The sequence below is a fragment of the Nocardia sp. No.11 genome, from assembly GCF_038752175.1.
In the GTDB taxonomy this organism is placed as follows: Bacteria; Actinomycetota; Actinomycetes; order Mycobacteriales; family Mycobacteriaceae; genus Nocardia; species Nocardia canadensis.
On sequence record NZ_JBCGFB010000002.1, the window covers coordinates 57,672 to 113,174 of the forward strand.

At 70.2% G+C, this 55,503-nt stretch carries 58 protein-coding genes and 2 pseudogenes (2 of these 60 running past the window's edge); 31 read left to right on the forward strand and 29 right to left on the reverse strand.

The annotated features are described in order from the left end of the window. The 3 genes from V8688_RS01335 to V8688_RS01345 form a co-directional block, all read right to left on the reverse strand. On the reverse strand, positions 1–105 hold the 5' portion of the coding sequence (locus tag V8688_RS01335) for a cytochrome P450 (protein WP_342799968.1). It extends 1,071 nt beyond the left edge of the window; only the first 105 of its 1,176 coding nucleotides appear in the window; it begins with the start codon at positions 103–105; its stop codon lies beyond the left edge, outside the window. A gap of 82 nt (positions 106–187) precedes the next feature. Beyond that, positions 188–397 carry a hypothetical protein gene (locus V8688_RS01340; RefSeq protein WP_342799969.1) on the reverse strand — a complete coding sequence of 70 codons (210 nt, stop codon included), beginning with the start codon at positions 395–397 and terminating at the stop codon, positions 188–190. Continuing rightward, a complete protein-coding gene (locus V8688_RS01345; RefSeq protein WP_218721066.1) occupies positions 382–528 on the reverse strand; it encodes a hypothetical protein in 147 nt (48 codons plus the stop codon). Before V8688_RS01345 ends, V8688_RS01340 begins: the two co-directional genes overlap by 16 nt. 164 nt (positions 529–692) lie before the next feature. Here V8688_RS01345 and V8688_RS01350 point away from each other — a divergent pair, with 164 nt between their 5' ends. The 7 genes from V8688_RS01350 (at position 693) to V8688_RS01380 (ending at position 5,056) form a co-directional block, all read left to right on the forward strand. Next, on the forward strand, positions 693–1,907 hold the full coding sequence (locus tag V8688_RS01350) for an MFS transporter (protein ID WP_218721065.1): 1,215 nt from the start codon (positions 693–695) through the stop codon (positions 1,905–1,907). Positions 1,908–1,989: 82 nt separating this feature from the next. Further along, positions 1,990–2,340, forward strand: coding sequence for an Lsr2 family protein (locus V8688_RS01355; protein ID WP_218721064.1), 351 nt, complete (start codon positions 1,990–1,992; stop codon positions 2,338–2,340). Between the two features lie 101 nt (positions 2,341–2,441). Next, a complete protein-coding gene (locus V8688_RS01360) occupies positions 2,442–2,957 on the forward strand; it encodes a methylated-DNA--[protein]-cysteine S-methyltransferase (protein WP_218721063.1) in 516 nt (171 codons plus the stop codon). Positions 2,958–2,968: 11 nt separating this feature from the next. After that, positions 2,969–3,454: a sigma-70 family RNA polymerase sigma factor gene (locus tag V8688_RS01365; protein WP_218721062.1), complete on the forward strand. Its 486-nt coding sequence runs from the start codon at positions 2,969–2,971 to the stop codon at positions 3,452–3,454. Further along, positions 3,451–4,065, forward strand: coding sequence for a methylated-DNA--[protein]-cysteine S-methyltransferase (locus V8688_RS01370; RefSeq protein WP_218721061.1), 615 nt, complete (start codon positions 3,451–3,453; stop codon positions 4,063–4,065). The genes V8688_RS01365 and V8688_RS01370 overlap by 4 nt, the downstream gene beginning before the upstream one ends. Beyond that, positions 4,062–4,793, forward strand: a complete 732-nt coding sequence (locus V8688_RS01375) for a 2OG-Fe(II) oxygenase (protein WP_342799970.1) — start codon at positions 4,062–4,064, stop codon at positions 4,791–4,793. The genes V8688_RS01370 and V8688_RS01375 overlap by 4 nt, the downstream gene beginning before the upstream one ends. Beyond that, complete coding sequence (locus V8688_RS01380) at positions 4,790–5,056, forward strand: Ada metal-binding domain-containing protein (RefSeq protein ID WP_316574230.1); 267 nt, start codon at positions 4,790–4,792, stop codon at positions 5,054–5,056. The genes V8688_RS01375 and V8688_RS01380 overlap by 4 nt, the downstream gene beginning before the upstream one ends. A gap of 4 nt (positions 5,057–5,060) precedes the next feature. Here V8688_RS01380 and V8688_RS01385 read toward each other — a convergent pair whose 3' ends face one another. Then, positions 5,061–6,857 (reverse strand): FAD-dependent oxidoreductase, encoded by a 1,797-nt coding sequence (locus tag V8688_RS01385; RefSeq protein WP_342799971.1) that lies wholly within the window; start codon positions 6,855–6,857, stop codon positions 5,061–5,063. 101 nt (positions 6,858–6,958) lie between these two features. Between V8688_RS01385 and V8688_RS01390 the strand changes: the two genes are divergently transcribed. Further along, positions 6,959–7,639 carry a TetR/AcrR family transcriptional regulator gene (locus V8688_RS01390; protein ID WP_308248637.1) on the forward strand — a complete coding sequence of 227 codons (681 nt, stop codon included), beginning with the start codon at positions 6,959–6,961 and terminating at the stop codon, positions 7,637–7,639. Positions 7,640–7,654: 15 nt separating this feature from the next. Here V8688_RS01390 and V8688_RS01395 read toward each other — a convergent pair whose 3' ends face one another. Next, positions 7,655–9,715 (reverse strand): AMP-binding protein, encoded by a 2,061-nt coding sequence (locus V8688_RS01395; RefSeq protein ID WP_342799972.1) that lies wholly within the window; start codon positions 9,713–9,715, stop codon positions 7,655–7,657. Between the two features lie 516 nt (positions 9,716–10,231). Between V8688_RS01395 and V8688_RS01400 the strand changes: the two genes are divergently transcribed. Then, on the forward strand, positions 10,232–11,854 hold the full coding sequence (locus tag V8688_RS01400) for an AMP-binding protein (protein ID WP_342800002.1): 1,623 nt from the start codon (positions 10,232–10,234) through the stop codon (positions 11,852–11,854). A 191-nt stretch (positions 11,855–12,045) separates the two neighbouring features. After that, positions 12,046–12,756: a hypothetical protein gene (locus V8688_RS01405; protein ID WP_342799973.1), complete on the forward strand. Its 711-nt coding sequence runs from the start codon at positions 12,046–12,048 to the stop codon at positions 12,754–12,756. Between the two features lie 6 nt (positions 12,757–12,762). On the opposite strand, the gene V8688_RS01410 is transcribed toward V8688_RS01405, so the two are convergent. Together V8688_RS01410 and V8688_RS01415 are read right to left on the reverse strand one after the other, a co-directional pair. Further along, the gene (locus V8688_RS01410; protein WP_218721054.1) at positions 12,763–13,524 is read right to left on the reverse strand and encodes a glucose 1-dehydrogenase; all 762 of its coding nucleotides are present in this window, start codon (positions 13,522–13,524) and stop codon (positions 12,763–12,765) included. Further along, entirely contained in the window at positions 13,524–14,411 is an 888-nt protein-coding gene (locus V8688_RS01415) for an SDR family NAD(P)-dependent oxidoreductase (protein WP_342799974.1), read from the reverse strand. The genes V8688_RS01410 and V8688_RS01415 overlap by 1 nt, the downstream gene beginning before the upstream one ends. A 184-nt stretch (positions 14,412–14,595) precedes the next feature. Between V8688_RS01415 and V8688_RS01420 the strand changes: the two genes are divergently transcribed. The 3 genes from V8688_RS01420 to V8688_RS01430 all read left to right on the forward strand — a co-directional run bounded on the left by V8688_RS01420 (position 14,596) and on the right by V8688_RS01430 (position 16,863). Then, positions 14,596–14,856, forward strand: a complete 261-nt coding sequence (locus tag V8688_RS01420; protein ID WP_218721052.1) for a hypothetical protein — start codon at positions 14,596–14,598, stop codon at positions 14,854–14,856. Between the two features lie 83 nt (positions 14,857–14,939). Continuing rightward, positions 14,940–15,635, forward strand: a complete 696-nt coding sequence (locus tag V8688_RS01425) for a DUF2993 domain-containing protein (RefSeq protein WP_342799975.1) — start codon at positions 14,940–14,942, stop codon at positions 15,633–15,635. 241 nt (positions 15,636–15,876) lie between these two features. Next, entirely contained in the window at positions 15,877–16,863 is a 987-nt protein-coding gene (locus V8688_RS01430; protein WP_218721050.1) for a hypothetical protein, read from the forward strand. Positions 16,864–16,872: 9 nt separating this feature from the next. Here V8688_RS01430 and V8688_RS01435 read toward each other — a convergent pair whose 3' ends face one another. Beyond that, on the reverse strand, positions 16,873–17,268 hold the full coding sequence (locus V8688_RS01435) for a RidA family protein (protein ID WP_218721080.1): 396 nt from the start codon (positions 17,266–17,268) through the stop codon (positions 16,873–16,875). A gap of 133 nt (positions 17,269–17,401) precedes the next feature. Here V8688_RS01435 and V8688_RS01440 point away from each other — a divergent pair, with 133 nt between their 5' ends. Further along, on the forward strand, positions 17,402–18,400 hold the full coding sequence (locus V8688_RS01440; RefSeq protein ID WP_218721049.1) for a WYL domain-containing protein: 999 nt from the start codon (positions 17,402–17,404) through the stop codon (positions 18,398–18,400). 140 nt (positions 18,401–18,540) lie between these two features. Then, positions 18,541–19,926: a DUF1214 domain-containing protein gene (locus V8688_RS01445; protein ID WP_218721048.1), complete on the forward strand. Its 1,386-nt coding sequence runs from the start codon at positions 18,541–18,543 to the stop codon at positions 19,924–19,926. A gap of 7 nt (positions 19,927–19,933) precedes the next feature. On the opposite strand, the gene V8688_RS01450 is transcribed toward V8688_RS01445, so the two are convergent. Beyond that, complete coding sequence (locus V8688_RS01450) at positions 19,934–20,191, reverse strand: hypothetical protein (protein WP_342799976.1); 258 nt, start codon at positions 20,189–20,191, stop codon at positions 19,934–19,936. A 78-nt stretch (positions 20,192–20,269) separates the two neighbouring features. Next, on the reverse strand, positions 20,270–20,737 hold the full coding sequence (locus tag V8688_RS01455) for a hypothetical protein (protein ID WP_342799977.1): 468 nt from the start codon (positions 20,735–20,737) through the stop codon (positions 20,270–20,272). A gap of 135 nt (positions 20,738–20,872) precedes the next feature. Here V8688_RS01455 and V8688_RS01460 point away from each other — a divergent pair, with 135 nt between their 5' ends. Then, complete coding sequence (locus tag V8688_RS01460; RefSeq protein WP_316574218.1) at positions 20,873–21,637, forward strand: GTP pyrophosphokinase family protein; 765 nt, start codon at positions 20,873–20,875, stop codon at positions 21,635–21,637. A 10-nt stretch (positions 21,638–21,647) separates the two neighbouring features. Here V8688_RS01460 and V8688_RS01465 read toward each other — a convergent pair whose 3' ends face one another. Both V8688_RS01465 and V8688_RS01470 read right to left on the reverse strand, forming a co-directional pair. After that, a complete protein-coding gene (locus V8688_RS01465; protein WP_218721046.1) occupies positions 21,648–22,214 on the reverse strand; it encodes a hypothetical protein in 567 nt (188 codons plus the stop codon). A gap of 46 nt (positions 22,215–22,260) precedes the next feature. Continuing rightward, a complete protein-coding gene (locus tag V8688_RS01470; RefSeq protein WP_316574216.1) occupies positions 22,261–23,175 on the reverse strand; it encodes a serine hydrolase in 915 nt (304 codons plus the stop codon). A 328-nt stretch (positions 23,176–23,503) separates the two neighbouring features. Between V8688_RS01470 and V8688_RS01475 the strand changes: the two genes are divergently transcribed. From V8688_RS01475 to V8688_RS01485, 3 genes are read left to right on the forward strand one after another with little or no spacing between them, the layout of a single operon-like run. Continuing rightward, a complete protein-coding gene (locus V8688_RS01475) occupies positions 23,504–23,683 on the forward strand; it encodes a hypothetical protein (protein ID WP_218721078.1) in 180 nt (59 codons plus the stop codon). Between the two features lie 47 nt (positions 23,684–23,730). Next, on the forward strand, positions 23,731–24,336 hold the full coding sequence (locus V8688_RS01480) for a class I SAM-dependent methyltransferase (RefSeq protein WP_342799978.1): 606 nt from the start codon (positions 23,731–23,733) through the stop codon (positions 24,334–24,336). A 57-nt stretch (positions 24,337–24,393) separates the two neighbouring features. After that, the gene (locus V8688_RS01485; protein ID WP_218721044.1) at positions 24,394–24,672 is read left to right on the forward strand and encodes a hypothetical protein; all 279 of its coding nucleotides are present in this window, start codon (positions 24,394–24,396) and stop codon (positions 24,670–24,672) included. Positions 24,673–24,676: 4 nt separating this feature from the next. Here V8688_RS01485 and V8688_RS01490 read toward each other — a convergent pair whose 3' ends face one another. Together V8688_RS01490 and V8688_RS01495 are read right to left on the reverse strand one after the other, a co-directional pair. Beyond that, a complete protein-coding gene (locus V8688_RS01490; RefSeq protein WP_342799979.1) occupies positions 24,677–26,050 on the reverse strand; it encodes an FAD-dependent oxidoreductase in 1,374 nt (457 codons plus the stop codon). 39 nt (positions 26,051–26,089) lie between these two features. Then, positions 26,090–26,713 (reverse strand): hypothetical protein, encoded by a 624-nt coding sequence (locus tag V8688_RS01495; RefSeq protein ID WP_218721042.1) that lies wholly within the window; start codon positions 26,711–26,713, stop codon positions 26,090–26,092. A 461-nt stretch (positions 26,714–27,174) separates the two neighbouring features. On the opposite strand from V8688_RS01495, the gene V8688_RS01500 reads away from it, so the two are divergent. Both V8688_RS01500 and V8688_RS01505 read left to right on the forward strand, forming a co-directional pair. Continuing rightward, positions 27,175–27,723: a dihydrofolate reductase family protein gene (locus V8688_RS01500; protein WP_342799980.1), complete on the forward strand. Its 549-nt coding sequence runs from the start codon at positions 27,175–27,177 to the stop codon at positions 27,721–27,723. 96 nt (positions 27,724–27,819) lie between these two features. After that, complete coding sequence (locus tag V8688_RS01505) at positions 27,820–28,272, forward strand: MarR family transcriptional regulator (protein WP_342799981.1); 453 nt, start codon at positions 27,820–27,822, stop codon at positions 28,270–28,272. A 13-nt stretch (positions 28,273–28,285) separates the two neighbouring features. Here the strand turns inward: V8688_RS01505 and V8688_RS01510 are convergent, their stop codons facing one another. After that, positions 28,286–28,453, reverse strand: a complete 168-nt coding sequence (locus V8688_RS01510) for a DUF4236 domain-containing protein (protein ID WP_218721039.1) — start codon at positions 28,451–28,453, stop codon at positions 28,286–28,288. Positions 28,454–28,595: 142 nt separating this feature from the next. Here V8688_RS01510 and V8688_RS01515 point away from each other — a divergent pair, with 142 nt between their 5' ends. Further along, entirely contained in the window at positions 28,596–29,063 is a 468-nt protein-coding gene (locus V8688_RS01515) for a hypothetical protein (RefSeq protein ID WP_342799982.1), read from the forward strand. On the opposite strand, the gene V8688_RS01520 is transcribed toward V8688_RS01515, so the two are convergent. Together V8688_RS01520 and V8688_RS01525 are read right to left on the reverse strand one after the other, a co-directional pair. After that, positions 29,023–30,030, reverse strand: a complete 1,008-nt coding sequence (locus tag V8688_RS01520) for an FkbM family methyltransferase (protein ID WP_342799983.1) — start codon at positions 30,028–30,030, stop codon at positions 29,023–29,025. The genes V8688_RS01515 and V8688_RS01520 overlap by 41 nt on opposite strands. Before the next feature lie 3 nt (positions 30,031–30,033). Continuing rightward, positions 30,034–30,189: pseudogene (locus tag V8688_RS01525) on the reverse strand (ATP-binding protein); the annotation flags it as partial. A gap of 160 nt (positions 30,190–30,349) precedes the next feature. Here V8688_RS01525 and V8688_RS01530 point away from each other — a divergent pair. Beyond that, a complete protein-coding gene (locus V8688_RS01530; RefSeq protein WP_342799984.1) occupies positions 30,350–30,619 on the forward strand; it encodes a hypothetical protein in 270 nt (89 codons plus the stop codon). Continuing rightward, entirely contained in the window at positions 30,616–30,765 is a 150-nt protein-coding gene (locus V8688_RS01535) for a hypothetical protein (RefSeq protein WP_316574211.1), read from the forward strand. Before V8688_RS01530 ends, V8688_RS01535 begins: the two co-directional genes overlap by 4 nt. A 6-nt stretch (positions 30,766–30,771) precedes the next feature. Here the strand turns inward: V8688_RS01535 and V8688_RS01540 are convergent, their stop codons facing one another. From V8688_RS01540 to V8688_RS01550, 3 genes are all read right to left on the reverse strand, one after another. Then, positions 30,772–31,401 (reverse strand): LysE family translocator, encoded by a 630-nt coding sequence (locus V8688_RS01540; protein WP_342799985.1) that lies wholly within the window; start codon positions 31,399–31,401, stop codon positions 30,772–30,774. Positions 31,402–31,434: 33 nt separating this feature from the next. Beyond that, a complete protein-coding gene (locus V8688_RS01545) occupies positions 31,435–32,295 on the reverse strand; it encodes a DNA/RNA non-specific endonuclease (RefSeq protein WP_342799986.1) in 861 nt (286 codons plus the stop codon). A gap of 110 nt (positions 32,296–32,405) precedes the next feature. Further along, positions 32,406–33,134, reverse strand: a complete 729-nt coding sequence (locus V8688_RS01550) for a GntR family transcriptional regulator (RefSeq protein WP_342799987.1) — start codon at positions 33,132–33,134, stop codon at positions 32,406–32,408. A gap of 174 nt (positions 33,135–33,308) precedes the next feature. Here V8688_RS01550 and V8688_RS01555 point away from each other — a divergent pair, with 174 nt between their 5' ends. Beyond that, complete coding sequence (locus V8688_RS01555) at positions 33,309–36,602, forward strand: protein kinase (RefSeq protein WP_342799988.1); 3,294 nt, start codon at positions 33,309–33,311, stop codon at positions 36,600–36,602. 14 nt (positions 36,603–36,616) lie between these two features. On the opposite strand, the gene V8688_RS01560 is transcribed toward V8688_RS01555, so the two are convergent. Both V8688_RS01560 and V8688_RS01565 read right to left on the reverse strand, forming a co-directional pair. Beyond that, positions 36,617–36,973, reverse strand: a complete 357-nt coding sequence (locus tag V8688_RS01560; protein ID WP_342800003.1) for a LysR substrate-binding domain-containing protein — start codon at positions 36,971–36,973, stop codon at positions 36,617–36,619. Beyond that, entirely contained in the window at positions 36,895–37,251 is a 357-nt protein-coding gene (locus V8688_RS01565) for a LysR substrate-binding domain-containing protein (protein WP_342799989.1), read from the reverse strand. The genes V8688_RS01560 and V8688_RS01565 overlap by 79 nt, the downstream gene beginning before the upstream one ends. Before the next feature lie 195 nt (positions 37,252–37,446). Here V8688_RS01565 and V8688_RS01570 point away from each other — a divergent pair, with 195 nt between their 5' ends. Together V8688_RS01570 and V8688_RS01575 are read left to right on the forward strand one after the other, a co-directional pair. After that, on the forward strand, positions 37,447–37,791 hold the full coding sequence (locus V8688_RS01570; RefSeq protein ID WP_342799990.1) for a DMT family transporter: 345 nt from the start codon (positions 37,447–37,449) through the stop codon (positions 37,789–37,791). Beyond that, complete coding sequence (locus V8688_RS01575) at positions 37,788–38,165, forward strand: hypothetical protein (RefSeq protein ID WP_342799991.1); 378 nt, start codon at positions 37,788–37,790, stop codon at positions 38,163–38,165. The genes V8688_RS01570 and V8688_RS01575 overlap by 4 nt, the downstream gene beginning before the upstream one ends. Before the next feature lie 3 nt (positions 38,166–38,168). On the opposite strand, the gene V8688_RS01580 is transcribed toward V8688_RS01575, so the two are convergent. Then, positions 38,169–38,801, reverse strand: a complete 633-nt coding sequence (locus V8688_RS01580; protein ID WP_342799992.1) for a maleylpyruvate isomerase family mycothiol-dependent enzyme — start codon at positions 38,799–38,801, stop codon at positions 38,169–38,171. Positions 38,802–39,016: 215 nt separating this feature from the next. On the opposite strand from V8688_RS01580, the gene V8688_RS01585 reads away from it, so the two are divergent. Next, complete coding sequence (locus tag V8688_RS01585; RefSeq protein ID WP_342799993.1) at positions 39,017–39,952, forward strand: alpha/beta hydrolase family protein; 936 nt, start codon at positions 39,017–39,019, stop codon at positions 39,950–39,952. A 22-nt stretch (positions 39,953–39,974) separates the two neighbouring features. On the opposite strand, the gene V8688_RS01590 is transcribed toward V8688_RS01585, so the two are convergent. From V8688_RS01590 to V8688_RS01605, 4 genes are all read right to left on the reverse strand, one after another. After that, the gene (locus V8688_RS01590) at positions 39,975–43,484 is read right to left on the reverse strand and encodes an indolepyruvate ferredoxin oxidoreductase family protein (protein ID WP_218721025.1); all 3,510 of its coding nucleotides are present in this window, start codon (positions 43,482–43,484) and stop codon (positions 39,975–39,977) included. Between the two features lie 12 nt (positions 43,485–43,496). Beyond that, on the reverse strand, positions 43,497–45,161 hold the full coding sequence (locus V8688_RS01595; RefSeq protein ID WP_342799994.1) for an FAD-dependent monooxygenase: 1,665 nt from the start codon (positions 45,159–45,161) through the stop codon (positions 43,497–43,499). After that, positions 45,158–45,673, reverse strand: a complete 516-nt coding sequence (locus tag V8688_RS01600) for a VOC family protein (RefSeq protein WP_316574202.1) — start codon at positions 45,671–45,673, stop codon at positions 45,158–45,160. Before V8688_RS01600 ends, V8688_RS01595 begins: the two co-directional genes overlap by 4 nt. Positions 45,674–45,763: 90 nt before the next feature. Further along, positions 45,764–46,333, reverse strand: a complete 570-nt coding sequence (locus tag V8688_RS01605) for a TetR/AcrR family transcriptional regulator (RefSeq protein WP_218721022.1) — start codon at positions 46,331–46,333, stop codon at positions 45,764–45,766. Positions 46,334–46,435: 102 nt separating this feature from the next. Between V8688_RS01605 and V8688_RS01610 the strand changes: the two genes are divergently transcribed. Next, entirely contained in the window at positions 46,436–47,302 is an 867-nt protein-coding gene (locus V8688_RS01610) for a fumarylacetoacetate hydrolase family protein (protein WP_342799995.1), read from the forward strand. After that, positions 47,299–49,182, forward strand: coding sequence for an acyl-CoA synthetase (locus tag V8688_RS01615; RefSeq protein ID WP_308248635.1), 1,884 nt, complete (start codon positions 47,299–47,301; stop codon positions 49,180–49,182). Before V8688_RS01610 ends, V8688_RS01615 begins: the two co-directional genes overlap by 4 nt. A gap of 93 nt (positions 49,183–49,275) precedes the next feature. On the opposite strand, the gene V8688_RS01620 is transcribed toward V8688_RS01615, so the two are convergent. Both V8688_RS01620 and V8688_RS01625 read right to left on the reverse strand, forming a co-directional pair. Then, positions 49,276–54,741 carry a carboxyl transferase domain-containing protein gene (locus V8688_RS01620; RefSeq protein ID WP_218721020.1) on the reverse strand — a complete coding sequence of 1,822 codons (5,466 nt, stop codon included), beginning with the start codon at positions 54,739–54,741 and terminating at the stop codon, positions 49,276–49,278. Positions 54,742–55,025: 284 nt separating this feature from the next. Continuing rightward, positions 55,026–55,268: pseudogene (locus tag V8688_RS01625) on the reverse strand (LysE family translocator); the annotation flags it as partial. A 164-nt stretch (positions 55,269–55,432) separates the two neighbouring features. Here V8688_RS01625 and V8688_RS01630 point away from each other — a divergent pair. After that, positions 55,433–55,503, forward strand: the start of a protein-coding gene (locus V8688_RS01630) for a thioredoxin domain-containing protein (RefSeq protein WP_316574199.1). The gene runs 256 nt beyond the window's last position; 71 of the gene's 327 nt are visible here — the first part of the coding sequence; it begins with the start codon at positions 55,433–55,435; the stop codon falls past the right edge of the window.

Here is a 55,503-nt window from a genome sequence, read left to right on the forward strand (position 1 = left end):
CGGACAGTGCTCGCGCGCCCACGCCAGCTCCTCGTCCAGCTGCGCGCAGTGCCCCTCGTCGAACCAGTCGAGATGATCGAAAAACCCTTGGCGACTGACGTTCACGGCCAACCCTTCCCACCCCGAAGCAGCAACCCCACCGATGGTCCGCCCGCACGGTCACCGCGTCAACCCTCGGGTGCGCCGGTCAGAGCGCCTGGGAGTGGAAGACGCGCTCGATCAGGCCCCGCGACGGTCGATCCAACGGTTTTCCGCCCGTATCGAAGCCGGGAACGGGGTTGCCGCTGAATCCACCGATGAGTTCGCTGTTCCCGTCGGCCGCGGTGGCCCAGACCTCGGTGTCGGCAGGCCGCCAGAGGACCACCCCGTCGGGATAGTGGGTCAGTTCGGCCAGCATCGCGTCGGGCCACGGAAGACCCGGACGACCTTGCCCTCCGCGGGAAACCCGTAGGCCATCCCCTCCGGCTCGACCATGACGACGAACCGATGACTGTCGGGCCGAGCCGACATCGCGAGCTGGAACTCCATCCACCGATCATGCCGCGGTCGAGGCGAGTCGAGGGCAATCACGGGGGGCCGCTCGACTCGCGGCGCGTGGATCGGTGAAAGCTTGGCCGCGATAGGAGCTTTAGGGTCGCTGACCCTGGACAGAGTGGACGCCCCGAGACTGGGAGCATGCTGGGTGGGCCGCGATGAGCACCGGAGTCGATGTCGACGCGCGAACCGGGGCCGGGCCGCGGAATCTGACCGTCGCCCACCTGCTCGTCCTCACCATCGGCACCTTCACCCTGGGGGTGGACGGTTACGTGCTGGCGGGGCTGATCCCGGAGGTCGCCGCCGATCTGCACGTCTCGATCAGCACGGCGGGACAGCTGACCGCGCTGTTCGCGGTCGTGTACGCGGTGGGGTCGCCGGTGATCGCCGCGCTGACGGGTAGCTGGGATCGCCGAGTGCTGCTGGCGGGTGGAATGGTGGTGTTCGTTGCCGGGCTGGTGGTGCAGGCCGCGGGACCGAATTTCGCGACGGTGGCCGCCGGACGCGTGGTCGCGGCATTGGGGGCGGCCGCATATCAGGCGAACGCCTTCAGCACCGCGGGTCTGCTGAGTGACGACGCGCATCGCGCCCGGTCGCTGGCCATCGTCTCCGGCGGTGGTTCGCTCGCGCTGGTGGCGGGGCTCCCCTTCGGGATCCTGCTAGGCCAGGCCTGGGGGTGGCGGACCGCCGTGTGGATCCTGATGGTGCCCGCGGTGATCGCCCTGTGCGCGGTGGCGTTGCTTCCGGCCGCGCACGCGCCGAGACTGTCGCTGCGCGATCGGCTGCGGGTGCTGACCGATGCGCGGGTGCGGGCAATCCTGCTCGGCACCGTGACGGTGATCGTGCCCGCGTTCCTGCTCATCGCCTACCTGCCCGCGGTGCTGGAGGTCTCCGGCACGCTGGTCGTGGCGGCGATGCTGGCCTTCGGCGGCGGGCAGGTCGTCGGCACCACCGTCGTAGCACGACTCATCCGCCTGCGCGGTGCGCCGTCCACGCTGGTGCTCGGCGCGAGCGGGATGGCCGCCTGCGCGGTCCTGCTGGCCGTCGGCCGCACGAGCGCGCTCGGCGCGGTCGTCGCCATGACCGGGCTCGGCGTCGCCGTGGGCATCGCGATCGTGCCGCAGCAGCACCGCTTGTTCGCCCTGGTCCCGGCGCTCGCGCCGATCGCGATGGGCCTCAACGGGTCCGCGGTCTACCTCGCCGTCGCGCTCGGGACCGGCCTCGGTGGCGGCGCGCTGGCCCTGGTCGGGGCGAGCGCGCTGGCTCCCACCGCGGCCGTTCTCGGTCTGCTCGCTGTCACCGTCGGCCTCGCGGTCCGCCCCGAAGGACAAGGGTCGGCCGGAAACACTCGTGGTGTTCGGAGAGCGAAATGACCGGAATTGTGGGGCGACCGAGGCGCTTGTCGGGCTCGCATTACGATCACTGAGGACACAGCCCCTCACGAACAGGATCCTCATGGCGCGCAAAGTCGTTGTCACCCTCGTCGATGATTTCGACGGCGCCTCCGCCGCCGATGAGACCGTCTCGTTCGGCATCGACGGCGCGAGCTACGAGATCGACCTGTCCGAGACGAACGCGGCCAAGCTCCGCGATCTGTTCGATCAGTGGATCCCGGCGGCCCGCCGCACCGGGCGCGTCAAGACGAGCGGTCGCCGGTCCGAGGTGAGCGGTACGGCCGCCGCGCCCACGCGACGCAACGACCTGACCGCGATCAGGACCTGGGCCAGCAACAACGGCCACACGGTCTCGGCGCGCGGCCGAATCGCCGCCGACATCATCGCCGCGTACGAAGAGGCGAACGCCTAGAACACACCGCGGCCCGAAGGCCCCACCGGTTCCGATCGACAGTCGGATCTCACGTTTTCCCGATGCGCAACGTCTTCACGGTGTCAGCGAAAGGAAAGCAGATGAATACTCGACACCTCGTTGTCGATGCCGGTGTCCTCGGGCCGATCACCCTCGTCGCGTCCGGCGCCGCCGTGACGGGCTTGTACTTCCGTCACCACGTGCGCGGGCCCGCGGCCGAGACCTTCGGGCGCGCGGTATCCGGGACCGAGGACGAACTCCTGTCCGAGGCGGCCGCGCAGGTGCTGGACTATCTCGCGGGTCGCCGTCGGAACTTCGAACTGCCCCTGCACGCGACCGGTGACGAGTTCCGACAGGACGTGTGGCGGATCGTGGCCGAGATCCCCTTCGGCGAGCGCACCAGTTACGGCCGGATCGCCGAGCGGCTCGGCGATCGCCGGCTCGCCCAGGCGGTCGGCAAGGCCGTGGGCGCCAATCCGCTGTGCCTGTTCGTGCCCTGCCACCGGGTCGTCGGCGCGGACGGGTCGCTGACCGGCTACGCGGGCGGCCTCGCGCGCAAACGAGCTCTGCTCGACCTCGAGGAACCGGCCGCGGTCGGCGCCGGTCGCCTGTTCTGACCGGGGTGCCCGTGAAGCAGCCTTTCGAGCAGGTCGTCACCCGGCACGGGCCCACCGTGCTGCGGGTGTGCCGGGTCGTCCTCGGCGTCCACGATGCCGAAGACGCCTGGTCGGAGACGTTCCTGGCCGCGATGCGCGCCTACCCGGACCTGCCCGAGGACGCGAATGTCGAAGCGTGGCTGGTGCGCATCGCCCATCGCAAGGCGATCGATGTGGTGCGCGCGGCCACCCGCCACCCACTGCCCGTGGACCGGCTGCCCGACGCGCCGAGCCCCGTCGTCGACCCCGAGGACACCGAGCTGTGGACCGCGGTGGGCGGATTGCCCACCAAACAGCGCCAGGCGATCGCTTACCGCTATGTCGCGGGGTTGTCCTACGCCGAAATCGCCGAGGTCCTCGGCGGCAGTGTCGATGCCGCCCGGCGAGCCGCGGCCGACGCGGTGAAGACCTTGCGCAAGACCTACCCGGGCGCGAACCCGGAAGGAGCACCATCATGAGCGATACCCGTCGCGATGACGACATCGTCGCCGCACTGTCGGCGCCCGTGGACGCCGACGTGCTGTCGCGCCTGCATCGGCGGCTCGAACAGCGGGCCGACGCCGCCGGCCTCGTCGACGTCGCCTACACCACCATCGACTCCCCCGTCGGCGAGCTGCTGCTGGCCGCGACCCCGCGCGGCCTGGTGCGGGTGGCCTATGCCGGCGAGGACCACGACCGGGTCCTCGCGGTGCTGGCACAGAAACTGAGCCCGCGCATCCTGCGGGCCCCCCGCCGGCTCGACGACGCCGCGCGCGAACTCGGCGAATACTTCGACCGCCGCCGCCGGGTCTTCGATCTGCCCCTGGATCTGTCGTTGTCGCACGGCTTCCGGCAGCTGGTGCAGCGCCATCTGCCCGAGATCGAGTACGGCCACACCCGCAGCTACCGCGAGGTCGCCGAACTCGTCGGCAACCCGAAGGCCGTGCGCGCGGTCGGTACGGCGTGCGCGACCAACCCTCTGCCCGTGGTCGTGCCCTGCCATCGGGTGCTGCGGGCCGACGGCAGCCTCGGCGGCTACATCGGTGGCGCACAAGCCAAGACGACACTGCTCGAACTGGAGGCCGCGTGACCGCCGCGAGCCGACGCACCGATCCGTGGCGCGAGCGCGTGGACGCCGGCGATTGGACGGCGATCACGGCCGAGCTCGACGAGTTCGGCGGCGCGCTGCTGCCCGAGCTGCTCACCGCCGGCGAGACCGCGCGGATCCGAAACCTCTACCCCCACGATGAGCTGTTCCGCAGCACCGTCGACATGGGCCGGCATCGTTTCGGGCAGGGGCAGTACCGGTATCTGCGCGCGCCCTACCCGGAGCCCGTCGAACGCCTCAAACAGGCGCTGTACCCACACCTGCTGCCGATCGCGCGGGACTGGTGGGCCCGGCTCGGCAGGTCCGCGCCGTGGCCGGACACCCTCGACGAGTGGCTGGCGATGTGTCACGCGGCGGGACAGCACAAATCCACGGCGATCCTGTTGCGCTACCAGACGGGCGACTGGAATGCCTTGCACCGGGATCTGTACGGCGACTTGGTCTTTCCGTTGCAGGTCGTCATCAACCTGAACGGACCCGGCGTCGATCACACCGGCGGGGAGTTCCTGCTGCTCGAGCAGCGGCCCCGCGCCCAATCCCGGGGTACCGCAACGCTGTTGCCGCGTGGACACGGCTACGTGTTCACCACCCGCGATCGTCCCGTCCGCTCCGCGCGCGGCTGGTCGGCCGCCCCGGTCCGGCACGGAGTGTCGGTTGTCCGTTCCGGACATCGGACGACCTTGGCGCTGGTATTTCACGACGCGGCATGAGCACCCCGCTACCGTACGTGCTGCTCGACCGCGACGGCCGCCCCTTTCGGTCCGCGAGCGCGGGCCGCTGGGGTGGCCATCGGCGGTCGAAGATCTACGGCCGCTTGGACTGCCCGTCGGCGCGGCGGGCGATCGCGCGCGGCGGTTACGTCTGCCACCGGGTGTTCTTCGCCGACGAGACCACCGCCGTCGCCGCGGGCTACCGACCGTGTGCGGTGTGCTGTCCCGACCGCTACCGGGCGTGGCGCAACGCCCGGCGCTGACCGATCACCCGAGATCGAACAGGTTGGGCTGCCCTGCGCGGAAGCGGGCGGCATCGGCCAGGCGCAACGGTTCGAACGCCGGAATCGACTCCCGGGTGAACAACCGCGCGGGCGTGGCCGCCGAGCCTGCCGCGGCGAGCAGCGCGTTGGCGGCGCTGCGGCCCGCTTCGTTCGCGCCCTCCATGGTGGCCAGGTCGAAGTTGGTCTGCACGTAGTCGGCGGCCAGGAACAGGTTGGGGACGCGGGTCCGCGCGGTCGGCCGGTTGTCCCAGGAGCCGATCGTGTTCACCAGCAGCGGTTCGTCATTGGTGTTCTCGCTGCCGGTCCACACGATGCCGGGATCGATCATCCATGCGCGGACGATGCCGTCGGGCAATTGGATCCGGCCGTCGTCGTTGAGCGCGGCGGTCAACTGGGCCCAGGTCTCCTGGTAGATCTCCTCGTGGGTGCAGTATTTCGCGGGTTTGCCGAACAGGATGCCCGGGGTGTCCCAGTCGGCGATGTCGATGGTGAGGCCGTCGGCGACGGCGCCGTCACCGTAGACGGCGGGATAGTCGACGTCCCAGAACGCGCGCTGGGTGTAGGAGGTCAGCCGCCACGGCGCGTCGAGGTAGATGTTGTAGCCCTTGCCGAGGTCGAGTTGCTCGCTGACGAACATCTGCATGCCGTTCATCCAGTCCAGGTTCAGCGCGTCCATCCGGCCCAGCGCCGGATCCAGTTCCCGCAGTTCGGGTGTCCAGAGCGCGCGGGCCCGGTCGGTCGGCACGGCACACACGTACCAGTCGGCCTCGATCCGCGTCGACCCGCCGTGCGCACCGCGGATCCGGGCACCACCGATCCGGCCGTCCGCGACCACGAGTTCCTCGAGCGCTTCCCCCGGCCGGAACCGCACCCCCATGTCTTCGAGCAGCGCGATCCACGGATCCAGCCAGGCCTGGTTGGTCGGCCCGTTGAGCACCTCGTAGACCTTCGGCCCGCCGGTGAGCTCGCGCATCAGCGCGATGAAGAACCCCTCCATCATGTTGCCCATGGTGCGGGTGCTGGCCACGTACTCTTTGGCGGCGACCAGCGCCCGCGTCAGGCCGGTCGCGGCGAGCGCCTGGAATTGCGCGGACCTGGTGCCCGCGCCGATGAAATCCCACCAGCTGACGTACTCCCACTGCCCGAAGCGACGTTCCTCGCTCGACGTCAGGTAGGTGACCACCCGCCCCGCCATGTGGATGGCCTCGGGCAGCGGGACGAGATCGTTCTTCATGAACACCTCGGTCAGAATCCGTTGCAGTCCCCTCGGTGTGAGCGCTTCGGCCGGATCGAAGTAGAAGCCGAACATCAGCGGGAAGCCGTCGGGCAGGTTGCCCGAACGCGGGTAGCGCGGATCGGTGACCGAGAACGGAATCAGGTTGTCGTAGACGGTCTTGCGCGTTCCCGGTACCGGGATGCGGCGCATGGTGTCGTGGACGTGGTGATAGAACGAGGTGAACCCACGCGCGCCGTGTTCGCCCGGCAGGGCCGCCCGGCCCCCGGCTCCGGTGCCCGCCATCGGGATCGTGCGCGACTTTCCGCCGAGTTCCTTGCGGTCGTAGACCGTCACCGCGAAGCCGCGTTCGGCCAGTTCGTGCGCCGCGGTCAAGCCCCCGATCCCCGCGCCGAAGATCGCGACGGTGGTGCCCGCCGGACCGTTGCGCCTGCGTGGACTCGCCTGCGCGGTACCGGCCGCCAGCCCTGCGCTCGCAGCCGCCGCGGCGGCACCGCGCAGCACCGTACGACGGCTGACCAGGTGGTTCTGATGTCGAGCTGCCATTGATCGACCCCGTTCTCAATCTGACGATCGCGATCGTCACATGCTGACACAGAGTCGGCGCGCATGGGAGACAATGCCGACATGACGATCACGGTGACGCGGTGAGCACCCCGGCCCGGCCGGGCCGCACCTACGGTGGCATGGGCGCCCAGGAGCGGGCCGCCGCCCGACGCGAGAAGCTGCTCGCCGCCGGGCTCACGCTGTTCGGCACCCACGGCTACGCCGCGACCGGCGTGAAGGACCTGTGCCGCGAGGCCGGGCTCACCGACCGCTACTTCTACGAATCCTTCAGCGGCACCAGGGATTTGTTCGCCGCGGTCTTCGACCGTGTCATCGACGAGCTGTACCGCGCGGTGTCGGCGGCCGTCGCCGCGACCCCCGCGCGGGGCACCGACAAGCTGCGCGCCGGCATCGGCACCTATCTCACTGCCCTGGATCGCGATCCACGCACACTCCGGGTCGTCTTCGTCGAACCGGCGGGGGCGGGCGCCGAAGACCGTATGCGCGAGGCACTGTGGCGTTTCGCCCGGCTGGTCGCGGCGACCGGCACGAGTGCCCGGCCCGAGGAGCACCCGGCCGCCGAGGTGATGGACATCTTCGCGCTCTCGGTGGTCGGCACGCTGGAGCGGGTCATCGTCGAGAAGCACAGCGGACGGCTGGAGGTGCCGATCGCGGACCTGATCGACTACTGCGCCGCCTTCGCCGCGACGTCCCTGCGGGCGATCTACAGCGGCCGGATCGCCGTGCCCGGCACCGCGGGCGGTGAGGATCGGCCGCGCTGAGAGCTCGCCCCGGACTCAGCCCGCCAGTCCCTCCGGATCGACCAGCAGCCGCTTGAGTACCTTGCCGGTCTCCCCGCGCGGCAGCGAGTTGAGGAAGGTGACATCGCGCGGCACGGAGAAGCGGCTGAGCCGGTTGCGCACGTAGGTGCGCACCATGTCCGAATCGAGGCCGGAGCCCTCGTGTTTGACCAGGAACGCGGCCAACCGCTGCCCGAACTCACGATCCGGCACACCCACCACCGCGACATCGCTGACCTGCGGCAGGTACGACAGTGCCTCCTCGACCGGGCGCGGGAAGACGTTCTCGCCGCCGGAGATGATCATCTCGTCGTCGCGCCCGGCCACGAACAGCCTGCCTTCGGCGTCGAGATAGCCCAGGTCACCGGTGTCGAGCATGCCGTCGGACTCCTCCGGCGGGGTATCGCTGACATAGCCGTCGAACAGCATGTGGTTGCCGACGAAGATCCGCCCGATCATGCCGATCGGTACCGGCGCGCGATCGGGGTCGAGAACGGCGATGCGGGTGCCCAGCGGCGGCCGACCGGCCGTGGTGGGTGCGGCCCGCAGGTCCTCGGGGCCTGCCACGCTGGCCCAGGAGACCTCGGTCGAGCCGTAGAGGTTGTACAGGACGTCGCCGTAGTCGGTCAGGAAGCGGTCCACCGTGATCGCCGCCAGCGGCGCGCCACAGCTGATCACGTGCCGCAGGCTGCTCAGGTCGTAGCGGGCGCGGACCGCCTCGGGCAGGTCGACCATGCGCTGCACCATGGTCGGCACCGCGATCAGCGTCTGGACCCGGTGTTCGGCGATGCGGCGCAGACAATCCTCGGCGTCGAAGCCCTGGGTCAGCACCACGGTCGCGCGGACGGCGGTGCTCAGTTGCAGCGCGGACAGTCCCCACGTATGGAACAGCGGCGCGGGGATCATCATCGTGCTGCCCACGTGGATCGGAATCCGCGACAGCAGCGCGACGAGGGTGTCGAAGCCCTTCGCGTGCGGACGGCGCGCTCCCTTGGGGGTGCCGCTGGTGCCCGAGGTGAGCACGATCTGCCTGCCGGGCACCGTCGGCACCGGAAACTTGGTGCGGCGCAGAGCGATCAGGTCCTCGATGGAGGTCCGGCCCGGGTGCGCGGGTACGTCGTCGGTGACGAAGCGGGGCAGATCGCGGTGCAGGTACTGCACGAGATGGGCCAAGCCGGTGTCGACGAACAGTGCCGAGAGACGGTGCCGCTGCACGATCTCCTCGATGCGCCGTCCGGACAACCCGGCATTGAGCAGCGCCACGTCGACACCGAGCTTCCCGGCGGCGACCATGGTTTCGACCATGCCGCAATGGTTTCCGGCCAGCAGGCCGACCGCGTCGCCCGCGCGCAGGCCGACCTCGTACATCGCGCCCGCCAGCGCGGTCGTGCGCTTGTCGGTCTCGGCGAAGGTCACGGTGCTGACGTCGTCGAGCAGCGCGAGCTGGTCGGGGCTGTGCGCGGCGCCCGCGGCGTAGCCGCCCGCCAGATTGAATCCCCACCGGTACAGCGACCGCAGTTGCCGGGCCGAGGTCAGCGGCGGGGCGACCAGGCCAGAGTTCACCCACCACCGCGCGATTTCGGTGGTGCGCCGGATCGGGGCCCGGTCGCCGTTGGCCACCACCGAGGTCCGCGCCCCGCGCACCAGGTCGGCCGCCCGGCGCAGACCGTCTTTGACCCAACCGATGACGGTGGCATTGGTCGCGCCTTTCAGCGCCGGATGCAGGCGGGGTGCGGCGAACACGGTCACGCTCACCGAGGTGCGGTCCTCGGCGCCGGTGAGCCGCACCATGGCGAAGCTGCCGGTCTCCGGATTGTGCAGTTCGAAGCTCTCGTACCAGCGGCCGATCGTCAGGGCCAGGCCGACGGTCCGGACGCCGAGGGCCGCGTCGCCGATCCTGACCTGCCAGACGGTGCCGCCGTCGGGGTGCAGAATCCGCTCGCACCCACCGATTCCGGTCCACAGGCGCGGATAGCTCTGCGGCTCCAGCAGCACATCCCACAGCGGCCGACGCGGGACGGCGAAGTCCACGACCACATCGACGACGTCACTCGGCATTTCTTCGCGCTTTCGCCGGCCCGGCCACACTGCCGGGAAGTGCCTCGTCGCCGCGGCCCCCGTGCCACGGCGGTGCCCGGTCGGCAGGCACTGCACCAGAACCCATCGTGGCGCGCCCGCTCGTGGGCGAATGGAAGATCTACGGATTCTTGCGACCCTACGAAACCAGACCGGTCGCGTTGGTGACAGTGACCAAACTTTCGTGGGCCGCGCGAGCGATTCCGGTCACCGTGGTGCGCGGGCCTCGATGAGATAGCGGGCGAGCCTAGCCCACGCCCGACTTCGACCCGTGCCATCCAGCGGGACAACCGGGGTGGAAAGCGGCGGCGACCCGGCATGCTGCTGACAGTCTGGTCGACAGTCCCCGCCAGTGGAGGTGCCGAGATGGATGCGAACGATACCGAGCCGCCGCCGGGTGAGCTCGCCGCCGGACTCGCCGATCCGGCGTTGCTCGAGGTGGAGCTGTCGGAGGATCAGACGGAACAGCCGAGCCCGCACCGCGCGGATATCGCGACCATGCTGCTCGACCGGCTCGGCGATCAGCGTCTCGGCCTGCGCACCCGCGACGCCGACTGGACCTGGGACGCGGTCGTCCGCGAGTCGGCCGCCCGTGCCGAACTGGCCCGCGCCCTGCGCCGCGCGGGTCCGTTCCACCTCGGCGTGCTGCTCGACAACGTGCCCGATTTCGTCTTCTGGCTGGGCGCGGCGGCCCTGGCGGGCGCCACCGTCGCCGGGCTCAATCCGACCCGCGGCAATGCCCAGCTGGTCGAGGACATCCGGTACGTCGACTGTCAGCTGATCGTCACCGACGCGGCGGGGATGACCCGACTGCGGCAGCTCGATCACGGCCTCACCGAGGACCGGTTCCTGCTGGTCGACAGCCCGGACTACGCCGACCGCGTCACTGCCCACCGGGTCGAGCCCGCGGCGCTGGGCGGGCCGACGGATCTGCTGCTGCTGTTGTTCACCTCCGGCACCACCGGGACCTCGAAGGCGGTACGGTGCACCCAGCGCCGTCTCGCGGTGGTCGCCTACGCAGCGGCGGCGAAGTTCGGGCATGTCCGTGACGACGTGGACTACTGCTGCATGCCGCTGTTCCACGGCAATGCCATCATGGCGCTGTGGGCGCCCGCGCTGACGGTCGGCGCGACGGTCTGTCTGACCCCGAAATTCTCGGCGTCGCAGTTCCTTCCGGATGTGCGGTACTTCGGCGCGACCTTCTTCACCTATGTCGGCAAGGCGCTGGGCTACCTGCTCGCCACTCCCGAAACCGCGCTCGACGCGGACAATCCGCTGGTTCGCGGTTTCGGGACCGAGGCGTCGGTGGCCGACCAGCGCGAGTTCCGGCGCCGTTTCCGCGCGGAGCTGCACGAGGGCTACGGCTCCAGCGAGGGACCGAGCCTGGCCGCGCGGGATCCGGCCGCACCGCCGGCCGCGCTCGGCCGACCCGCGCGTCCCGGTGTCGCGGTGGTGGATCCGGACACGCTGCGCGAGTGCGCGCGGGCCGAGCTCGACGAGTACGGCCGGGTCCGCAATCCCGACGAGGCCATCGGGGAGATGATCGACAAGGCGGGCGCGCTCGTCTTCGAGGGTTACTACAAGAACGAGGCCGCCGACGCCGACCGGATCCGCAACGGCTGGTACTGGACCGGCGATCTCGGCTACATCGACACCGACGGATTCCTGTATTTCGCGGGCCGCAAAGGTGATTGGCTGCGCGTCGACGGCGAGAACACCTCGACACTGCTGATCGAACAGGTGCTGCGCCGTCATCGCGCCGTGATCGCCGCCGCCGTGTTCGGGGTGCCCGATCCGCGCTCCGGCGATCAGGTCATGGCCGCGGTCGAAGTCGCCGATCCGGACCGCTTCGATCTCGACGAGTTCACCGCGTTCCTCTGCGCTCTAGACGATCTCGGATCCAAGGGCATGCCGCGATTCATACGGGTCTCGGCGAATCTGCCGGTGACCGGATCGAACAAGGTCCTCAAGCGCGTGCTCCAGGAGCAGGGCTGGCGCACCGACGAGCCGGTCTACCGTTGGGCGGGCCGCGGGCAGCCGCGCTACCACCGCATGACCGAGGTCGACAGAGCGGAACTGGCGGCGGAGTTCGCCGCCCACGGCAGGCAACGCCTGCTGTGAACGGGCGCCGAAAACCGCTGGCGTGCTGTGCTTCAATGGGCTGGTGACGATGACAGCGCAGGAGTGGTGGCCGCGATAGCGGCCGTCATCGACTGTGCGTGCGGCCGCCCTCCGAGCGGCCGCATCCCGTCCTCGCGTCGGACCCGCGCTCCGCGCCGGTCGGCGGCCCCGACGAGAACGGGGTACCGGCCATGACTTCCGACGACACCAGCGATCAGCCGTTCGGCGGCTTCCTGATCAGCTCTCGCTCGCTGAGCGAATATCGGTCGATGTTCGCCCTCACCGACGCCGACCTGCGCCGCCGCCTCCTGGACTGTCCGGGCGGCGCGGCCGGGTTCACCGCCGAGGTCCGCGGGCTCGGCGGGGACGTGACGGCCTGCGACCTGGCCTACGAAGACGACGGCACGACCGCGGTCGCCGCCACCGCGGTCAGCGAGGCCGTGCGCGGCAACGACTACGTCCGCGCGCATCCGGAGCAGTTCCGGTGGACGTTCTTCGCCGACCCGGCCGAGCACCTGACAGTCCGGCAGCGCGCGGCGGAGTTGTTCGGCGCGCACAGCCGGGCCGAACCGGACCGTTACGTGGCGGGCCGGCTGCCCGATCTGCCCTTCGGCGACAACGCCTTCGACCTCGTGCTCAGCTCGCACCTGCTGTTCAGCTACGCCGCCGACCTGGACTACGAGTTCCACCTCGCCGCGATCGGCGAACTTCTCCGGGTGGGCGCCGAGGCACGGATCTTCCCGCTGCTCCCGATCGCGACCGAACAGCGCTACCGCGATCTCGACCGGCTCCGCGCGGATCTGCGCGAGCGCGGGGTCCGGACACGGATCGTCGATGTCGGATACGAATTCCAGGCGGGCGCCGATCAGATGCTGGCGTGCCGCCGCGCTGTTCGACGCTGAGTGCGGCTAGCCGTCGACGCGGACGACCGGCGGGCCCGCGGTCCAGCCGCCGTCGACGGCCAGCTCGGCGCCGGTCGTGTACGACGCGGCGTCGCTGAGCAGGTAGGTGACGGCACCGGCCAGTTCTTCGGGACGGCCCACCCGGCCCAGCGGCGCGTTCGGGAAACCGCCGTCCGCGAGGCCGATGCCGGTCGGCGCGGTCATCGGGGTGAGCACCATGCCGGGGTGGACCGAGTTCACCCGGATCCGGTCGCTCGCGAGTTCGATCGCGGCCACCTTGGTCAGCCCGCGCACGCCCCACTTGGCCGCGCCGTAGGCGCCCGTATGCGCCAGGCCGACGAGTCCGGCGGCCGAGGAGATGTTGACGATCGAGCCGCCACCGGCCGCCCGCAGTGCGGGCACCACCGCGTGGATGCCCATGTTGACCGAGACCAGGTTCACCTGGATCACCCGCTGGAAGGTCTCCAACGGCTCGTCGACCAGCGGAACGCCCGAGGCGGTCACTCCGGCGTTGTTGACCAGCCCGGTCAGCGCGCCGAACGCCTCCACCGCGGTATCGACCGCATGCTGCCACGAGGCCGGGTCGGTGACGTCGAGGTGCACGAAGCGGGCGCGCTCCCCCAGGTCCGCCGCGACGGCGGCACCGTCGGCGTCCAGCAGGTCACCGATCACGACGCTGCCGCCCGCGGCGACGATTCCGTGCGCGAAGGCCGCGCCCAGACCGCGCGCACCACCGGTGACCAGCACTACCTTGCCCGAAAGATCCATCACTGTTCCTCTTCTTCTCGAATGCCGAAGACCGCGCCGCCGCCGAAGGCCGCGCGATGCGAGACCGGTTGTCCACCGTCGATGTCGGTGATGCCGTAGTCGAGCGCCGCCTCGGCCGTGATCACCGTGGCGCCGCTGCGGTCGCCGATCGACGGATCGGTGGCCAGTGCCAGCACGACCCGCCCGACGAATTCGGGCGTCTCCGCGCCGGCGATCGGGAAACCCTCGATGTCCTCGACGCCGAGGGCCAGCACCTGCTCGGTGCGCACGATGCCGGGCCACAGCGACAGGGTGCTCACGCCGGTGCCGCGCAGTTCCACCGCCATATCGGCGGCCATCTTGTCCAGGCCCGCCTTCGACATCCCGTACAGCACCGAATGCAGGTAGCCGCGGGTGCCGAACGAGGAGATATTGGCGATGACGCCGCTACCGCGCGCGACCATGAGTCGTGCCGCTTCGACCGCGGCGACGTAGTGCGCGCGCAGGCCGACGCCGATCAGCGAATCCCAGTCGCCGACCGGTCGACGCCAGAACGGATCGCTGAAACCGGCGAAACCGTCGGGATTGGCCCAGACATTGTTGACCAGCAGATCGAGGCCGTCCTGTTCGCCGGCGATGCGGGCGAAGACGGCGGCGATCTGCGCATCGTCGCGGTGATCGCAGCGCACGGCGATGCCGGTGCCGCCACGGGCACTCACCTCGGCGGCGGCTACCTCCAGCGGACCGCCGTCACCGGCGCTGCCCCGGCCGGTCAGGTAGACAGTCCAGCCCGCGGCGCCGAGCGCCAGCGCGATGCCTTTGCCGACGCCGCGGCTGGCACCGGTCACCAGGGCGACTCCGGGCACGACTGTGCTCGCCACGCCGTCGGAGTGCGATGTTGCTGTCATGTCGCTCACCGTAGGACCGGGCCCGCGCACCTGCCTGCGGCCCTTCCCGCTCATCGGGAACGGCGTCCGGTCCGGTTGCCTGGGGTTTCCTGCGCGCGGCCGGTGGGTAAGAAGACTCCGATACCCGCTCGCGAGACGGCGGCGGGACGCGGGTTTTCGCGATGGACACAACTGGAGACACACAGTGTTAGGTTTGCTCGGCGGCCAGCGCCGCAAGAACACGATCGAGAGTTGCCCCGGCGCCGCCACCTCGGCCGGACTGCTGCGCACAGGCGATGTCGTCCTCACTCCGCGCCGCAGCTTCCGGGTGATCAGCACGAGCTTCGTCGGTGGCGCCCATCACGCCGGACGGGTGATCGCCGACACGATCGACTTGGTCAACGGTCGGCTCCGGGTGATCGAATTCCCCAGCACCGACACCGTAGTGACCGTCCGAGCCAGCTAGCGGTTCCCACTTTTCGGCGTCGCCCTGCCCGCACTCGGGCCCGATCCACAGCATGATGGTGGGATGGCCGAGAGGGTGAGCGTATGCGCGCGTTGCTGATACTGATCGTCGTCCTGGGGATCGGACTGGTCGTCGGCGACCGGGTCGCAGTCGTGTTGGCGCAGAACGAGATCGGCCGCGCGATCGCCGCCGAGTACGACCTCGCCCAGCCACCCGAAGTCGAGATCAGGGGTGTTCCGTTCTTGACCCAGGCCATCGACGGCACCTACCGCGACATCGACATCCGCGTCGGCGACTGGCGCGGCCAGGACCTGTCCGTCCACGATCTCGATGTCGCCCTCGCCGACGTCTCCGCCCCGCTGGCCGACGTGCTCGGCAACCGCACCTCGAACCTCGTCGCCGCCACGGCGACCGCGACGGCCGTGGTCCCCTACGACGTCGTCCAGGGCTTCGCTCCCGCGGGTGTGGAGTCGATCTCCCACAGCCCCGAGGGACTGCGTGTCACCGGCACCTTCCCGGTCGCGGGCTTGTCGGTGCCCGCGACGGTCTTCGTCACCGTCGCGCCCACCGACAGTGGCATCGAAGTCACCCCGGTCTCGGTCCGCTCCACCCTCGGCGGCCCCACCGTCCCCCTCTCCCTGTTGCGCAGCACCCTCACCTTCGTCGTCCCCCTCCAGCAACTCCCCCTCGGCGCCCGCCTCACCGCCATCCAGCCCGCCGCCGACGGCCTCCACGCCACCGCCGTTGCCCACGATGTCCACTTCGCCGACCTCCCCTGATCAATTCGACGGCGAGACGTCCGCCACAGGGCATCCATTGTTTTCGTTACGGAACCGATAACCCCGGTGACGATCTCCCCGGTCAGCTCGATAGGTGGCCGAGCGAGCGCGGAGCAATTTCAGGGTATTTGAAACGTTATGGGTTCGCTTATTCGATGGGGTCGACTTATGGTCGATTACGGCGCGTCTGGACGAGCGAATGACAAACGCGTGCCGCAATCCCGTCAGGAGGGATCGTGAAATGACACCGTTGATATTCGATGTGGATACGATGACCGCCGCCCTGGAGCTCGCGGTGAAGGCGCCGTCTGTGCACAACACCCAGCCCTGGCGCTGGCAGGTCGGCGACGGGCGGATCGACCTGTTCAGCGATTCCGACCGGCAGTTGCCGGTGGAAGACCCCGACGGGCATGCCATGGTCGTCAGTTGTGGCGCGGCCCTCCATCATTTGCGCGTCGCGCTCGCCGTCACCGGGTGGTCGGCGAGTCCCGAATTCCTACCCGACCCGGATGATCCGACCCATCTGGCACGGGTGACCGTGTCGCCGCGGCCGCCCGCCGATTCCGATATTCAGCTCGCCGCCGCGATTCTGCTGCGGAAATCCGAACGTCGCCGATTCGCGCCGCTACCGATCCCGGCGGGCGCCTTGCGCGCGTTGTCCTCCTCGGTTGTCGAATTCGGGGCGGTCGCCCGGAATATCCCCGAACAGATGCTCCCCCTGCTGGCCGAGCCGATGCGAGCCGCGGCGGCACGGCACCGCACCGACGCGGCCTATCTCCGCGAACTCGCGTCCTGGAGCGGGCACACCGGTCACGACGACGGCGTGCCCTCGCACACGACGGTGCTGCCGCGGCGGACCGACGCCATCCCGCTGCGCGCCTTCCGCGACCCCGGCATCGACGACCCCGGCGAGGGCCCCGACCATGCCGGCTGGGTCGTGATCTGCACCGCGACCGACGACCGCCGGGCCCAGCTCCGAGCGGGCGAGGCGACCAGTGCCCTGCTGCTGGGCGCCACCAGCATGGGCCTGTCGACTTGCATCCAATCCGAGCCGCTGGGCATCCCCGAACTCCGTGACACCATCCGCCGCACCCTGTTGCACGACTGCGCGCACCCCCAGGTCGTGGTCCGGGTCGGCCGGATGCACCACACCGCGCCCCCGGTCTCCCCGAGCCCTCGCCGTCCGCTCGCGGAGGTGCTGGAACGCCCGTCCCGCCGCGTCGCCTGACGCGAGCGCTCAGTCCACGGCGGTTCCCTCGAGTTCGACCAGCTGGCCGGGAATCGCCAGGCGGGTCACGCCGAGCATCGTGGTGGCCGGTGCCACCGCGGCCGCGCCCAGCCGGGCCGCCAGCACGCCGTAGTGCTGCAACAGCACGTCGACATCGGTCGTGTAGACGTTGAGGCGGACCAGATTCGCCAGTGACATGCCCGCCTCGGCGAGCACGGCCGCCAGATTGTCGAGGCTCAGCGCCAGCTGCGCGGCCATATCGCCGTCGTGCCGCGGCGTGCCGTCGCCGCTCATCGCCGTCTGCCCGGAGCAGTACAGGGTCCGGGTGTGCCCGGCGACGAGTTCGCCCTGGTTGAATCCCATAGCCACCGACCAAGTCACCGGGTTGACCGCAGTTCGTTCCAGTACCACTTCAGCTCCATTCGATTCGTCGAAGTACCGGCGCCCTCGGTCCGATGACCGATGTCCGTGCCGCCGTGGTGGTAACCCTCGCAAGCAATCACGACATCCTGTGTCGTGTATTCGGTAGGGTTTTCGGGTGCGCGCAGACCGGTTGGTGTCGCTGGTGTTGTTGCTGCGCCAGCGCGGTCGCCTGACCGCGACCGAGCTCGCCGACGAGCTCGAGGTGTCCACCCGCACCGTGCTGCGCGATATCGAGGCGCTGTCGTCCGCGGGCGTCCCGGTCTACGCCGAACGCGGGAGACACGGCGGTTTCGCCCTGCTTCCCGGCTTCCGGACCGAGCTCATCGGGCTGAACCACGAGGAGGCGCTGGCCCTGCTCGTCGCCGGATCACGGCGCGGCACACAGGCTTTCGGTCTCGGCTCGGCGCTGGCCTCGGCCATGCTCAAAGTTGTCGACGCACTGCCGGACACCTACCGTGATACCGCCGCCGAGGTGGCCGAGCGCCTGCTCATCGATCCGGAGACCGATCTGCTGTCGCGTCGGCTGGTCGACGACGAGGTCCCCGGCGACATCTCGGCCGAGGTCCGCCGCGCGGTGTTCGCCGGCCACAAGCTGCGCATCCACTACGCGGCGGTCGACCGGGCGCCTTCCTGGCGGACGGTGGACCCGATCGGCATCGTGATCGTGCGTGACCAGGCCTATCTCCTGGCCACCAGGTCCGGCGCGGACCGCACCTACCGGCTCTCGCGGGTGCTCGCCGCCCAGGAGCTGCCCGAACCGGCACAGCGACCGGACCGGGTCGATCTGGACCGGGCCTGGCAGGAACGCAGCACCCGGTTCCGCACCGGCGGTGACCAGATCGCCGCGCTGGTCCGGGTACACCCGGCGCGCAGAGAGGAACTGGTGCGCACCGCGCTGGCCGTCCGTTCCGAAGAGCCCGACGGCGACGGGCTGCGGCTGGAGGTGACCTTCCAGGACTCGCGGCACGCCGAATGGGCGCTGTGGCAGCTCGGCACCGACGCGGAGGCGCTGGCCCCGTTGTCGTTACGTGCTTCGCTACGTGCGCGCGCCACCGCCATCGCCGCCCGATACGGCGCGACAACGGCTCGGCAACCGGCCGGCGGGCCGGAGTGACCGCGCGAATCGGCCGACAGGCGAGGCGAGCCCAGCGGCACCGGAGCGCGTGGTTCATCCGTTTCGGGTGAAGCGTGCTGGTGCGCGCCTGCCTAACGTCGGCGACGAGGGGCCGATGCTGTCGACGAAAGAGGTCGGGCATGACTGCACCGCAGTACATTCGTGGCGGCTATCCCAGCCCGGACGCTGTCCGCCGCGCCTACGACGAACTGGACTACCACCGGGCGCTGGCGATGTATCGGTTCTTCTTCCCCACCGTCTCGCTGGAGGCCACGTGGCGCGAGTATCTCGCGGCGGGGGCGGTGCCGAACCGGGTGATGGCGCTGCTGGTCGGCACCCCGGATCAGTTCGCCTTCACCGCCGATTCCGATACGCCGTACGCCGGACTCACCATCGACCTGTCGGACGGACCGATGGTCGTCGACGTGCCGCCGGGCACGCTCATGGGCACCGCGAACGACCTCAACCAGCGGTGGGTACTCGATCTGGGGCTGCCCGGACCGGCGGGCGCCGAGGGCGGCAGACATCTGCTGCTGCCGCTCGGCTACGACGGGCCGATACCGGACGGCTGTTTCACCGGCACCGCGACGACCAACCGGGTGCTCGTGCTGGTGCGCGCACTGCCGCACGGCACCGAGGTCGACCCCGCGATCGAGCTCGTGAAGCAGGTGCGGGTATATCCGCTGGACGCCGACGCCGAGTCGAATCCCCTGGAGTGGGTGGATCTTTCGGAGCAGAAGGGGCTGGACTTCTCGCCGGTGCGGTGGGAGGAGACCCTCGACTACTGGCGAGTCCTGCACGAGATCCTGAACTCCGAGCCGCCCAATCCCGACTTTCACTACCAGTACGGCGAACTCGCGGCGCTCGGCATTCTGCGCGGCGCCCCGTTCGCCCCCGACCGGCGGATGACGGCCATCCTCACCGACGCGGCCCGCCGGGGTCATCTGCACCTGTGCGTGCAATCGTTCGCCGATCGTCGACCGGACAAGCAGGTGTGGCCCGACAGCCGGTGGGAATGGGCTGTCCTGCGCCCGGCGAACGGCACGTTCGACGCCGCGGGCTACACCGACCTGTACGCGCGCGGGAAGTGGTTCTACCAGGCCCAGATCGTGTCACCGGCGATGCTCGCGCGCAGTCCCGGCGCCGGCTCGCTGTACTGGCTCGGCCTGCGCGACTCCGCGGGGGCCTACCTCGAGGGCGCGGGCTACTACAGTCTCACCGTCGCGCAACCGGTTCCGGCGACACTGTCCTGGTCGATCACCGCCTACGACGCGCGCACGCGCAGCCAACTGCGGAGCCCGCAGAACCGGCCCGTGCTGCGCTCCCTGTACGAACTCGCCGATGTAGACACGACCGCGCCCCTGACCCTGTACTTCGGGCCGACCCCGCCACCGAACACGCCCACCGATCGCTGGATCCAAACCGTGCCGGGCACAGGCTGGTTCACCTACTTCCGCATCTACGGCCCCGACGGGCCGGCCTTCGACGGCAGCTGGCAACTGCCGGACTTCCGGCGTCACGGCTGAGCGTTCCTCAGCGGGCCCGCAACGTCACCACGGTGATGTCGGGCGGCGCGCCGACGCGGACCGGCGGGCCCCACGCGCCGATACCGCGCGTGGTGTACAGCTGCAGGTCGCCGATGCGGCTCGCACCGGCGACGGTGCCGTTGATCCAGCCGACCGGATACCTCAGCGGCCACATCTGACCACCGTGGGTGTGTCCCGACAGTTGCAGGTCGACCCCGCGCTCACTCGCCCCGGCGCCCTGCAGGGGCTGGTGGGCGATGAGCATCTGTTGCGCAGGGTGGTGAGACCGAGGGCGTCGTAGTAGTCGAGCCAGTTGTCCGGACGGTCCACGTACCCTTCGTGATTACCCGCGACGACGAACTTCCCGCTCTTCGCGCGCAGCCCCGCGAGCGGATCGATATCGGGGCCCGTCGGCCGCGCGCGGCAGCTCGGCGAAGGACAGGTCGGTCTCGAGCACCCGCAGGTCGTTCGCCTCGGTGACGCCGTAGGCGACCGTCCCGAGGGAAGCCACGACCAGCACGCCCGAGGCCACCTGGATCAGCCCGCGACGGTGCCGGAACTTCAGCAACCGGGCCACCGCGAACACCACGCCGAGCACGGCCAGCCCGATCAGCAGGTAGAAGATCACCGCGAGCCAGACCTCGCCCCACCACACGATCGGCCGGATCGGCTGCGGCGAATACGCGTTCCCCGCGCCGACCGCGACGACCGGGGGAATCCACAGGAGCACCAGCCCGACGGCGAGCGCACGGCGGGCGGTGCGGCCGAGGCCGGTGGCGACGCCGAGCCGCCGGTAGAGCAGCCAGTGCACGAGACCGAGGATCGCACCGAGTGTCCCCGCCGAGGTGCGCAGCGTTGCCCGGCACGCACCGGGGACGGGCCCAGCGGCCCGTGACCCACCTCACCCCGCGGACCAACCCCTGGGGAGCAGGCACAATGGAGGGCGATGAAACCCTGGCAGCTCGACCTCAACGCCGACGACGGCCCGCCCGGGAACGGGGAGCGCGCCACCGTCGAAGACATCCGAGTCCTGCGCGAGCAGTTCGTCGACTTCATGCTCGGCTACAAGTTCGCGATCGACGAGATCACCACCAAGATCAACATCTTGCGCGAGGACTTCAACAACACCCACGAGTACAACCCGATCGAGCACGTCGGCTCGCGACTCAAGTCGCCCGAGAGCGTGCTGGAGAAGGTGCAGCGCAAGAACTACGCGATGAACCTGGCCGCGATCCGGGAGAACGTGCTCGATATCGCCGGTGTGCGGGTGGTGTGCAGTTTCATCTCCGATATCGGCACGATCCGGGACATGCTGGCCGGTCAGGAGGACATCACCGTCCTCGAGGAGCGCGACTACATCACCCATCGCAAGCCGAACGGCTACCAGAGCCTGCATCTGATCGTCTCGATCCCGGTGTTCCGCTCCGACCGCACCCAGCGGGTGCCGGTGGAGATCCAGATCCGGACCATCGCGATGGATTTCTGGGCCAGCCTCGAGCACAAGATCTACTACAAGTACCGGGGTGAGGTGCCGCCGAACCTGCGCAGCGACCTCGCCCAGGCCGCCGAGGTGGCGACCCAGCTCGACGAGAAGATGGAGGCGCTGCACCGGCAGATCGACCGCACGGCCCAGCCGCGGACGCACCCGGCCGAGACGCTCGACCTCAGCGTGCTCTACAACGCCTTCACCGCGGGCGCCCCGCACCGCTGAGCGCGCCGGGCTACCCCATCATGGCCAGCAACCCCAGGTCCGGCGCGAGGGCGCCGTCCTGGCCGAGCGCGGTGAAGTCGGCCTCGACGTCGGCGCGCGCGAGTGCGCCCGCGCGCACCGCCCGATAGCGCAGATACGACCAGAGGAAGACGTCGAGGTTGTCGAAGCGGGTGCCGCCCTCGAGCACTTCCTCCTCGTGGAACCACACCGCGATCTGGCCGGTGGCGAGCACGACGTAGAGGTTGCCGCCGCCGTCCGCGCCGATCGAGAACACGTCGTCGTCGGTCAGCTCGGTGGTGTAGTCCGCGTCGAGGATGCCGCAGTCGTTGCCGGCGAAGTCGAAGGCGTAGGACCAGTCGAAGATGTCGAGGAACTGCGGCAGCCGACCGGAGCGGACCCGGCGGTCGAAGGCCGCGAGCGCGGCCGCGTCGGCGGGGGCGAGCCGGTCGAGAAGCGGTGCGACCGAACGGGTTTCGGCCGGGATGACGACGGGTTCGGCAGCCGGGAACCACCGGGCGAGATCGCCGTCGAGGTCGCGTTCGGTGTAGCCGAGGAGATCGGCGGGAGTGAGCGTCACGCCGGCCAGTGTAGGAACGCCGACCGACATCGGCGCGCTGTCGCCGTCAGGCCGGTTGCAGGACGCGCATGATCGGGTCGTAGGCCCAGTTCAGCAGCCGTTCGGCGTCTTCCTTGGCGGCGGCGCTGCTGTGCGCCGAGCTGTGCAGCACCACGCCGATCACCGGGATGCCCGCCCGGACCGTCTCGAACAGCAGGCAGTGCCCAGCTGCGTTGGTGCTGCCGGTCTTGATGCCGATGGTGCCGGGGTACTCCCGCAGCAGCCGGTTCGTCGTCTCCCAGCGGTGTTCACGGTTCCCCGGTCCGGCGGGCACGAAATAGTCACGGGCGGCGACGATCTCGCGGAAAACCGGCAGGCTCATCGCGCGCACGCCCATCGCGACCAGGTCCACCGGTGTCGAATGGGTGGAGTCGTCGGTGGGGTTCGGCAGGCCGCTGGGATCGGTGAATTGTGTTCCCGCCAGGCCCAACAGGCGCGCGGTGTCGTTCATCTTGGCGATGAACGCGTCCTGGCCGGGGCCGAACGACTCGGCGACGGCGTAGGCGGCGTCGCAGCCGGACGGCAGCATCAGCCCGTACAGCAGCTGCCGGGCGGTGAGCACCTCGCCGGGCGCCAGGCCCGCGGTGCTCCCGTTGTGCTCGGCGCAGTACCCGACCACCTCGTTCGGCACCGTCACCGGTCGCTCGAGATCGTTGCCCGCGATCACGACGATGGCCGTCATCACCTTCGTGATGCTGGCGATCGGGACCGGGGTGTGCGCGTTGCGCGACCACACCACCGTGCCGGTGAGGCCGTCGGCCAGCGCCGCCCCGGTGGCCTGGACGCCCTCCGGACCGACCGTCCAGGGCAGCTGATCGAGGGCGGCGCTGCCGGACGGCGCGGCACCCGCGACCCCGTGACCAGCGGCGACGACCAGAACTCCGGCGACAACAGCGTGCAACATCCCGGCAAATGTCCGCATGGCGACATTCTGTCCCACAAGCACGCCGAGTCGTGGGATTTGACCACCGCTTTTCCGCATCGGCCGGTTCCCTCGGTCGCGACACCGGCATAACGGTTGACTGTCCGCGCGCCGGGCTGCACTGTTGATAGCACTGAGCGTCGCGCGTGTCGGTGGTTCCACAGGATCGGCCCTGTTCGCAGGGGGTATCAGCGAGCTACTCGGAAACGGGAAGGACGCGATGACGATGAACGGTCGCCGGAATCGCCGCAATCGAGAGATTCGCGAAGTTCGAGAGATCCACGCTCGGCCGTCGCACCAGATCGCCAAGTTCGTCCTGTCGACGCTGATGCTGGTCTGGTTCGGGCTCGGGCTGCTGGCGGCGGCACAGCGCCAGTACTTCGCGAACCCGCCCACCGACTGTGGTGGCCTGGGCACGATCGGCGTCACCGTGCTCGCGGGCCCGCTCAACTATCTGGGCGCCAATCCCCGGATCGCCTCGTGCCAGCTGCCGGAGCCGAGCCGATGAGCATCACCGGCTAGGGTCGATCGGGTCGACCCGAGGAGGATCCGAGCATGAGCGCGTCGCCGAGCAAGCGCACCCCCAGCCGCTGGGATGAGCTCACCGCCGCCGACCCGGCGCATTCGACCTGGTATGTGGAGCGCTTCCGCTCCCTCGCCGCCGCGGGCGAGGATATCGTCGGTGAGGCGCGCCTGATCGACGCGATGCTCGGGCGCGGCCGGCGGGTGCTCGACGCCGGCTGTGGGGCGGGCCGCATCGGTGGCTACCTGCACGAGGCCGGGCACACCGTGGTCGGCGTCGACGGTGATCCGGTTCTCGTCGAGGCGGCCAGAGCGGATCATCCGGGCCCGACCTGGCTGGTCGGTGACCTCGCCGAACTGGATCTGCCGACCCGCGACTTCGACGTGATCGTGTGCGCGGGCAATGTGATGACCTTCCTCGCCCCCTCGACGCGGTCGGCGGTGCTGACCGCCTTCGCCCGGCATCGCGGGCCGGGCGGCCGGGTGGTCATCGGTTTCGGCGCGGACCGCGGCTACGAGTTCTCCGAATTCCTGGCCGATGCCGAATCCGCCGGGCTCACCGTCGATCTGCTGCTGTCGACCTGGGATCTGCGCCCGTTCACCGACGGCGCGGACTTCCTGGTGGCCGTGTTCTCCTGACGCGCGACCGGCCGTCGGTGGGACGCGCCGACGGCCGAGACCGGCTAGCCTCGTGGCATGCCCGACCCCGAGGTCTCGCCGCCCCCGCGCAACGGCGTGGGGCTGTCGGCGCTGGTGCTCGGCATCGTCGCCTTCGTGCTCTCGTTCATCCCGTTCGCCGGCGAATTCCTGGCGGCTCCGACCGCCGTGGCCGCGGTGACGGCGGCGTTCTTCGGGTGGGACCGCATCGAGCGCGGCGAGGCGACCAATCGAGCCGACACGCTGGTCGGCGGCATTCTCGGCGCCCTCGCCCTGGGACTGAGCCTGCTGATCTACCTGGCGACCCGCTCCGGCTGAGGCACTACTCGCCGCGCACCACCGCGCGGGCCGCGGCGCGCGCGGCGACCAGGATCGGGTCCCAGACCGGCGAGAACGGTGGCGCGTAGCCGAGATCGAGCGAGATCACCTGCTCCACCGTCATCCGCGCGGTGAGCGCGACGGCCGCGGTATCGATGCGTTTCGCGGCGCCGTCGCGACCGACGATCTGGACGCCGAGCAGCCGGCCGGTGCGGCGTTCGGCGAGCATCTTCACCGTCATGGGCGCGGCGCCGGGGAAATAGCCTGCGCGGCCGGTGGATTCGATGGTGACGGGGTGGAATTGCAGACCCGCGCGCACGGCGTCCTTCTCCCGCAGGCCGGTGCGCGCCACCTCCAGATCGCACACCCGGCTGATCGCGGTGCCGACGACGCCGGGGAACGTGGCGTAGCCGCCGCCCACGCCCGAGCCGATGACCTGGCCGTGTTTGTTGGCGTGCGTGCCCAGCGGCACGTAGCGCAGAGCGCCCGAGACCAGGTCGAACACCTCGACACAGTCTCCACCGGCCCAGATCTCGTCGTGCCCGCGCACACGCTGGGCGAGGTCGGTGAGCAGGCCGCCGGACTCGCCCAGCGGCAGCCCGGCGCGCCGGGCCAGGTCGGTGGCCGGGCGCACGCCGATCCCGAGGACCACCACGTCGGCCGGATACTCGGTGTCGGCGGTCGTCACCGCGCGGACCCGGCCGTCCGCGCCGGTCGGCAGACCCGTCACCTCGGCGTCCGGCACGACCCGAATTCCCATCCCCTCCATGGCTTTCCGGACCAGTGCGCCCATGTCGGGGTCGAGCGAGGACATCGGTTCGGCGCCCCGGGTCACCATGGTGACCCGGAATCCGCGGGTGACCAGCGCCTCGGCCATCTCCACACCGATGTACCCGGCGCCGACGACCACCGCTTCGCGCCCCGGGGCCGCCGCCAGCCCGTCGATCAGGGCCTGCCCGTCGTCGAGGGTCTGCACGCCGTACACGCCGTCGGCATCGATGCCGGGCAGCGACGGCCGCACCGGTGTCGCGCCGGTCGCCAGGACGAGCTTGTCGTAGTCGGTCCAGGACTGTGCGCCGGTGCCGAGATCACGCGCGCGCACCCGGCGACCGGCCGGATCGATGTCGAGCACTTCGGTCCGCAGCCGCAGGTCGATCCCGCGATCACGGTGCTCGGCGGGTGTGCGGGCGATCAGATCGTCGGCGGCGTCGACGTCCCCGCTCACCCAATAGGGGATGCCGCACGCCGAATACGAGCAATGGTGTCCCTTCTCGAACACCACGATCTCGAGGTCGTCAGCATCACGCAGCCTGCGGGCCTGCGACGCGGCGGCCATCCCCGTCGCGTCGCCGCCGATGACCACCACACGTTCGCCCATGCCGTCCACCGTACGGGCGCGACGTGTGATGGTCGGGGATCACACCATCTCGGGCACGCGCAGATGCGCGAATCCCAGCCGGAACTCGGCTACGTCGACGATCTGTGCACCCGTGACCCGGGTCGCCATCGCCCTGATCCGGTCCGCGTGCTCACGGCTGCTGTCCAGTTCCTCGCGACTCGCCCACACCGTCGAGCCGACGCCGCGGCCGGTGGCCCGGTCGACGAACAGGCTGGCGCTACGGAAACCGTCGAGCTTCTCGAACTCCGGCAGCAGTTGCGCCTTGAACGTCTCGATCGCGCCGTCGACAGCGGACGGGTCGACCTGCACCCACGTGCACCGCGTGCACGCGTTCGGGCCGGCCAGGTGGTCGCGGTGCATGACCGCCACTTCCCATTCCTCGACCTTCTCCACCGGTCCGTTCAGCGCCTGGGCCAAGCCGTCCCGCAGCATCTGGACGTGTGGCCTGCTGGCCTGCATCAACTCCTCGGATTCCCACGCGGTCGTCGCGATACAGCGTCCTGTCGCCCTGTCCACCATCAGCGACAGACCGACCCAGCCCTGGACTTCGGGCAGATTCCGCATGATGTCGTTGCGGAGGTATGCGATCCCGCCGTCGATCGACGACGGCTGGGCCGCGATTGTGCTGGAGCGTGCGTACACGAGCCACCTCCTACCTGGGTAAAGGCGGCGCCCCGGTGGGCACCACCGGACATACCCACTGTCCTCCACGCCCACCGCCGGCACAATGCCCATTTTCCGTCGTATTCGGGTAGGCGCAGGTATTGACACCGGCGAAATCCGGAGAACACTGGACATATACCGGAAAACCGGAAAAGAGCCGCACGGCCGAGCGGAGACGTCCGTCGACAGTGGCGACGATTTTCCAGGCTCCGGCCAGGCCCCCGGCAAGCAGATCGGACGACCAGGGCAGTCAGCGACGACTGAGGTTCATGGTGTCGGATCAACGCTACCGGGGACTGTTCTGTCCGGGGGTCCCGCGCACTGCCGAGGACGGTTTCGGTGCGCCCGCGCGCCACCGTAAACAAACCGTAAGGCGGTCCCGGCACGGTAGTTTTCGACAGCGAGACACCGCTGACGACAACCACCGAAGGGACATCATCATGGGCACCATCGCAGTACACGAATTCATCGCTCTCGACGGCATGTACGACGATCCGTCGTTCACCGTCGCCTACGGATTCGATCCGAAGATGGGCGAAACCCTCGGCGCGATCACCGGCGACGCCACCGCGATCCTGCTCGGCCGCAAGACCTTCGAGATGTTCGCCCCCGCCTGGTCGACGCGCACGGTCGAGGACGACCCGGGCGCCCCGTTCTTCAACGAGACCACCAAGTACATCGTCGGGTCGCAGGAGCCGAAGGAGCAGTGGGCCAACAGCGTCCGCCTCGGCGCCTACGACGTCGACGCGATCCGCAAGCTCAAGGACGAGACCGAGGGCACCATCTACATCAGCGGCAGCGGCACCCTGGTCCGCGCGCTGCTGCGCGACGGCCTCGTCGACCACCTGCACCTGTTCGTGTACCCCATCGCGCTGGGCACCGGCGAGCGGTTCTGGGTCGACGGCGAGCAGACTCCCCTCGCGCTGCTGTCGACCGACGTCTACGACAACGGCGTCATCCACCTCGACTACGGCCCGGCCGCGAACTGAACACCCTCGTCCCACGCGGTGGTTCCGGGGGATCTGGCCCCCGGTCCCTGCCGATCGGTAGCCGTCGAGGCCATTTTGTTCGTAAAGTTCATGGATATGACCTCGCCTCTGCCGGACACCCGCGCTCTCGCCGGTGATCTCTCCCTGTCCACCGTGCGGCTCGCCCGGCGCCTGCGCGGCAGGCGCGCCGATCCGCACATCTCCCTGACGCAGCTCTCGGCGTTGTCCACGCTGGCCAGAGAAGGCGCGATGACACCGGGAACGCTGGCGGGCCGGGAATGCGTGCAGCCTCCGTCGATGACCCGTGTCATCGCGTCCCTCACGGATATGAACCTGGTCGAACGATCCCCGCACCCGACCGACGGGCGCCAGATCATCATCGCCGCTTCACAATCCGGCCTCGCCCTGCTCTCCGACGAGGCTCAGGCCCGCGAGGAATGGCTGACCGAGCAGCTGTCCAAGCTCTCCGACGAGGACATCTCCGTCCTCGCCCATGCGGTGGCCATCATGACCCACATCGTCAGCGAGCAGACACCGCTGGCAGGCTGACGACGTGGTTCGGTCAGCGCTGGCGCCAGCTCAGCGGACCCGGCAGGTCGACGCTGTTCTTCCGGGTGCGCGAGTTCCAGGTCCAGGGGCCGATCTTGATGCTCCACGAGGACAGACCGGATTCGGTGAAGTTGAATTTCAGCGGGCCGAACGACTTGCGCTGACGGAATCTGATGGGCATGCGAAGCCTTCCTGAGATCGCCTCCAGGATAACCGATCACGGTGGGTCGCACGGGACCCCGCGGTCCTGTCACCCGCCCTCGCTAGGCTGGCACCCGCTCGCGCACGCAGGTGCGCACCGATCCGTGAGGAGAACCCGCGCCATGTGGCCGACCGAGTGGCCCGCACCGGCCCGCAAGATCGCGACCGCGATCGAGGCGGCCCTGCTGGCGGCGCAGGCCGCCGACGAGCCGGGATTCGCTTCCGCCACCGGCGATCTCGCCGAGTTGCCGGCCGATCAGGTCGACGTGGTGCTGGCGGCGATCGTGCGGGAACTGCTCGAGATCGCACATCCGGACGGTCTCACCGGTGACGACGTGCGCGACGTCCTCGAGGCGGTGGTGCGACGGTCGGTGACGTGGCTGCCTCGACTGGACGCGGCCGCGGTCGTCAGCGCGCTGACCGGTGCGCTGGGCATCGACGAGGGCGAGGACCGCCCGCCGACCGATCCCCGGCCCGCGGCGATTCTGCTGATCGATTATCTGGCCACGACCGCGCGGGTGCCCGCCCAGCAGTCGGTGCTGCGCGCCATCAACGAAGTCGCCAGGGCCGAAACCGTCGAAATGCCCTGAGCGGCATCGTCGATGGGTCCGGCCCGGCCCGGGAGAGCAGCAGGTCGGTCTGGCCGTCGAGCGCTCCGGTCGACGGCGTGAGCGGCGGCGGCCGTCGCAGCAACACCGGCGCGTCCTGCGGCGCGTAGGAGTTGGGTATCCGGTAGACCCGGAATCCGTTGCCGGTGAACGGTTCCAGCAGGTGTTCGACGGTGTGGCCGGTACCGGCGAGCCAGCGCGGCGTCAGCTCGACGAGGATCTCGCAGTCGGCCCGCAGTCGCGGGATCAGCGCGGCCAGGTCGGTCAGCACGATACCTTCGGCGCCCTCGACGTCGATCTTGATGATTCGCGCCCGGGCCAGCTCACGCGGACTCACGATGTCGGCCAACGGCGCACCGGGGACGACGATCTCGGCGATGTGACTGCCGGGCCGGATCGTGGTCGTCGCGCCCGCGTTGCCCCGATCGGGCACGTACAGCCGCACGGGTGCGGACTCGGCGGCGATCGCCACGGCGGCGACGCGGACGTTGTCGCAGCGGTTGAGCGCCAGATTCGCGCGCAGCTGCTCCTGTGCCGCGGGCGCGGGCTCCACGGCGACGACCGATCCGCTCGGCCCGACGAGGTGGGCGGCCGGCACCGTGTGCCAGCCGCCGGCCGCGCCGAGGTCGATCATCGTGTCGCCGGGCCGCAGCCGGGACGCGATGACTGCCGTGACCACCGGTTCCCAGCAGCCGTGCAGGTAGATCGCGCGGGCGACGAAGTCCAGCGTCGTCGGGATGTGGAAACGCCGACCATGGCGGGTCCGTACGGTTCTGGCCACGCGCGGGTGCTGACGTAGGCCGACGTCGAGCCATTCACGCAGCAGTCGACGTTTGACCGCCACGCCCGGCCCGTAGCGCACCCACCAGCGGGCGGCGACCTGCAGGGGCGTCCACGGCGGCGGCACCAGCACGGTGTCGCGCCATGCCGCCGAATCCGACTCGACCATGCCTCACCCTAGAACCGCTTCGGGACGGTCGGGGAGGGCGACGGCGAACGAGGCCGGGCCCGGACGGCGGTCGACGGTGATGCGGCCGCCGTGCGCCTCGACCACCGCGGCCGCGACGGCCAGGCCGAAGCCGGTGCTGCCCGCCCGTCGCGACCGGGCCCTGCTGCCGTCTCGAAGACGCAGTCGCGGTGCGGCAGCGGGACTGCGGCGTTTGCGGAGTCCTACACTTGCCGGTACCCCCGTTACCGGATAACGTGGTGATGTCAGTGCACAACTGTTCACTCAATAGTCCGGCGGGGTGGCGACGATGAGGTTGCTGGTGTCAACGGTAGTAGGCGGGTGGGTCGAGATGGCGACGCAGGATCTGGCGGCGTTGCGTGAGTTCGCGCGCGAGGTGGGTGCCGCGGTGGCCGTCCATCAGCGCAAAGCCCGGCGCGCGGCCACCGATTCGGGTCGCGATCTCGTCCGGGAGGGACGCTCACTGGCTTTCGATATCGCCGACTTGGCCGATGCCGCCAAGCGTGCGCGAACGGATCGGCTGCGCGGGGATCGTCGCGGCGGGTCGGCCGAGCCGGGACAGAAGTGGTGACACTGCTGGCCCTCATCGGCGGGCTCTGCGCTCTGGCCGTGGGCTCGCTGGTGTCGGGATACGCCGTGGTCGTGCTCAGCTATTGGCTGGAGCTGCAACGCGATCCGCCGCAGACGCAGACCCAGCCGGACGAACGAATCGTCTGAACGGGATCAGGATTCGGTCGCCAGGCGGACGCCGAACCCGACCAGCACCACCCCCGTGAGCGCATCGACGCGGCGGCGGACGCGCGCGGTCCGCATCCAGGTCGAGATCGAGCCGGCGGCGACCACGAGCGCGGCGCAGTACAGTGCGGTCAGCGCGATGTACACCGCGCCAAGGCCCAAGGTCGTCCACACCGGCGAGTAGCCGTCGGGGACGAATCCGGGCAGGAAGCTGACGAACAGCACGCCGATCTTCGGATTCAGGATGTCGGTCAGCAAGCCGGCGCCGAAATTGCCCACCCGGTCCAGCGGCGCCGTCGACCCCGACGGATCGAGGATTTCCGCGTCGATCGGTCTGCGCAGCGCCTTCAGCGACTGCACGCCGATCCACACCAGATAGCAGGCGCCGACGATCTTCAGCGCCTCGTAGCCGACCTCACTGGCGCGCAACAGCGCGGACAGCCCGAGCACCGCCGCGACGACCCACACCGTCAGCCCGCACAGCACGCCCGCGGCCGTGCGGATCCCGGCCCGGCGCCCGCCCCGGACGAGACTGCGCACGACGACCAGCGTGTCCGGCCCCGGCAGCAGGACGAGTACGACCGCGGCGAGGGTGAACGACAGGACAGCACCAACCATCGCCCCATCGTAGAAGCGGGCGCGACGCTGCCTTCACCAGGTGATGTCGGCGGTGGTGGTCAGCGGCACACGCGGTCCGGCCGACTCGGTGAGCGCCAGGGTGTCAGCGGCTCGCACGGCGTCCGGGAAGCGGAGCCGGGTGCGCTGCTCGAGCTCGGTCACCGACACCTGGAAGACGCGGAATTCGTCGAGTTCGAGGGCTTCGAGGTGGTCGAGACGCTGGGTCAGCAGGAAGGCCCGGCACGTCAGCCGACCGTCCTCGACGAAGCAGATCACCTTCCAGTACTCGCGCGGCAGCGCCACGCCACGGTGGACGCGATCGTCGGCGGCGAACACCGGTCCGCCGAACACGCTCACCTTCAGGTCGTCGATGTCGACGTCGGCGAACACGGCGTCCTCGAGCCTGCCCCATACACCGTTGCGGCTGCTCTGATTGAAGTCGTCCATCTGCGGCGTGATGTTGGTGTAGAAGAACGAGTCGACATTGGCCTGCTCGGCTTCGGACATGCTTCCCCACAGCAGATCCGCGCGTCGCGCCAGATGCCCGCGATCGAGCCGATTGCGTTGGTAGAGCTCGTTTCCCACTTGCGCCTGAGCGGGCAGCCGGGCGTCCTTGACGAACTCGATGCCGGTCCGGTCGATCCGCTTCATCGACGCGCCGTCGATATTCCACCCCACCCAGCGGGCGAAGCGCCGCGAAGCGCTCAATACCAGCGAGAAGTGGGTGTACGGGACGACCGCGGAGCCGTCGAGGCGCACCGCGTCGGCGGCGATCTCGGCGTCGAGTGCGGGCACCTCGATCCTGGTGGCCAGGAATCCCGGCATGTAGCCGGTCCGGGGTACCGCATCGCTCGCCGGACTCACGGCTGTCGTCGGTGTGTGGATGGCGGTCATGGCGATCACTTCCCGGGGCCGGCGGTGCGATGGATGTGCACGCCATCGTCGTCGCCGGGCTCGGTGACCTCACGCGTAGTCGACTACCCGCATCACGCTCCGGATTCCTTTCACCGGGCGGTGGATTTCTCCGCAGGAAGTCGGTCCTGCTGCTCCAGCGTCGCGATCAGCGCGTCGGCTCCCGACATGATGTGGTCGCGCATCAGGCTGCTCGCCGTCTTCGCACGCCCCTTCCGCAGCGCCTCGAGCATCGCCGGTAGGAAGTCCAGCGAGTCGTCGGTGTCGCGGTGGAACCGGCTCGGCAGTTGCTTGGCGATCGAGCCGAGCAGTAACGCGAGCCGACGCGATTCGGCGGCCGACACGATCGTGCGGTGGAATTCTTCGCGCAGGGCTACGGTGCGGTCGGCCTCGGCACCATCGGCGACCGCCTTTTCGTGTTCACCCACGATGTCGGCCAGGCGGGCGAGGTCGCGCGGGGAGATGGATTTCGCCGCGCGCGCTGCCAGCTCGCCGGCCAGCGTGGCCTGCGCCCAGAACAGATCCCGCACATCGCGCGCGCTGAAGGCCGAGACCATGAATCCGCGCCGGGGCACCAGTTCGACGAACCCCTCACCGCTGAGGAGCAGCAGACCTTCTCGCACCGGCGTGTTGCTCACGCCGACCGCCTCGGCTATGGGCTCAGCGCGCAGGAACTCGCCCGATCGAACCCGTCCGGAGATGATCAGCTCCCGGACGTAGTCGGCGACGTCATCGGAGAGCTGCTGACGCTGCGAGTTCGCCCGCGGTGGCAGGTCTCGCATCGTCGAGATCGGCGGGCGTCGGTCGGTGTCGTTCGACATGTTGTGCATTATGCGTCGTGCTCGGCGGTGTCCGCAGCACGACCCGGCGACGCGTGGTCCAGGGATGCCCGAAACGCGCCTGACGTCGTCGAACACCGACAGTTTCGGCGCTATCCTCGGTAGAGGCGAGCGCACCAGCGCACCGCCGACACGCCGTGACCGAATCGAGCCGAGATGGCCGACAACCTGCCGACTCAGCGCAGCTCGGCCTCGGGCATCGCGGCGGAACTCGCCGCCGAGGGCTTCGAGGACGCCGAGGAGATCGGGCGCGGCGGTTTCGGCGTGGTGTACCGGTGCGCCCAGCCCGATCTGGATCGGGTGGTCGCCGTCAAGGTCCTCACCGCCGAACTCGACCCCGACGGGCTGCAACGGTTCGTGCGCGAGCAGCAGGCGATGGGCAGGCTGTCCGGCCATCCGCACATCGTCGCGGTGTTCCAGGCGGGCACCACGCACGGTGGGCACCCGTATCTGGTGATGCCGTATCACGCGCGGGGCTCGCTCGAGCAGCGCATCCATGCCGTCGGCCCGCTCGACTGGGCGGCGACGCTGCGGCTGGGTGTGAAGATGGCGGGCGCGCTCGAGACCGCGCATCGGGCGGGCATCCTGCACCGCGACGTGAAACCGTCCAACATCCTGCTCAGCGACTACAACGAGCCCGAGCTCACCGATTTCGGGATCGCCCGGATCCAGGGCGGATTCCACACGACCACCGGCGTCGTCACGGGCTCGCCCGCTTTCGCCGCGCCGGAGGTGCTGCGCGGCGCGCAGGCGACCACCGCCGCCGATGTCTACGGTCTCGGCGCCACCCTGTTCTGCGCTCTCACCGGCCATGTCGCCTACGAGCGGCGCGTCGGTGAGCAGGTGCTGTCGCAGTTCCTGCGGGTATCCGCGCAGCCGGGACCCGATCTCACCGATCAGGATGTGCCCGAGGAGGTCAGGGCTGTCATCGAGCACGCGATGGCCCCAGATCCCGCCGATCGGCCCGACAGCGCCGCCGCGTTCGGCGCGGAACTGCGCGAAGCCCAGCGCAGCACCGGCGGCGAGGTCGACATCTTGCGGATTCCGAGCACGGTGCGGCCGGCGACGGCGCCGGTCGCGGCGCCGCGCGTGCACGAACGAACCACCGCCCCACCGACACCCGCCACCAAATACCGCCCGCCGACTCCCGCCCGCGCCACCCTCGCCAGGAAGCGTCTGCTCGAGCACTTGCGCACGAGCGAAGGCACCCGGCTCACCGCCATCCACGCGCCCAGCGGGTTCGGCAAGACCACGCTGGCCGCGCAGTGGCACGACGAACTGATCGAGCACGGCGCGGCGGTCGCGTGGCTCACGCTGGACGAGGACGACGACAACGTCGCCTGGTTTCTCACCCACCTGGCCGACGCCCTGCGGCCCGCCGTCCCCGACCTCGCCGACGAGCTCGACCGGCTGCTGGAAGCCGACCCCGACGATCCCACCCGCGCCGTGCTCACCGCGCTCGTCGACGGCCTGCACACCCGCGACCGGCGGGTGACACTGATCCTCGACGACTGGCAGCGGGTCACCGGCACGGCCTCGGTGGCGGCCGTGCGGTTCCTGCTCGAGCACGGCTGCCACCATCTGCCGCTGGTCGTCACCAGCACCGCGCGGCTCGAACTGCCACTGAGCAGGTTGCGCATCCACGGCGAACTGGCCGAGATCGACGCCGCCACCCTGCGTTTCGACGCCGACGAGGTGCGTGCCTTCCTGGCCGAGGCCGGTGGCGTGCGGCTGACGGCCGAGGAGGTCGCCGCGCTGGCCGGCGCCACCGACGGCTGGATCGCGGCGCTGCAGCTGACCGTGCTGTCGCTGCGCGCGGGCGAGGCACCCGAGCACCTGCTCGACAGCCTCGCGCTGCACCCCGATATCGGCGCCTTCCTCGCCGAGAACGTGCTCGACACACTGGATCCCGACACGCTCGACTTCCTCATGACGACCTCGATCTGCGAGCGGATCTGCGGTGGCCTGGCGACCGCGCTCACCGGCCGCGCCGACGCCGCCGCGCTGCTCGCCGACCTCGCCGACCGCGGGCTGTTCCTGCTGCCGACGGGCCCGGACCACGACTGGTATCGCTACCACCAGCTGTTCGCCGGCTACCTGTGTCGCCGCCTGGCCAAGGACCGGCCGACCGAAATCGCGCCGCTGCGGCAGAAAGCCGCGACATGGTTCGCCCGGCAGCACCTGCTCAACGACGCGGTCGAGCACGCGCTGGCGGCCGACGATCCGGAGCGGGCGGTCGACCTGGTCGAGGAGGGCGCGGGGTACCTGCTGGAACGCTCGAGAATGATGATGCTGCAAGGCATTCTGGCCAAGCTGCCCGCCGCGGTGTGCCGGACCAGACCGCGGATCCAGCTGTTCGGCGTCTGGATCGATCTGGTGCTGCGGCGTCCCACGGCCACCGCGGCCTCGCTCGCCCGCTTCGAGACCGCGCTGGTCGCGGCCGCGCCCGCCGAGCCGGATCGCACCGAGATGCGCACCGAGGCCGACGTGGCGATCAGCGTCGGCGAGATGTTCGCCGACCGGATCTCGGAGCTGGACGGCCTGATCGGCGACGCGCTGGCCCGTCCGGACGACTTCTCTCCGCGCATTCCCGGCGTGGCGGCCAATATCGCCACTTACGTGGCGATCCACCGTTTCGACTACGACAAGGCCCGCCGCCGGCAGCTGTGGGCGGCGCCGTATCACGAGCAGAGCGGTCCGTTCCTGTCGGTCTACGGGCGCTGCTACGCCGGGCTCGCGGCCTGGGAGCAACTCGATGTCGCCGGCGCCGAGGACCTGCTCACGACCGCGTACGACACCGCGCGGTCGACGATGGGTCCTGCCGCGCACGCCACCCGTCTGGCCGGCGCGCTGCTCGGCGCTTTGCGATACGAGACAGGCGATCCGGACACCGCCGCCGAACTCCTCGAACAGAGCAGGGAACTGTCCACCGAAGGGGGCGGCGGGGTCGACTTCATGCTGGCCACCTACGCCACCGGAGCCCGGGTTCGCGCGCTGCGCGGCGACCGGGACGGCGCGCTCGGCCTGCTCGACGAAGGCTTGGCCCACGCCGAACGACTGGGGCTGCCCCGCCTGGCCGCCCGTATCCGCAATGAACAGGTGCGGCTCGGTGTCGTCCTCGAGCCCGCGGTGGTCGCGGAGATCACCCGCCCGCGCTCGATCCGGCGCGAGGACGGAATCGCCACGGCCATCGACGAAACCGACGAGGACTCCGCGATCCGGTTGCTGGCCGCCACCGACCGCCACCAGCTCGCGGTCGAACGCGCGGAAACCCTCCTGGCCGGGATCGACGCCGAACGCAGGCCGTTGGCCGCGGTGCGCGCGGGCCTGCTGCGCGGCGCGACCCTGCGGCGAGCGGGCCGGGCGGCCGAGGCGGACCGTCTTCTCGCGCCGCTGGTGCGGCGCTGCGATCAGCTCGGCCTGGCACGCCTGCCCGCCGACGCGATGTAGGAACGCCACCCGCGTCAGGACGCTGTACGGGAGGCCGCGAAATCACCCGTGACTGCCGCGAACGCGCGTATCAGCTCGGTCTCGGAGTCGGCGCGCCAGACGAAGGTCCAGCGGCAACGCGGGCCGTCGGGCATCGGCACGTACACCACGCCGGGGCGGGCGTAGTACCGCACGCAGTGTTCCTGGGCCAGGGCGACGGCCCGGCCCGCGGCGATGGCGGCCAGCATCTCCTGGAAGGTGTGCACGCGGGGACCACGCGGGATCGGGCGACCCGCGGGCGTGCGGGACGGGATCAGCTCGTCGGCCCAGTAGCCGGGTGCGCCGGTGCCGATATCGCACAGGATGTGGTCGCCGAGGTCCTCGATCGGAATCGTCGCGCGCGTGACCGATTCGCTGCCTCCGGCACCGCGAGCCGGACCGGTTCGACGAGCACGGTGGGGCCGACAGTGATGTCGGGCTCGCGGACCGGCAGCCACAGCAGCTGGATGTCGACGGTGCCGGCGCGCAGCGGGCCGAAGGGGTCGGCGAAATGGGCTTCGCGCAGGACCAGCTCGACCCCGGGGTGGGCATCGGTGAACGCCCGCAGCACGGGGGCGACGACGTGGCCGAGCGCGCCCATGATGCCGACCTCGGTCGGCTTGTTCGTCACCGGGCAGATGTTCGCCTCCCTCGCGCTCGACGTCGGCGGGCTGCTCGGCGTCGAGCCGCGGCCGTTGACCGGGCATGCTGCTGGGCGCCGCGGTGCTGCTGGCCGGGATCGTGGTGGTGATCCGCAGCCAGCTCACCGGTGGTCGTGGCCAGACCTCCGCGAGGGCGCAGGTGGGCTGGATCGCGCTGGGACTCGGTGCCGGCGCGGCACTTCCGGTCCAGGGCGCGACCAACGCAGCGTTGCGCCGGGCGCTCGACGATCCGTTTCGTCACCGGACTGTGGTCGTTCGTCGTGGCGACGGTGACCAACGCGGTGGCGCTGGCCGTCCTCGTGGTCACCGGCCGCACGCCGCGGCCGCGGATCGCCCCGTTGCGGACGGTGCCGTGGTGGGGCGCGGCGGCGACCTACGTCACCGTCACGTTCACCGTCATCCCGCAGATCGGCGCCGCCACCACCATCGCGCTGACCGTGACCAGCCAGCAACTGGTGTCGGCAGCCATCGACCACGTGGCTGGTTCCAGCTGCCGAGCAAGCCCGTGACCAGCGCCCGCCTGGCCGGGCTCGCTGCGCTGATCGCCGGATGCCCGCTGGTGCAACGGAAGATCTCCGCGTTTGCCCGCGGCGGCGTCGTCGAGGAAGGCCACGCCGATCCGCCGGAGGCTGGACGGGAGCACCGCCAACGGGATGGCGAGGCGGTGATCGCGGCCCACCGAGGGACGTCCGCCACCGCGGTATGCGCGGCCCGCCACGCGGTGCGCAGCCGCCCGGCGCGCACCGGCGTTCCATACGCCCGGCCACTTCGCTCGGGCCGATCGGCGGACGGTGCGCCGCGCACCACCGGCGACCCCGGTGCGGCGAGGTCGACCGCGCCGGTGCCCGGTCAGCGTCGACGGCGGTTCACCGAGTGGGCGTAGCGCTCACCCGGCGTGCGGCAGGCCCGTCAGGGTCGCGGCGCCCGGACCGTCCAGTTCCCCGGCCTCGAGCGGTCTTCCGGACAGCGCGAGCAGCAGCGCCAGGGCGGTGCCGCGCACCTGCGGACCGGCACCGACGTCGAGGTCCGCGTCGGTGGCCGTCAGGCGAAGGCCCTGTGCGCGTTCCTTGCCTCCGCCGACCTTCACCGAGGTGCCGAGCTGATGTCGCACCGCCGTCACGATCGGCGCGACGGGATAGTCCCGGTGCAGGCCGAGGGGACGGCGGATGTCCTCGCCGTGGACGAACGCTTCGATCAACCTGGTCGCCTTCGGCGCGGGGGCCCCGGTGGTCCGGTGGCTCGCCGCGCGGAACGCGGCCAACGTCAGCACCGGGTCCCCGGCCCGCTCCCGCGCGATGCCCGCGGCATTGAAACGGTCGAAATCGAAACGGGCAGCGGCGAAGTGCACGAAGAATCCCAGACGGGTGGTCTTCGCGTCGTCGGTCAGATGCGCCACGACATCGTGCACGTCCCAGCCCGCACACAGTGACGGCGTGGACCACCGCTGCGCGGGCAGGTCCGTCAGGTCCGCGATCAGGGCAGCACGCTCGGCGTGCACCACCGGCCAGATCTCGTTCACGTCAGCCTCCGCTCCGTGGGTACCGACCCGCACAGTACCGCCGAGGCGCCCCCGCGTCGGTCCGACCACCGGCGCCGGGCGCGGGGAATGACGCGGATCGCCAGCGGAAGAGATTGTCGAACACTAGTATTCGCCGATGTGCCCAGCGCTCGGGTCGCGCGTCGACGCCGCCCGTGACCACCGCGGCGCGCACCGTCGATCGAGAGGACCCTCCGATGTTCGGACCTCGCCTATCCCTTGCCCTCGCAGCCCTGCTCACCGCCGTCGCCGCCACATTCACCCTGCCCGCTCCCGCGCAGGCCGCCGCGGGCACGGTGCGCTGGGAAACCAGGGTCAGTGACCGCATTCTCGACATCGGGATCTCCTCCCCCAACCTCGAAGGCCCCGGCTTCGCGGTGAAGGTCGTGCGGCTGTTGCTCCCGCCCGGCTGGTCCAAGAACGCCGGACGCACCTGGCCCACCATCTGGGTGCTGCACGGCGGGTTCGACGACCACAAGTCCTGGACCGACAAGGGCGACCTCGAAGCCCTCACCGCGGGCACCGAAGCGATCTACGTGCTGCCCGAAACCAGTTGGTGCAGCGCCTATTCCGACTGGTGGAACTACGGCGCCTACGGCGCACCCGCCTGGGAGAAGTACCTCACCGACGACGTGCGTACGATTCTCGAATCCGGCTACCGGGCGGGCACCACCCGGGCCGTCGCGGGCAACTCGATGGGTGGTCTCGGCGCGATGAAGTTCGCGGCGAAGTACCAGGGATGGTTCCGCTCCGCCGCCGCCTTCAGCGGCAATGTCGACCCGCTGCACGACTCCGGCGCACCCGGTGACCCCGACAAGCCGGGCCAGGGGTGCGCCGCGGACTGGAAGCGGGTGTGGGGCGACTACACCGCGCAGCGCTCGATCTGGGAGCAGAACAACCCGTACACCCAGGCGTCGAAATTGACCGGAATCCCGCTGTTCGTCTCCTACGGCAAGAACGATCCCGTGGAATCGCTGGCCTACGAACAGAACTACCGCTTCGTCGACAAGCTGCAGTCGCTCGGCGCGAATGTCGACGAACGCTACGTGCCGTCCCACGGCCACAACTGGGACGCCTGGCAGGTACAGATGCGCAACGCGCTGCCCATGCTGCTGTCCTCGGTCGGCGCCTAGGACCCGATGCGCACCCACCGCGTCATCGGGAACCTCCGCGCGACGCCGCGTCGGAGTATCCGGCCATCAGCTCGGCCATCCGGGCACGGTAGCGCGCGACGTTGTCCATCTTGATCGACTCGTAGCCGCGGACCATGTCCGGTAGATCGGCGATTTCGACCGCGAGCGGAAGGGTCTCGCTGCTCAGCCCGGCGAGAAGCTCGGTGACGGCCGTCCGGTATTCGGCGATCAAGGCACGCTCGGTCCGGCGAACCCCCGCGGCGCCGAAGGGATCCAGGCGGGTGCCACGGACTCGGCGCATCGAGACCAGACTCCGATAGACCGGACGGAACCACGGCCCGAGTTCGAGCTTGTTCTTCATACCCAGCGCACGCAGCACAGGCGGGTGCAGCCGGTAGGAGATGCGGGCGCCGCGACCGAATTCCGCCTCGACGGACGCGCGGATATCGGGGTCGAGCGAGAGGCGGGCGACCTCGTACTCGTCCTTGTAGGCCATGAGCTTGTACAGATGGCGCGCGACGGACTCGGTGAGGGCGGTAGAACCGGGCGTTCGCTCGGTCTCGACGAGGCGCACCTGTTCGACGAATGTGCTGAATTGCCGTGCGTAGGCGACGTTCTGGTAGTCGATCAGGTCGGGGATGCGCAGCGCGAGCAGTCGGTGGAGCTCGGATTCGGGTGCGGCGTGCACGGTCGCCAGCAGCTGGTCCGCCGAAGCCGAACGCGCGCGGGGTGTTTCGGCCGGGCCTGTCGCCTCGGCCAATGCCACGGCAAAGGCGTCGGGGTCGGCGACCGCCAGCCGGCCGTAGCGGAAAGCGGCCGTATTCGCCGCGACCTGCACGCCGTTGAGGTCGATGGCCGTTTCGATGTCGGCCGGCGCCAGCGGCAACGCGCCGGTCTGGACGGCGATTCCCGCGAGCAGCAGATTGGCGAACTGATCCGCGCCGAGCAGCGCGATCGCCACGCCGCGTGCGTCGAGGAAGCGAGCTTCGACCACGGTCGCCTCGATCGCGTCGCGGATCGGTCCGGCCGCGGGAAACGAGACGGCGGGATCGGTGACCATCTGCCCGGTCGGGACCTCGCTGGTGGAGACGACCGCCGCGGTCCGCGCGGGATCGGCGGCGACGAGATAGCGGGGATCGGCGGCGACGAGCAGGTCGCACCCGAGGTACAGGTCGCAGCCCCCGGCGATCGCCTTGCTGCCCTGGTCGATCGGCTCGCGGGAGACGGTGATGTCGGAGACCACCGCACCACCCTTCTGGGCGAGCCCGGTCTGATCCAGTGCCCGGACCCGGAGCCCACCCAGTGTGGCCGCGGTGCTGAGCAACTGTGCCAAGGTCACCACGCCGGAGCCGCCGACACCGGTGATGCGCGTGGTGTGAGTCGCGGGGAAGGTCGCGGGCGGCCGAGGCACATCGGTCGGACCGGCGGGCACCGCGGGCGCGCGGCGATGGTCCGGCGCCGGCACGACGGACAGGAACGACGGGCAGTCACCGGCCAGGCAGGAACGGTCGATATTGCAGGAGGACTGATCGATTCGGGTCTTGCGGCCGAATTCGGTGTCGACGGGCTGGACGGACAGACAGTTCGACTTCTGTCCGCAGTCGCCACAGCCCTCGCACACCCGTTCGTTGATCACGATGCGCTCGATCGGCTTCGGCGCGAGTCCACGCTTGCGTTTGCGCCGCAGCTCGGTGGCGCACTCCTGATCGTGGATCAGCAGGGTGACACCCGTGATCGTGGCCAGGGTCTCCTGGGCTTCGATCAGCCGATCCCGATGCCAGACCTGGACTCCCCTGGGCAGCGCGATCTTGCGGTACCGGCGCGGTTCGTCGGTCGTCACGATGATCCGCGCGACTCCCTCGGCGCGCATCGCCGCGCAGATCTCGGCGACGGACATGACCCCGACGGCCTGCTGACCACCGGTCATCGCCACCGCGGAGTTGTAGAGCAATTTGTAGGTGATGTGACTGCCGGCCGCGATCGCCGCGCGCACGGCGAGACTGCCCGAATGGTGGAAGGTCCCGTCACCGAGATTCTGGATCAAGTGGGTGCGGGCCAGGAACGGCGCCATGCCGATCCACTGCGCGCCCTCGCCACCCATCTGGGTGAGGCCGGTGACATCGCCGACCTGCGCGGGACTCATCAGCGACACCATTCCGTGGCAGCCGATGCCCGCGCCGACCGTTGCGCCTTCGGGTGTCTTGGTGGAGATGTTGTGCGGACAGCCCGAGCAGAAATACGGCGTCCGGGTGATCAAAGGCAGAGCGCGCGACAGCGTTTCGCTGCGAGCGCGCCCACGCCACGCGGCCACCGACGGGAATCCACCGAGCTGGGTCAGCCGGACGGCGAGCTTGGTCGCGATGATGTCGGGGTCGAGTTCACCGTCGACGGGCAGGAAGGCGGCGCCATCGGGCAGCTTCTTACCGGTGACCTGGGGGGCGTCCGGCTTGCCGTAGAGCACGTCCTTGATCGCGGTCTCGAGGAAGGGCCGCTTCTCCTCGACCACGATGATCTCGTCGAGCCCCTCGGCGAACCGCCGGACCACCGTCGGCTCGAGCGGATGAATCATCCCGAGGCGCAACAGGCGGATACCGCGTCTGGCCAATTCGGCGTCGTCGAGGCCGAGGCTGCCCAGTGCCTGGCGCACATCGAGTGCGGTCTTGCCCGCGGCGACGATCCCCAGCCGGTCGTCCACGCCACGGTGGGTGATCCGGTTGAGGTCGTTGGCCACGGCATAGCGCCGCGCGATCTCCAGCCGCGCGCCCTCGCGGCTGCGTTCGAGCACGCCGAGGGTCGGCTGCAGCACGTGTGCGGTCACCTCGTGCCGGTAGACGGTGCCGTCGACGGTCCGGTCGGGTTCCACCGGGCGGACCCGGTCGGGGGCCAGGTCCACCGTGCCCGATCCGTCGGCCACATTGGTCGCGATCTTCATCGCCACCCACAGCCCGCAGGCCCGCGACATCGCCACGCCGTGCAGCCCGAAGTCCAGGGCCTCCTGGGGATCCGCCGGATACAGGGTCGGCAGGCCGAGGTCGGCGAGCAACGCCTCGGACGCGCCGGGCACGGTCGACGACTTCGCGGCCGGATCGTCACCGACGAGGGCGAGTACGCCGCCGTCGGGGTGGGTGCCCATCATGTTCGCGTGCCGGATGGCGTCGGACGCGCGATCCAGCCCGGGCGACTTGCCGTACCAGAGCGCGACGACCCCGTCGACGCGCTTGTCGTCCTGGACCGACGCCAGCTGCGTGCCCTGGACCGCGGTCGCGGCCAGTTCCTCGTTGACGCCGGGCTGGAAGACGATGTCGTGCTCGGTCAGCAGCGCGGCGTTGCGGGCGAGTTCGGTGTCGTAACCGGCCAGCGGTGAGCCCTCGTAGCCGGAGACGAATGCGGCGGTGCGCCTGCCCGCCCGCAGATCGGCGCGGCGCAGCTCCAGCGGCAACCGCGCTAGGGCCTGAATGCCGGTGAGGTGCACGGCACCGGTCAGCTGGGTGTACCGGTCCGACAGTGCTACCGGCGCGGGGTGTTCGGTCACATCGATGGCTTTCTACGAGGTCTGTCGGGACGCGGATGCACAGATGCCGAGGGCACCGCGCAGGGCGAGGGTCAGGTCGGTGACCGGTGTCTCGGACGCGCGATCGGTCAGCCAGGCGATGTGCCCGTCCGGCCGCACCAGGACGGCGCCCGTCGTGCCGATACCGAGCCGGCCGGGGTCGAGATCGAGCTCCCGACCGACCACGAAGGCGCGGATCGGGATCTGCCCGGCGGCCTCGGCTGTCGCTGTCGCCCAGGACGATCCGGCCGCGCCGGCGATCACGGTGAACCATGGCCCGAGCAGATCGAGGGTCGAGATCGTCGCCTGGTCGTAGCGGGTCCACACGTGCGGCAGCCGGGCACCGACGACGGCGGTGCCGATCGGATCGGTGGCGACGCCGTCCGCGTCGTAGACATAGGCCAGTTCCTGCTCGAGGTCGTCGAAGTGCGCGCGGTGCTGCGGGATCGCGGCGGCCAGCCGGTCGCGTTCCCGCTGCGCCACCTCGGGATCCGGGCTGTCGAGCCGCTGGGCGATCTCGACGGTCAGCGGGCCGACCCCGGCATCGACCATGCGCAGCGCGTTGCCGACGCTGCGCTCGGTATTGCTGACCGCGACCGCGCGGCGCTCGGTCTCGTAGCTGTCCAGCAGGGCCTCCGGCGCCCAGCCGCCGAGAACGGCGGCGAGCTTCCAGCCCAGGTTGTCGGCGTCGGCGAGACCGGTGTTCATGCCGAGCCCGCCGGTCGGCGGAAACTGGTGCGCGCTGTCCCCGGCGAGCAGGACCCGCCCGGCGCGATAGCTCGCCGCGGTCCGGGCCGCCATCGTCCATGTCCCCACCGACCGGATGTCGACGGCGAGATCGGCGCTCCCGACCGCGGTGCGCACCAGGTCGATACAGCGCTGCGGGGTGTAGTCCGACAGCGATTCCTGAGCGGGGTCGAACGGCCGGTTCAACGTCCAGCGGTGGTCGCCGTCCATGCCGATGAGCACACCGGGCGAGTGGGCGTTGATCAGCCAGATCAGCAGCGCGGGGTCCGCCTCGGTCCACGGTGCGAGATCGGCGTGGAAATAGATGTTGAGCTGCTGCCCCAGCTCGGGCACGCCCGCCATGCCGATGCCGAGATCGTCACGCAGAGTGCCCGCGGCACCGTCGGACGCCACAACGTAGCGCGCCTGCACCGTACGGCGCCCGCCACCGGATTCGAGCTCGACCGCCACGTGATCACCCACGTCGGCGACACCGCGAACCTCGGTCTCGAAGGCCAGCGTCGCCATGCCCTGTGCCCGCAGCGCGTCGAGCAGTCGCTGCTGGACGCGATCCTGCGCGCACGAGGTGATCATCTCGGGAGAAGCGCCCGCGCGGCGCAGGATTCGGTCCTGTCCGCCATCGGCGAGGTCGATCCGACCGAGCGCGGAGCCGGCCAGGGTCTGCTTCCAGACGATATTGCGCATCCACTCCGGCGCGACGGCGTCGCCGGTGACCGCGTCGGCGATGCCCCAGGAGCGCAGCAGTTCCATCGATCGGGTGTTGACCACATGCGCGCGGGGATGCGGATTGATCCCGCCGAACCGCTCGCAGACGAGGCTCGCGACACCGTGCCGACCCAGCACATACGCCGTCGCCAGGCCGACGGGTCCCGCGCCGACGATGAGCACCGGCGTCCGGTCGGGCGCGCTCACGGCCGCCGCACCAGGTCGGCGAACGACTCACCAGCGCCGAAGCGCGCGACGAGGTCGTCGGGATCGAACTCCACGCCGATCGGGTTGGCGGCGAAGGCGCCGGACTCGAAGAAGTCGGCCAGCTCCGCGTCGGTGGCGAAGTTGTCGATCTGCAGCTCGATGTGATTGCCGTCGGGGTCTTCGTAGTACATCGAGGTGGTCGGGCCGTGGTTGATCGTCCAGAACGGCCGCACCTCGAGCGCCTTCAACCGTTCGTAGGTGGCGAGCAGGTCGGCGAGCGTGTCGTAGGTGAAGGCCACGTGATGCAGGCCCGAGTGCGCGTCGGTCGGGCGCTGCGAGGCGCCGGTCGCCAGGAAGGCGACGCGGTGGTGTTCCTCGTCGTAGGTCACGAACGCCAGCAGGTCGGTGCCGAAGACCAGGCGTCCTTCCAGGACCTGGACGTACCAGTCGACCATCTCCGATAGCCGACCGGTCCGCAGGACGACGTGCGCGAGTTTTGCCGGTGATGCCATGAGCGGACTCTCCTTCGAGCCGAGAACATCTCTTGAATGCGATACAAGAGAAGCTAGGCCCGCTCATGAATGAAAGTCAAGAGTTGGCGGTCATCCCGCTTTCGCGGCGGCGGCGACGAGGGTGGCGATCAGCAGATCGATCAGCTCGTCGGTCGGCCGATCCAGGCGGCGCACGCTGACCAGCAGCCCCTCGAACAACACGTGGGCGAGGTCGGCGACCGAGGCGAGATCGGCACCGTCACCGGCCCGCTCCGACATCGCCGCGAAAAGCCGCTGCTCGAGCCAGTCGCGCATCTGCTCGTAGACCGCCCGCAGGGTCGCCGTTTCCTCCATCCGCTCGTAGGCGACGCGATGCAGCGCCCGATAGGGCTCCATCCGCACCAGCAGGGCGACCAGTTCGGCGCGCGGATCCCCCGACAGGGTCGCGTCGGCCTCGACCCGGGCCCGCTCCGCCTCGAAGATCGAGGCGATCACCGCGGCGAAGAGGTCATCCTTGGTGGGGAAATACCAGTGCACCGCCGCGGGCGCGATACCGGCCGCCCGGCCGACCGCCGCCACGCTGGTGCCGCGATAGCCGTTGCCGACGAAGAGCTCGCGCGCCTGCGCGACCAGTTCGGCCTGACGTTCGGCCTTGGGGATCTCCTGACGATTCTTGGGCATGCGACCACTCTATGCCCGCTCTTGACTGAGAGCTAAGACATGCTCTTAACTGACACTCAAGAGAACGGGCCGGTGGGTAGCCGGCGAACAAGGAGGTTCGATATGCGTCTCTACGCCCTCGACAGCGGACTCGCCAGGGAAGACCGGGCCGGCGTGCTCGCCGTGCTCGATCTGCCGTATCCGGACGTGGGCGCGCTCCTGCGCGGTCCGGGCATCGACGCCGCCCGGACCGCGCCGGTGCTGCGGGAACAGCCGCTGACGCCCGCGACGCTGCGCTCCCCCGTGTCGCGGCCCGGCAAGGTGTTGATCGTCGGGTTGAACTACGGCAGCCACGCGAGCGAGGCGCTGGCGATGTTCGCGGCGCTGGGCACACCGGATATCACGCTCCCGGACGAACCGAACCTCCAGGTCTGCGCCGGGTCGGCGGTGACCGGTCCCGCCGATCCGATCCGGCTGCCCGCGGTGGCGGCCGAGTACGTCGACTACGAGGGTGAGGTCGCCGTCGTCATCGGCACGACCGCCACCGCGGTGACCGTGGACGAGGCGTGGGCGCACGTGGCCGGGCTGACGATCGTCAACGACGTGTCCGCGCGCGATATCCAGCGCCGGGCGATGACCGGGGACCCGACCGCATCGATCGGCGTCGCCAAGAGCTTCGACACTTTCAAACCGCTCGGCCCCTGCTTGGTCACCGCCGACGAGTTCACCGATACGCCGGATCTCGGCCTCCGCACCCGGGTGAACGGGCACCTGCGCCAAGAAGATCGGACCAGCGGCTTCCTGCATTCCATCCCGGAGCTGATCGCGTATCTGTCGTGCTATCAGACCCTCGAACCCGGTGACGTGATCTGCACCGGCACACCGCGCGGCGCCGGGGTGTTCTCGGAACGCTACCTGCGCGCCGGCGATCTGGTCGAGGTGGAGGTCGAGCGGATCGGCGTGCTCGGCAATCGGGTGGTCAGCGCGTGAACATCGTGCCCACCCCGCCCGACATCGTCGCCGTCGCGGAACTCGCGCGGCTCGAGTCGATATCGCCGGCCGAGCGCGCGTGGCCCGACAGCACCTACGAACTGCTCGCGGCCGCCGCTCGCCGGGCAGGCGACCGTCCCGCCCTCCACCTGCTGCGGGGTGGCCGAGGGTGGGATCGGCCCGAAACCTGGTCCTACGCGGATCTCCTGCTCCGGGTGAACCGGGCGGCAAACCTGTACGCGGCGCTCGGTCTCGAGCCCGGCGGGGTGGTGGGCCTGCTGTTGCCCAACACCGGCGCCACGTACGCGGCGCTGTTCGGCGCCCAGGCGGTGGGCATCGCCAATCCGGTCAATCCGATGCTCGCGACCGAGCACATCATCGATATCTTCCGGCTCACCGAAGCGCGGATACTCATCGCTGCCGCACCGGAACTCGACCCGGGGATGTGGCGGACGGCGTGCGAGGTGGTCGCGGCGCTGCCCGGATTGCGGGCGCTGATCACGGTCGGTGGCGAAGTGGCCGAACCGCCCGCACAGTGGGTCGGCGACTTCGACGCGCTGTCCGCCGGTCAGCCCGCGGAGCTCACGACAGATCGGCTGCCCCGGCCTACGGATGTGGCCGCCTATTTCCATACCGGCGGAACGACCGGCACGCCGAAGGTCGCGGCCCACACGCACGCGAACGAGGTCTCTCTCGCGTGGGCGCTGGCCCAGCACGAGATCTTCGGCGAGGACGCGGTCATGCTGGCCGGACTGCCGCTGTTCCATGTGAACGCGGTGCTCGTCACCGCGCTCGCACCGTTCTACTCGGCACGGTCGGTGGTGTCGCTCGGACCGCTCGGCTATCGGGACCGGACCGCGATGGCCGATTTCTGGCGGATCGTGGAACGCTATCGCGTCACCGGCTTTTCGGCGGTTCCCACGGTGTACGCGGGGCTGCCCGCCGTTCCGGACGGCGTCGACATCTCCAGCCTGCGGGCCGGAATCGTCGGTGCGGCCCCGCTTCCCAGCCGAGTCCGAAGCGATTTCGAAACCGCGACCGGGGTACCCATGCTCGAAGGGTACGGACTGACCGAAGCCACCTGCGCCAGCGTGCTCGCGCCGGTGCGCGGCAACCGTCCCGGCGCGCTGGGACTGCGGCTGCCCGACCAGCAGATCAAGGCGGTCCGGGTCGACGACGCCGGCAGGCCGGTCGCTGACTGCGCGCCCGGGGACACCGGGGTCCTCGCCGTGCGCGGACCCAGTGTCTTTCCCGGCTATCTCCGCGCGGGTCCCGGCGGCCCCACGCCCGACCCCACCGGGATCGTGGTCGACGGCTGGCTGATCACCGGCGATCTGGGACGGGTCGACGCCGACGGATTCGTGACGCTGGCAGGCCGAGCCCGCGACGTCATCATCCGCGGTGGGCACAATATCGACCCGCGGCTGGTCGAGGAGTCGCTGCTCGCGCATCCGGATATCGAAGCCGCCGCGGTGGTACCACGACCGGACAGCCACGCCGGCGAAGTGCCCGCGGCGTATGTCGTCCTGCGGCTCGGCGCCTGCGCGTCACCGGCGGAGTTGCTGTCCTGGGCCGGCTCCCACGCACCCGAACCGGCGGCCGCACCGAAATTCGTCCATATCGTCGAGGAAATCCCGGTCACCACGGTGGGCAAGGTGCACAAGGTGCCGCTGGTCCACGATGCGGTCCGGCGGGTGGTGATGCGGGAAACCCACGACGCCGGGCTCCGCGGCGATGTGGAGGTCAGTTCGCGAGACGGTCGCCCGCACGCGCTGCTCCGAGTGCGGGACAACGCCTCGGCCGGTGACATCGAGGCCCTGATCGGGCGGCTCGACGCCTATGCCTTCTCGTGCGCGATAGACCGAGGGCCCGATTCCTGAGCATCACCCGGGACGATCGCCCACCCGACGAGCCGAGAAATGAAGCCGCCCACCCTGGTTCGACAGGGTGGGCGGCTTCGTTTCGGCTCGAATCTACTCCGGCAGGCCGGTCTCGATCGCGGCGATGATGCGCGGGCGCAGATCGCTGACGCTGACGATGGCGTCGACCGAACCGACCTCGACGGCGCGCTGGATGTTGTGGACGCGGTCGAACTCCGCGGCCACATCGCCCAGCTTCTCCGCGCGCACCGAGGAGCGGACCTCGTCGAGTTCGGCGGTCAGGGTCGCGCGGTCGGTGCCGAACGCGTTGGCGGCCTGGGTCTCCAGGTCGCGCACGCGCGGGTCGGCCGCGGTGCGGGAGTTGACTTCGCCCGCGAAGACCACCGCGGCGGCGGGGGCGCCACCGAGGACCGAGGCGAACGAGCCCTCCAGGGCGAGCACGGTCATGTTCGGGTTCAGCGCCTTCGAGAACACCACGAACGCACCGCCGTGGTACCGCGAGATCACGGTGAACACGATCGGGCCCTCGAAGTTGACGATGGCGCGACCGATCTCGGCACCGTACTCGAGCTGCAGCTTGCGCATCGACTCCGGCGAGCCGTCGAAGCCCGACAGGTTCGCCAGCACCACCAGCGGACGGTTACCGCTGGCCGCGTTGATGGCCCGGGCGGCCTTCTTCGACGACCGCGGGAACAGGGTGCCCGCCGTGTAGGTGTCGGGACCGTCGGTCGACGGGAAACCGCGCCGCGGCACGCTGCGCGACTCGATCCCCAACAGGCACACGGGGATACCGCCGAGGTGCGCGTCCTGCACCACCGCGGTCTCGGCGTCGGCCATGCCCGCCCAGCGCTCCAGCACCGGGTGATCCTGGTCGGCCAGCGCGCGCATCACGGTCCGGATGTCGAAGGGCTTCTTCCGATCCGGGTTCGCGGCGGCGGAGAAGATCTCGCCGACGGTGGCGAAGGAGCTGTCGGCCAGCACGTGCGGGAAGCTCGAGATGTCGCGGTCGCTGGGGTCGACGGTCTGCGCGCGGCGCGGCGACTGCTCGCCCGGCGCGACGTAGGTGTGGTCGTAGTGCGCCATCAGCACGTCGCGGGCGGCGGTCAGGTTCGGCGCCCAGTACTGCGCCTGGCCGTTGGGGCCCATGACGCGGTCGTAGCCACCGATGCCGAAGTTGTCCTCGGCCGAGACGCCGCCGGAGAAGTCCAGCGACTGCTTGCCGGTCAGCACCATGGCCGAGTCCGGCGTCATCACCAGCACGCCCTTGGTGTGCATGAGCATGGTGGCTTCGGCATTCCAGTACGGCTGCGCGCCGACATTGATGCCGGCGACCACGATGTTGATCTCGCCGCCGTCCTGGGTGAACTCGACGATCCGCTTGAGCGCGGCGGCGACCCAGTCCATGTTCTCGGTGCCGGACTCCATCGAGATCCGGGCGCCGGAGGACAGCGCGTACCACTCCAGCGGCACCTGCAGGCGTTCGGCGAGATCGAGCGCGGCGATCACGCGGCGGCACTCGGGCTCCGAGAGCGCGCCCAGCGACTTGGTCGGGTCACCGAGCAGCAGGACGCGGGTGACGCCCTCGGGGTGCTGGATGGTCGGCGTGCTGATCACACCGGCGACGATGGCCGCGGTGTTGCGGCCCTTCGGCCGGTCGACGGGGACCAGGGTGTGGTCGGCGTCGAGGTCGTACTCGGCGAAATCGCCCAGCACACCGGTCAATTCGTACGGGTACACGGTGTTGCGGCCCGCGGCGCGCAGCACCTTCTGGCGGTACTCGTCGAGCGGCTCGACCGGCTCGTCGGTCAGCTCGCCGACGGTCACCTGGGAACCGCCGGTCGCGTCGATCGCGATCCGGACGCCGACCTTGGTCAGCTCACCGGTCTGCGGATCACGCTGACGCGCGATGAGCAGGATTTCCTCCAGCCCGGCGCCGACGGCGGTCGGCAGCACGTGTCCGCCGATCGTGGCCAGTTCCTCGCTGGTGACGTCCATCGGCGGCCAGATGTACATCACGATGCGGTTGGTGTTGAGCCGCTTGGCCGAGGGCCGCCGCGACTGCGCCCGACGGATCGAGTCGACACAGGTCGCGATCGTGCTCTCGGCGGTGGGCAGGGCGAGCAGCCTGCCGTCGTGTTCACGCAGCGCGGCCAGGTCGCGGACCTGGGCGAAGGCGATCAGGCGGTCGTCGGACGGATTGCCCTTGGCGACGCACCGGAACAGGTAGACCTCTTCGTCGTCCGAGGACGGCAGGCGGGTCAGGTCGAACTTGCGCAGCCGTTCCATCTGCATCCGCTGCGCGATGTAGGGGTGCAGGCCGCGGATCAGCCGCTCCTCCGCCATGCCGGTGGCCGACGGACGGAAGGTGAAGTGGTGGTGCATGACCGCGCCGTTGCTGCCCGCCACGGTGGCGGTGATCCGGTGCACCTGCTGCGGCAGCTGGTAGCCGCCGAGGACCTCCTGCAGGGCCGCGGCCATGGCGTCGAAGTCCTCGGGCTGGGCTTCCCAGCTGAGGTAGATGTCGGCGTCGATCGAGGCGGCGCCGTTGGCCAGCTCGCCGAGGCCCTGCAGCGCGGTGCCCAGCTCGTCGAAGCTCACCGCGGCCGAGACCAGGCTCGCGCCGTCGCGCTCGGCGACGACGAAGGACGTGCCGCCGACCTGCTCGGTGTGCACGCCGGTCAGGCCCTTGTTGCCGTAGTAGCGGCGGGTCAGCACCTCGAGCAGGACGGTGTGGTCGGGCTTGTCGCGCTCGAGCCGCTGGCCGAGCAGGCGCACCAGCGGTTCGGTGCTGCGCACCATGTCGGCGATGCGGGCGGCGCGATCGGCCGAGTCCGGGTGCGCGTCCAGGTAGGTCAGGTGCTTGCGGACATTGGTGTAGACGCGGGCACGGTTGCGGCGCAGCAGCGGCTGGCCGTACCAGCCGTAGACCAGTCCTCGGGTGAGGTCGGCGATCACCGGGAAGCGCACCTGCGTGGCCGCGACCAGGCGCTCGAGCGCCAGGCCGACGGGCTCGCGCAGCACCTGGTCCGGCATCGGCTCCCGCAGCCACTCGCGCAGCAGCGTGGTGATGACCTCGACGGTGTCGGTCGGGCGCTGCTGGGCCAGGAAGATCCGGAACACCGCGGCCTCGAGGTCCGGGGTCCGATCCAGCTCGGTGACGCCGTAGTGGCTCAGCGCCTGCGCCAGCTTGGCCTGGTACGCCTCGGGCAGACCGGCCCGCTCGACGTCGAGGCTCTGCAGGTAGGTGTGGAAGTACTCGCGCGCACTGTGCAGGTGGTCCGCGCTGTGCTCGTCGTCGGCCGCGCGGTTGTGGCTCAGTTCGGCCAGATCGGCGAAGACCTGGACGAGTTCGAGTTCCTCGGCCAGCGGACGGTGATCGCCGGCGACACAATCGCGGCGGGCCGCGAGGTACTCGTCGAGGACGCGGCGGTCGTCGTGCGGGTCGACGTCGAAGCCGAGCAGCAGGCTGCGCAGATCCTGCAGGCCGCGCGCGAGCCGCTCGTGCGGCTGGCGCGGGGTGGGCTCGGTGGGCAGGTCGAGCTCGACCGTCCCGACCGCTTCGGTCTCGCCTGCCTCGTCGTCGTCGGCGAGGGGCTCGAGCCGCAGCAGCGGCGCGCCGGTCTCGACCTGGGTGCCGACCGAGACGTTGCATTCCTTGAGCCGGGCGCGGAACGGCGCGCGCAGCACCGTCTCCATCTTCATGCTCTCCAGCACGAGCACCGCGGCGCCTGCCTCGACCTCGGCACCGACCTCGAGCGGGGTGCCGACGACCAGGGCGGGCGCGGGCGAGCGGACGACGCCGCCCTCGTCCCGGCTGATCCGGTGGGTCACGCCGTCGACGTCGACCAGGTGGGTCGGTCCGTGGGTGCCGGTGATCAGGCGGTAGCGGGTGCCGTTGACGACGATCTGCCCGGTGTGCTGGTCGAAACGCTCGAGATCGACGTCGGCGGTGGTCAGTTCGGCGCCGGCCTCGATGCCGACGCGGAACCGGTGCGCGCCGATGCGCGCCACCCGGACCCGGTAGCTCGCGCCGCGCAGCTTCAGGTCGAGCGGGCGGCCGCTCTCGTGCTGGACCTGCGGACGGCCGCCGGAGGCGGTGGACAGCAGGCGGTGCCGCTCGGCGCGCTCGTCGTCCTCGTAGGCGTCGATCGCGGCCGCGGCGAGCGCGATGGCGGAGTGCTGGTGGGTCACCAGGCGGCCCTCACCGCGCACCCGGTCGATCCAGCCGGTGTCGGCGCTGGCGTCGATCACCTCGGGCTGCTCGAGCAGGTCGAGGACGAAGCTCTTGTTGGTCGCGCCGCCCTCGATGACCACCCGGGTCTGCGCCATGGCCCGGCGCAGCCGGCCGAGGGCCTCGTTGCGGTCGCGGCCGTAGGCGATGATCTTGGCGATCATCGAGTCGAAGTCGGCGGGGATGGTGTCGCCCTCGCTGACGCCGGTGTCCACGCGGATGCCCGGGCCCGCGGGCAGGTCGAGCCGCACGATGCGGCCGGGGGCGGGGGCGAAGTCACGGTCGGGATCCTCGGCGTTGAGCCGGGCCTCGATGGCGTGGCCACGCTCGACCGGCGGGGTGCCCTCGAGCTTGGTGCCGGAGGCCACCGACAGCTGCGCGTGCACGAGATCGACACCGGTGGTGCACTCGGTGATCGGATGCTCGACCTGCAGGCGGGTGTTCACCTCGAGGAACGCGAACAGCTGTTCCCCCGGGTGGTACAGGAATTCGACGGTCGCCGCGCCGCAGTAGCCGACCGCGACGGCGAGGCGCTCCGCGGAGGCCTTCAGCTCGGCGGTCTGCTCCGCGCTGAGCACGGGCGACGCGGACTCCTCGATGACCTTCTGGTTGCGGCGCTGCACCGAGCAGTCGCGGACGCCGAGCGCCCACGCCGTGCCCTGTCCGTCGGCGATCACCTGGACCTCGACGTGGCGGGCACCGGTGACCAGACGCTCCAGGAAGACCACACCGCTGCCGAAGGCGCGCGCGGCTTCCTGCTTGGTGCGCTCGTAGGCGTCGACCAGTTCGGCCTCGTTGGTGATGACGCGGATGCCGCGGCCGCCACCACCGGCGGTGGCCTTGAGCATCAGCGGGTAGCCGATCTCGGAGGCGGCCTCGATGGCGTCCTCGACGGTGTCGACCGCGCCGCGGCTCCACGGCGCGACCGGGACCCCGACCTCCTCGGCGAGCAGCTTGGCGCCGATCTTGTCGCCCAGCTTGCGCATGGCCTCGGCGCTGGGGCCGATGAAGGTGACGCCGATGTGCTCGCACAGTTCGGCGAAGGCCGGATCCTCGGCGACGAAGCCCCAGCCGACCCAGGCCGCGTCGGCCTTGGTGGCCACCAGGGCCTGCTCGAGCACCTTGAGATCCAGGTACGGGCGGGCCGAGGCCGGGCCGAGGTCGTAGGCGACATCGGCGGCCCGGACGAACGTGGCGTTTCGGTCGACGTCGGTGTACAGGGCGACCGTTTCGATCGGTAGCCCACTCGCCGCTGCCAGATCACGGACGGCATGGATGAGCCGCATGGCGGCCTCTCCCCTGTTGACGATGGCGATGCGGCTGAACACTCGCCGACTCCTTTCCAATACCGAGTTGTGTGGCCCGGACGGGTACGAATTCGAACTCCGGTTCCAGGGCAGTGTGCACCTCTACTCCGTATATGTGAACAGCGTCCAAGGGTTACCCGCACGTATTAATGAAGTCGGCCGCACACGCCCCGGTCAGCGCGGGGTCTCGGCGCGCCTCGACGCGCGCCGACGGCACGGCCCGGACGCGATGTCTTCAGTGTCCTCCGAATCGCGCGACCGGCCGAGAGTAGTGCGCTACCCGGCGCGTCCCGGCCTGGTTCGTTTCACTTGACGGCGCCGGTGAGCGCGACGGAGGCGCCGAGCCCGATGATCATCGCCCCGCCGGTGGCGCCGACCGCTTCCAGGCGGCGCGGCGAGCGGGCGAACCAGCCGCGCGCGGTCCCCGCGACCAGCGCCCAGCTGCTGTCGAGCACCAGCGCCGGCACCGCCATGATCGTCCCGAGCACCACCAGCTGCGCGACCATCGATCCGGCCGCCGGATCGACGAACTGCGGCAGCACCGCCGCCGCCACGAAGGCGAGCAGATCCGGAAGCGGAACCATCGACCGACCGTACGGACCGATCGGCCTGCCCGGCAGGGGTTTCCCGCCTCGGGCTTGCCTTGACCTCGGCGTCAATCCCTAGCGTGGTCGACCCGGGGCGAGGTGCCCCGCCGACCGAGGGAGAGAACATGACCCACGCGATGACCGCGGTGACGGATGCGACGTTCGCCGGCGCGGTGCTCGCTGCCGAGGTACCGGT

Coding starts and splice junctions, on each gene's coding strand:
- V8688_RS01340 (WP_342799969.1), bottom strand. CDS start 397: ATGCTGGCCGAACTGACCCACTATCCCGACGGGGTGGTCCTCTGGCGG.
- V8688_RS01345 (WP_218721066.1), bottom strand. CDS start 528: ATGGAGTTCCAGCTCGCGATGTCGGCTCGGCCCGACAGTCATCGGTTC.
- V8688_RS01350 (WP_218721065.1), top strand. CDS start 693: ATGAGCACCGGAGTCGATGTCGACGCGCGAACCGGGGCCGGGCCGCGG.
- V8688_RS01355 (WP_218721064.1), top strand. CDS start 1,990: ATGGCGCGCAAAGTCGTTGTCACCCTCGTCGATGATTTCGACGGCGCC.
- V8688_RS01360 (WP_218721063.1), top strand. CDS start 2,442: ATGAATACTCGACACCTCGTTGTCGATGCCGGTGTCCTCGGGCCGATC.
- V8688_RS01370 (WP_218721061.1), top strand. CDS start 3,451: ATGAGCGATACCCGTCGCGATGACGACATCGTCGCCGCACTGTCGGCG.
- V8688_RS01380 (WP_316574230.1), top strand. CDS start 4,790: ATGAGCACCCCGCTACCGTACGTGCTGCTCGACCGCGACGGCCGCCCC.
- V8688_RS01385 (WP_342799971.1), bottom strand. CDS start 6,857: ATGGCAGCTCGACATCAGAACCACCTGGTCAGCCGTCGTACGGTGCTG.
- V8688_RS01395 (WP_342799972.1), bottom strand. CDS start 9,715: ATGCCGAGTGACGTCGTCGATGTGGTCGTGGACTTCGCCGTCCCGCGT.
- V8688_RS01400 (WP_342800002.1), top strand. CDS start 10,232: ATGCTGCTCGACCGGCTCGGCGATCAGCGTCTCGGCCTGCGCACCCGC.
- V8688_RS01405 (WP_342799973.1), top strand. CDS start 12,046: ATGACTTCCGACGACACCAGCGATCAGCCGTTCGGCGGCTTCCTGATC.
- V8688_RS01410 (WP_218721054.1), bottom strand. CDS start 13,524: ATGGATCTTTCGGGCAAGGTAGTGCTGGTCACCGGTGGTGCGCGCGGT.
- V8688_RS01415 (WP_342799974.1), bottom strand. CDS start 14,411: ATGACAGCAACATCGCACTCCGACGGCGTGGCGAGCACAGTCGTGCCC.
- V8688_RS01425 (WP_342799975.1), top strand. CDS start 14,940: ATGCGCGCGTTGCTGATACTGATCGTCGTCCTGGGGATCGGACTGGTC.
- V8688_RS01430 (WP_218721050.1), top strand. CDS start 15,877: ATGACACCGTTGATATTCGATGTGGATACGATGACCGCCGCCCTGGAG.
- V8688_RS01445 (WP_218721048.1), top strand. CDS start 18,541: ATGACTGCACCGCAGTACATTCGTGGCGGCTATCCCAGCCCGGACGCT.
- V8688_RS01450 (WP_342799976.1), bottom strand. CDS start 20,191: ATGCTCATCGCCCACCAGCCCCTGCAGGGCGCCGGGGCGAGTGAGCGC.
- V8688_RS01460 (WP_316574218.1), top strand. CDS start 20,873: ATGAAACCCTGGCAGCTCGACCTCAACGCCGACGACGGCCCGCCCGGG.
- V8688_RS01470 (WP_316574216.1), bottom strand. CDS start 23,175: ATGCGGACATTTGCCGGGATGTTGCACGCTGTTGTCGCCGGAGTTCTG.
- V8688_RS01475 (WP_218721078.1), top strand. CDS start 23,504: ATGCTGGTCTGGTTCGGGCTCGGGCTGCTGGCGGCGGCACAGCGCCAG.
- V8688_RS01480 (WP_342799978.1), top strand. CDS start 23,731: ATGAGCGCGTCGCCGAGCAAGCGCACCCCCAGCCGCTGGGATGAGCTC.
- V8688_RS01485 (WP_218721044.1), top strand. CDS start 24,394: ATGCCCGACCCCGAGGTCTCGCCGCCCCCGCGCAACGGCGTGGGGCTG.
- V8688_RS01490 (WP_342799979.1), bottom strand. CDS start 26,050: ATGGGCGAACGTGTGGTGGTCATCGGCGGCGACGCGACGGGGATGGCC.
- V8688_RS01500 (WP_342799980.1), top strand. CDS start 27,175: ATGGGCACCATCGCAGTACACGAATTCATCGCTCTCGACGGCATGTAC.
- V8688_RS01505 (WP_342799981.1), top strand. CDS start 27,820: ATGACCTCGCCTCTGCCGGACACCCGCGCTCTCGCCGGTGATCTCTCC.
- V8688_RS01510 (WP_218721039.1), bottom strand. CDS start 28,453: ATGCCCATCAGATTCCGTCAGCGCAAGTCGTTCGGCCCGCTGAAATTC.
- V8688_RS01515 (WP_342799982.1), top strand. CDS start 28,596: ATGTGGCCGACCGAGTGGCCCGCACCGGCCCGCAAGATCGCGACCGCG.
- V8688_RS01520 (WP_342799983.1), bottom strand. CDS start 30,030: ATGGTCGAGTCGGATTCGGCGGCATGGCGCGACACCGTGCTGGTGCCG.
- V8688_RS01540 (WP_342799985.1), bottom strand. CDS start 31,401: ATGGTTGGTGCTGTCCTGTCGTTCACCCTCGCCGCGGTCGTACTCGTC.
- V8688_RS01545 (WP_342799986.1), bottom strand. CDS start 32,295: ATGACCGCCATCCACACACCGACGACAGCCGTGAGTCCGGCGAGCGAT.
- V8688_RS01550 (WP_342799987.1), bottom strand. CDS start 33,134: ATGTCGAACGACACCGACCGACGCCCGCCGATCTCGACGATGCGAGAC.
- V8688_RS01555 (WP_342799988.1), top strand. CDS start 33,309: ATGGCCGACAACCTGCCGACTCAGCGCAGCTCGGCCTCGGGCATCGCG.
- V8688_RS01585 (WP_342799993.1), top strand. CDS start 39,017: ATGTTCGGACCTCGCCTATCCCTTGCCCTCGCAGCCCTGCTCACCGCC.
- V8688_RS01600 (WP_316574202.1), bottom strand. CDS start 45,673: ATGGCATCACCGGCAAAACTCGCGCACGTCGTCCTGCGGACCGGTCGG.
- V8688_RS01605 (WP_218721022.1), bottom strand. CDS start 46,333: ATGCCCAAGAATCGTCAGGAGATCCCCAAGGCCGAACGTCAGGCCGAA.
- V8688_RS01610 (WP_342799995.1), top strand. CDS start 46,436: ATGCGTCTCTACGCCCTCGACAGCGGACTCGCCAGGGAAGACCGGGCC.